Genomic DNA, 55694 nt, shown 5'->3' on the forward strand with positions numbered 1-55694 from the left:
ATGGACGGCTTCGAGGTCTGCCGCCGACTCAAGGCGGAGGAGCGGACCCGCGACGTCCCGGTCATCTTCCTGACGGCCAAGGACGGCGAGCACGATGAAGCCTTCGGGCTGAGCCTGGGCGCGGTGGATTACATCACCAAGCCCTTTCCGATGGCCATCGTCAAGGCGCGGCTGCGCAATCATATCAAGCTGGTTTTGCAGGAACGGCGTCTGCAACGGGAGATCGCCGAACACAAGGCGGCCCGGGAGCAGCTGCAGGTGGCGGGAATGGTGTTCAACGCCTCCAGCGAAGGCATGCTGCTGGTGAACGCCGCTAACCGGATCGTGGCGGTCAATCCCGCTTTCGTCGCTCTCACGGGGTACGGCCCTGAGGACGTGGTCGGCAAGGATCCGAAACTGCTGCACTCGGGCCGGCACGATGCCGCCTTTTACCGGGCCATGTGGGAGGCTCTGCATACGACGGGGACCTGGCAGGGGGAGATCTGGAACAAGCGCAAGAGCGGCGAAGAATACGCTGAGCAGTTGACGATCAACACGATTTACGACGATTCCGGCGAAGTCTATCTGCGGGTCGCCCTGTTCGCGGACATCACCGAGAAGAAAGAATCGGAAGCCCTGATCGAGTTCCAGGCGCGCTACGACGCCTTGACTCAGCTGCCCAACCGGCAGCTGTTCGCCGAGCGACTGGCCCAGGCCGGCGAGCGGGCGCACCGCGACAACAGTCGCGTGGCGTTGCTCTACATCGATCTCGATCACTTCAAGGAGGTCAACGATACCTTGGGGCACCACCAGGGCGATGCCCTGCTGGTCCAGGTGGCGCACCGCATCCGGCGCTGTGTCAGCGAGTCGGAGACCGTGACCGTGGCCAGGCTTGGCGGCGACGAGTTCACCGTGATCGTACCGGACTTCGAGGACATGGGCGAGGTCGAGTGGCTGGCACGTGCCATCATCGACAGCCTGAGCAAGCCATACCAACTGGGGGATCATCTCGCCCATGTTTCCGCGAGCGTCGGCATCACGGTCTTTCCGGACGATGCCCCCGGCACCGACGGCCTGTTGCGGAATGCAGACCAGGCGATGTATGCGGCAAAGCGGGCGGGGCGCAACGGCTATCAGGCGTTCAATCCCGAGATGCAGCGCGCCATGTCGATGCGGGTGCGCCTGAGCCAGGCGCTGCGGGACGCGGCGCAGGCGGGCCAGTTGCGATTGCACTATCAGCCCATCGTCGAACTGGCCTCCGGCCGGATACGCAAGGCCGAGGCCTTGCTCCGCTGGACTCATCCCGAGTTCGGAGAGGTGGACCCCGCAATTTTCATACCGATCGCCGAAGACTGTGGCAGCATACACGGGATCGGCGATTGGGTGTTCGAGCAGGCGGCGCGCCAGGCGGCACGCTGGCGCCGCAGGTTCGGGGCCGATTTCCAAGTCAGCATCAACGTCTCGCCTCTGCAGTTTCATGCCGGCGGCAGGGATTTCGGCGGATGGCTGGAGCGGCTGCGGGAACTCGGGCTGGACGGCGGCGTGCTGGCGATCGAAATTACCGAGACGCTGCTGATGGATACGGACCAGGCGATCGCCGAAAAGCTCGCTCAGTTTCGGGCCGCGGGTATCCAAATAGCGCTCGACGACTTCGGGACGGGGTATTCTTCTCTGGCGTATCTCAAGGAGTTCAGGATCGATTACCTCAAGATCGACCGGGCATTCGTCCAGGACATGACGCCGCATTCCAAGAGCTTCCTGTTGTCGGAAGCCATCGTGACGATGGCGCACAGGCTGGGTTTGAAGGTCATCGCCGAAGGGGTGGAAACTCCGGAACAGCACAAGCTGCTCGCCCGCATCGGCTGCGACTACTTCCAGGGGTATCTGTTTTCCAAGCCGCTGCCGGAGGACGCGTTCGAGAGATTGCTCCGACCGGCCTCATGCGGGGCCGCATTTTCATGAACGGCTTAACCTGACGGAGGCGGCCATGATCGCATTTCTGGTGCATCTTTTTCTCACAGCGGCTCTGCTGCTGCTGGTGGCCCACTGGGTGCGGGGCATCGAGGTGGAGGGCTGGGGTTCGGCGATTCTCGGCGCGATCATGCTGGGCTTGGTGAACGCCTTCGTGCGGCCGGTCATGGTGCTGCTCACCCTGCCGTTCACGATCCTCAGCTTCGGGCTCTTCCTCCTGGTGGTCAACGCTTTCATGCTATGGATGGTGTCCGTCCTGGTTCCCGGCATCCGCATCCGTGGTTTCGCTTCGGCCTTGCTGGGGAGCCTCCTGCTCACGTTGCTTAACATGGGCGTCGCCTCCCTGATGGGACCGGTGTGAATCTGGCTCAGGCAGGCGGAAGGAAGCGCTGCAATACGTCGTCCAGAAAATTCCAGCCGGTGTCGGTACAGCGGATAAGGCTGCCCGTGCGCTCCAGCAGCCTTTCGCTCAGGCATTCCGACAGAGCGGGTTCCAGGGCGCAAGCCTCGAGTCCTGTGCCTTCGGTGAAGCTGCCAAGCTCGAAACCGTCCCGCAGCCGCAAGCGGTTCATCAGGAATTCGAAGGGCAGGTTGTCCGGATCGACGAGGTGCTCGCCGCCGAGCCCTAGGGTTTCCAAGTATTGCGCGGGGTGGCGGGTTTTCCATAGCCGCGTGACCCGTCCGGAGGCCGGGTCGGTGAGCTTGCCGTGAGCACCGGCGCCGATGCCTAAATAGTCGCCGAAGCGCCAATAGTTCAGGTTATGGCGGCAGCGGAAGCCGTCGCGGGCATAGGCCGAGACCTCGTATTGGCAGTAGCCGTGTTCGGCGAGCAGGGCTTGGCCGGCGCGCTGGATGTCCCAAATGTCGTCGTCCTCCGGGAGGGAGGGCGGAAAACGGTGGAACAGGGTGTTGGGTTCGAGGGTGAGCTGGTAGAAGGAGACATGGGTTGGCCCCAGCGCGATGGCGGTTTCCACATCCCGTTCCACCTCGGCGACGGTCTGGCCCGGCAGGCCGAACATCAGGTCCAGGTTGAAGTTGCCGAATCCGGCCTCGCGCGCCATGGAGGCCGCTTCGACGGCAGTGCGGCCGTCGTGGATGCGGCCCAGCGCGGTCAGTTTCGCGTCGTCGAAGCTCTGCACGCCGATCGACAGGCGGTTGACGCCGGCTTCGCGGAAACCCTTGAATTTGGCGCTTTCCGCCGTGCCGGGATTGGCTTCGAGAGTGATCTCGGCTTCGCTGGAGAGGGTGATGCGCGACCTGACGCCATCCAGTAATAGGCCGATGGCTTCGGGGCTCAGCAGGCTGGGGGTGCCGCCGCCGATGAACACAGATTCCACCGTGCGGCCCGGAACCCTTCTCGCGTCTCGCGACAAATCCTGCAGCAGGGTCGCGATATAATCGTGCTCCGGCAGGCTTCCCTCGAAGCGGTGGGAGTTGAAATCGCAGTACGGACACTTGCGCACGCACCAGGGCACGTGGATGTAAAGTCCCAATGGCGGCGGTTTCAGCATGGACGGGGCCGTGCGTCCCGGCAGACTTGCATTTTGTACAAACTTTCGTATCTTACGCGCAACATGACGAGCCTGATTCAAGTTCAAGAACTCTATAGGTATTACGGCGATCATTGCGCCGTAAACAACGTGAGCTTTACGCTGGAAAAAGGCGAGATTCTCGGATTTCTCGGCCCCAACGGCGCCGGCAAGTCCTCGACCATGCAGATGATCTGCGGGAATCTCGCTCCGACCTCCGGCCAGATCCTGATCAACGGGATCGACATCCTCGACCAGCCGCGCGAGGCCAAGCGGGAACTCGGTTATCTTCCGGAGATTCCGCCGGTCTACCGCGATTTGACCGTGGACGAATACCTCGAGTTCTGCGCCCGGCTCCACGGCATCAGCCGGGAGCGTCTACGGCGGGCGGTCGACACCGCCAAGGAGCGTTGCGGCCTCACCGAGGTGGGACCGCGCCTGATCAACAACCTGTCGAAGGGTTACCAGCAGCGCGTCGGCATCGCCCAGGCCATCGTGCACATGCCGGCGGTGATCGTGCTGGACGAGCCCACGGTGGGGCTGGACCCGATCCAGATCCGCGAAATCCGCGAGCTGATCCGGGAACTTGGCCGCGAACACGGGGTGATCCTGTCGACCCACATTCTGCCGGAAGTACAGGAGTCCTGCACCCACGTCCAGATCATCCACAAGGGTAAGCTGGTGCTCAATGGCACGATCGCGAGCCTGGAGCAGCGGATGCGCGCCTCCAGCCTGTTGGTGGCCACCCGCGACCCGCTCGATCAGCGCCAGCTCTACGGCCTGGAAGGCGTGCAATCCATCGAGGATATGGGGCACAACCGCTACCGCATCTTCCACGACAAGGACAAGGACCCGGCGGTCCAGGTCGCCGAAGTCGTGGTCGGCGCCGGCTGGGGACTGGCCGAACTGGTGCCGGAGCGGCGCAGCATGGAGCAGATCTTCATCGACATCACCCAAACCGATCCGCAGGGCGAGGAGCAGGCGGCATGATGGCGTTCACAATCGCAGCGCGCGAATTGCGCACCCTCTTCCTGTCGCCGCTGGCCTGGTCGGTGCTCGGCGTGATCCAGATCATCCTGGGCTACATGTTCCTGGCTCAGCTCGATTACTTCATGATGATGCAGCCGCGCATGGCCGGCATGGAGGAAATGCCGGGCGTGACCGATCTGATCGTGGCGCCGCTGTTCGGCAATGCCGGCGTCATTCTGCTGCTGGTGACCCCGCTGCTCACCATGCGCCTGATCAGCGAGGAGCGCCGCAACCGGACCCTGAGCCTGTTGTTCACCGCCCCGGTGTCGATGGCCGACATCATCCTGGGCAAATACCTGGGCGTGTTCTTCTTCCTGCTGATCATGGTCGGCATGCTGGCGCTCATGCCGCTGTCCCTGCTGATGGGCGGCGGGCTCGACCTCGGCAAGCTGGCTTCCTGCATCCTGGCCTTGACGCTGCTGCTGGCCGGTTTCGCCGCGGTAGGCCTGTACATTTCGGCCTCGTCCAATCAGCCCACGGTGGCGGCGGTCGCGACCTTCGGCGCCTTGCTATTGCTGTGGATCATCGACTGGACCGGCGGCGCGGAGGGCGATGCCAACGGCGTGCTGCAGTATCTGTCTCTGCTGCGGCATTACGAAGCACTGCTGAAAGGCTTGGTTTCGACCACCGACCTGATCTATTTCCTCCTGTTCATCCTGACGTTTCTGGTTCTGAGCGTCCACCGTCTGGATAACGACCGGCTGCAAAAATGAAGATCAACCGTAAGACTCACATGGAGCTGCGGCTCCAGAATCTGTTATTCACCCTGTTGTTCCTCGGCGTGGTGGCTCTGGCCGCCTGGCTGAGCACCCGTTATTCCGCCCAGTTCGACTGGACCGCTGCGCACCGCCATACGCTGTCGGAAGCCAGCGTCAAGGTGCTGGACATGCTGAAGGAGCCGGTCCGGGTGACGGCCTATGCCCGCGAGACCAAGAACCTGCGGGACCAGATCAGTGACCAGGTCGGCCGCTACAGCCGCCGCAAGAAGGACCTGAGCCTGAGTTTCGTCAATCCCGACACCCAGCCGGACAAGGTCCGCGAACTGGGAATTTCTGTCGACGGTGAGCTGGTCATCGAATACCAGGGCCGCAGCGAAAACGTGCAGGAGGCGAACGAGACCACTCTCACCAACGCCTTGCAGCGTCTGGCGCGCGCCAAGGACCAGCGCATCGTCTTCCTGGAAGGCCACGGCGAGCGCTCGCCCAGCGAACGTGCCAACCACGACCTGGGCCAGTTCGGCGACGAGCTGGGGCGCAAGGGCCTCACCGTGTCCACGGTGAACCTGGGCGTCACGCCGAAGATTCCCGACAACACCGACGTGCTGGTCATCGCCAGCCCGAACGCCAATCTGCTGCCGGGCGAGGTGGGCCTGATCGGCGACTGGGTGAAGCAGGGCGGCAATCTCCTGTGGATGATCGATTCCGACAACCTCAAGGGTCTCGGGCCGCTCGCGCAGCAGCTCGGGGTGCAGGTGCTGCCGGGTTCGGTAGTGGACGCGTCCACCCAGTTGTTCGGCATCGACGATCCCACCTTTGCCCTGGTCGCGGAATATCCGCCGCATGCGATCACCTATGGCTTCCAGACCATGACCCTGTTCCCGTCCGCGCTGGCGCTGGATGCGGTGCAGGACAATCATGACTTCGAGCGCGAGGCGCTGCTGAACACCCTCGCGCGCTCCTGGACCGAGACCGGCCCCATCGAGGGCAAGATCAGCTTCGATGCCGACAAGGGCGAACGCCAGGGTCCGCTGCACATCGCCTACACCCTGACTCGTGAACTCAAGGCCGAGCCGAAGGAAGGGGAAAAGAAGGAAGGCGCCGAGGCGGCCAAGCCGAGAGAGCAGCGCATCCTGGTAGTCGGCGACGGCGATTTCCTGTCCAACGCGTTCCTCGGCAACGGCGGCAATCTCAATCTCGGCCTCAACGTGATCAACTGGCTGAGCCAGAACGACCAGTTCATCAACATTCCTGCCAAGACTTCGCCGGACCGCGACCTGCAGCTCACGCCGCTGGCTTCGGGCATCATCGGCTTCGGGTTTTTGATCGTGCTCCCGGTGGCGCTGATCGGCAGCGGCGTGCTGATCTGGTGGCGGCGGCGCCAGCGTTGAGACCTGAGGTTGGGACGGCTCTGATTCGGACGATCCGAGGCGCACCGCCCGCCTCGGCTTCCGGTTATTTGGTGGAGGGACTATGAAATCTCGGATGCTGCTCAATCTTTTTCTGTTGGCCGCCCTGGCGGTGCTCGGCGCCATCGCCTATTTCGAGCCCGGCAAGAAGGAGCCCGCCGAGACGCCTCTGACGCGCGTGGACATCGACAAGGTCGATACTTTGACCCTGCAGCAGGGCGACAAGACCATCGTCCTGGCGAAGAAGGATGGGCATTGGTGGGTGTCGGCGCCGTTTTCCGCGCCGGCCAACGACTTCCGGGTTCGCCAGCTGCTGGAGATCGCGAAGGCCGCCAGCGACGCCAGCTATCCGCTCAAGCCGGAGGAGCTGGCCAAGTTCGAACTGGACAAGCCCATCGCCAGCCTGACCGTGGGCGACGCGGTGCTGGTCTTCGGCGGAGCCGATCCCATCAACATGCGGCGCTACGTTCGCATCGGGGACGCCCTGCACCTGGTGCGCGACGATTTCTCGCGCCACCTGACGGCCCAGGCGACGGATTACGTCGACAAGAAGCTGCTGCCCGAGGACGCTCGCATTCAGGAGATCGTCTTGCCGGAGTGGAAAGCGCGGTTGGGGCAGGATGGCAAATGGGTTTTCGAGCCGCCGCAGGAAGGCGGGGAGGCCCATATCGGCGATCTGCTGACGAACTGGCAGTCGGCGCGTGCGATCGACGTAAAGTACTTGGACAAGGCGGCCGAGGGGCAAAAGCTTCACATCGGGTTGGCGAACGGGGAATCGGTGGACTTCGTCATCGTCCAGCGCGAGCCCGAGTTGCTGCTCGCCCGCCAGGATTACGGGCTCCAGTATGAAGTCGTGGGCGAGCCGGCCAGGCGTCTGCTCAGCCTGAATCCCAAGCCTGCGGAAAACAAGGCCGAGGAAGCGCCTCCGCAAGCCTCGCCGGCCCCCGAATCTCCGATGGAAGACGGCGGAGCCGAGGAAATAGAAGCAGACTGAAGGCGAGGCGGCCCCGCTTCCGGTCCGGCCCCGGTCGCCCACCGCTCGAGCCGGTCCGATGCTGTTCAATTCCTACGAATTCCTGTTTCTCTACCTGCCGGCCGTACTCGCCGGGTTCTACGGCCTGGTACGCTATCGCCGGGATTTCGCGATCGCTTGGCTGGGGCTGGCTTCGCTGTTCTTTTACGGCTGGTGGAATCCAGCTTACGTCCTGTTGCTGCTGGCCTCGATCGGCTTCAATTTCCGCGCCGGGCGTGGTATCAGCCTGATGCCGGAAGGGTCGACGGCGCGAAAGTGGCTGCTGGCCGGCGCCATCGCCGCCGATCTTGCCCTGCTGGGCTACTACAAATACGCCAACTTCTTCGTCCGAGCTGTGAACGATCTGGCCGGCACGCACTGGGGTCTCGAGGAGATCGTACTGCCGCTGGGCATCTCCTTCTTCACCTTCACCCAGATCGCCTTCCTGGTCGATGCCTACCGCGGCCGGGCGCGGGAATACCGCTTCGCTCCCTACCTCCTGTTCGTTACCTATTTTCCCCATCTGATCGCCGGTCCCATCCTGCATCACGGCGAGATGATGCCGCAATTTTCCAGGGATCAGAGGGGGCGACGGATCGCCGACGATTTCGCCGCGGGGTTCACGCTGTTCCTGTTCGGCCTGTTCAAGAAGACCGTGCTGGCCGACGGCATCGCGCCCCATGCCCAGCAATTGTTCACGGCGGCGCAGAGCCAGCCGCCGATGTTCCTGGAAAGCTGGATCGGCGCCCTCGCCTATACCTTCCAGCTCTATTTCGACTTTTCCGGCTATTCCGACATGGCGATCGGCCTGTCGCTGCTGTTCGGCATCCGTTTACCCGTCAACTTCGATTCGCCCTACAAGGCGGCGGACATCGCCGAATTCTGGCGGCGCTGGCACATGACGCTGTCCCGCTTCCTGCGCGACTACCTCTACATTCCCCTGGGCGGCAACCGTTGTGCGCCCTGGCGGCATAGCCTGAATCTGTTTCTCACCATGCTGCTGGGCGGGTTCTGGCATGGCGCCAACTGGACCTATCTGGCCTGGGGCGCGCTCCACGGCACCTACCTCGTCATTCATCACGGCTGGGGTAAGTTGCGGCAGCGCGTGGGATGGGGCGCCAACCCCGTTTCCCGCCTGGCGCAGTGGGTGGGGAGACTCCTCACCTTCCTCGCCGTGGTGTTCGGCTGGGTGCTGTTCCGTGCCGACAGCCTGGCGACCGCCGGGAACATCCTGCGCGGCATGCTGGGGCTGAACGGACTGGCGCTGCCGGCCGGGCTGAAAGACTGCGCGCTGGGCGGGCGCTTGGCGGCGGAAGGCTGGAAGTTCAGTGAGTCCCCATTGCTGCACGGCGCCGGGCCCTTCCTGTGGATCGCGGCCTTGTTGCTGGTCTCCATGTGCATGCCCAACACCAACGAAATCTTCGCCCGTTTCAGTCCCAGCCTGAACATGGCGAGGGGCGTGCCGCGCGAAGCGCGGTTCTGGCAGTGGCGGCCGGATCGGGCCTGGGCGCTCCTGTGCATCGTCGTCGGCGTGGCCGCGGTGTGTTCGATTTCCGAGCTCAGCGAATTCATCTACTTCCAGTTCTGACGATGAATGGCGGCGCCTACCTCAAGACCGTATTGATCGGTATCTTCGCCCTGCTGGCGGCGCTGGCGGCGTTCTGTTACCTGGTTGATCCGTTCTGGTACAACCGTAAGGTGAGCATTCCCGGCTTCAATGCGGTCAAGCCGGAGTTCAAGCGCTACGAGCGCCACGTCAAGCCGCAGATCGTCCGGCGCGAACGCTCCGCTGCGCTGGTGTTCGGCAATTCCTACGCGGAAATCGGCTTCGACCCGCTGCATCCGGCGCTGACCCGGCCGGACCGGCACGAGCGGGGTTACAACTTCGGCCTGGCCGGCGCGGAATGGGAGCGGGTTTACTGTTCCGTGCTGTTCGCCCTCGAGCACGCTGCGCCCAAGCGGGTGGTCATCGGTTTCCAGCCGGGGCATCCGCTCCGGGCGGTCGATTGTGGGACGCTTTTTGCGGAGATGGAACATCTGCCGGCCGGTGCGCTGCTGCTGTCCGGCAAGGCCATCAAGGCCTCGATCCGCACGGTGAAAGGCCAGCGCAAGAAACCGACCCATACCGCCGAGGGCATGTTCTACTATGCCCGCTTCGAGATCGACGAAGTGGAGCGCCGGTTCCGGGCGGATTTTGCCCGCTACCTGGGCAACCTGAAGCCGGACGCGCCGTGCTTGCAAGAGCCTTCTGCGGTGGCGTCACCGCCCGGTTTCTCCCCCCCCAAGGCGAAGGGCATTCCTGCCGATCTCGCCGGGCTCCACGACCTCGTGAGCCGTCTCGTCCGCGCCGGCGTCGAAACCCGGCTGGTCGCCTATCCGGTGCATGCCTTGCGCGCCGAAGCAGACATCGCCTGCGGCTTCGCCAATCTGCGCTGGGACGCGCTGCTGTCGGTGGCGCGCACCGTCCGCGCGGCGGATCCGGAGGGGCGCTGGGTGGAGGTGTGGGATTTCCAGGGCTACGACCCGGATTTGGTCGAACCCATCCGCGATAATCAAACGCGATTGTGGCAGGATGTCGGCCATTTCAACCACGAGTTCGGCGACCGGCTGCTGGACCGGATGTTCGGCCGCGGCGAGGAAGGTTTCGGGAGCCGGGTCGAACCGGCGGCGGTTCCGGCGCTGCGCGATGCGTTTTTCCGCGACCGCACCGCTTTCCTGGAGAGCCATCCCGGTTTCGTGAGTGAGTTCGCCGGGCTGATCGATTCCTTCCGTAACATGCGCTGAAGCCGCCATGCCCGAACTTCCCGAAGTCGAAACCACCCGCCGCGGCATCGCCCCGCATATCACCGGGCGGCGAATCGTCGATGTGGGGGTGAGGGAGCCGCGGCTACGCTGGCCGATCCCCCCGGATCTGTCGGCGACGCTGGCTGGTCGCGCGGTGCTCGGCGTCCGCCGCCGCGGCAAATACCTGTTGCTCGATTTCGAGGGGGGCAGCCTGGTCGCCCATCTCGGCATGTCGGGGAGCTTGCGTATCTGCGAACCCGGCCTTCCGCCGCGCAAGCACGATCATGTCGATCTGGTGTTCGAAGGCGGAGTCTGTCTGCGCTACCACGATCCGCGGCGCTTCGGCTGTTTGCTGTGGACCGCGGAGCCGCCGGAGCAGCACCCGCTATTGGCCGAACTCGGTCCGGAACCGTTGGAGGGCGAATTCGACGGCGCGCACCTGCACCGCCTCGCCGCGGGACGGACCACGGCGGTCAAATCCTTCATCATGGACAGCCATGTCGTGGTCGGCGTTGGCAATATTTACGCCAATGAAGCCTTATTTCTGGCCGGCATCCACCCCGGGCGCCCCGCCGGAAAGATCGGCCTCGCCCGCTACCGGAACCTGGCTGGCCGCATTTCCGAGGTGCTTGCCGCGTCCATCGAGCAGGGCGGTACGACCTTGCGGGATTTCGTCAACGAATCCGGTGCGCCGGGCTATTTCAAGCAGGTCCTGCGGGTGTATGACCGGGGCGGCGAGCCTTGCCGGGTGTGCGGCGCGCCGATCCGCTGCGTTCGGTTGGGGCAGCGCGCGACCTATTTCTGTCCGCGCTGCCAGCGTTGAATAGCGCTGGTCGGGCTACGCCTGGCGCACCCGCTCGACGATGGCTTCGGCCATTTGCGCGGTGCCGCAGGGTGAGGTCTTGGCCAGGTCCGGCGTGACCGAGCGGCCGTCCTTGATGACCTCGCGCACGGCACATTCGATGCGGCGCGCGGCGTCCAGTTCGCCGATGTGTTCCAGCATCATGGCGCCGGCCATGATCATGGCGGTGGGATTGGCGATGCCCTTGTCGGCGATGTCCGGCGCGCTGCCGTGCACGGCTTCGAACAGTGCCGCGTCGGTGCCGATGTTGGCGCCCGCCGTGAGCCCCAGGCCGCCGATCAGGCCGGCCGCCAGGTCCGACAGGATGTCGCCGAACAAATTGGTGGTGACCAGCACGTCGAAGCGTTGGGGCTGCATGACCATCTGCATCGAGCAGGCGTCGACGATGCGGTCGTCGAACTCGATGTCCGGGTAGTCCTTGGCGATCTCGCGGCCGATTTCCAGGAACAGGCCGGAGGTGCATTTGAGGATGTTGGCCTTGTGCACCAGGGTGACCTTCTTGCGCTGGGCGCGGCGGGCGTAGTCGAAGGCGTAACGGATGATGCGCTCGGAGCCCTTGCGGGTGACGACGGCGATGCTTTCCGCCGCGATCTTTTCCTCGTCGACCTTGATGAAATGCTCGATGCCGGCGTATAGCCCCTCGGTGTTCTCGCGGACGGTGACCAGGTTGACGTCACTGAAGGCGGTGTCGGTGCCTTCGAAGGAGATGGCAGGACGCACGTTGGCGTAGAGGTTGAAGGCTTGGCGCAGGGTGACGTTGACGCTGCGGTAGCCGCCGCCGACGGGGGTGGTGAGCGGTCCCTTGAAGCAGATGCGGTTGGCGCGGATGGAATCCAGCGTGGCGTCCGGCAGCGGGTTGCCGAATTTCTCGACCGCCGCCATGCCGGCGGATTGGACGTCCCATTGGACCCGGACGCCGGTGGCCTCGATGACCTCGACGGCGGCATCGACGATGGAGGGGCCGATACCGTCGCCGGGGATGAGGGTGATCTTATGCATGGAGACTTTCCTTGGAGTTTGAGGTAATCGACCGATTATCCGACAGACACCGGCAAAAATTAAGCCGCGGCTGATCGAGGTTTCAGAAGCCGTCCAATTCGGCGACGACCGGTGCGTGGTCCGAGGGACGCTCGAGCTTGCGCGGCGCCTTGTCGATGGTGCAGGCGGTGCAGCGTTCGGCGAGCTGCGGGGAGGCGAGGATGTGGTCGATCCGAAGCCCCAGGTTGCGGCGGAAGCCGGCGGCGCGGTAGTCCCACCAGGAGAAGCTGGCCTCCGGCTGCTCGAAGCGGCGGAACAGATCGGAAAGCCCCAGGCCTGCCAAGGCGCGGAAGGCGTCTCGTTCGGGCGTGCTGCACAGGATCTTTTCGCGCCAGGCTTCGGGATCGTGCACGTCGCGGTCGTCCGGCGCGATGTTGAAGTCGCCCAGCACCACGGTGTGAGGATGCGTCTTCAGTTCGCTTTCGATGAAGTCGCGGATCTTCGCCAGCCAGTCGAGCTTGTAGGCGTATTTGTCCGAACCGACTTCGCTGCCGTTGGGCACGTACAGGTTGATGACGCGCAAGGGCCCCGCGGTCACCGCCAGAATGCGGCGCTGCGGATCGTCCAGGTTGGGCGGATCGGTCAGCACGCCCTCGACCGGCGCCTTGCTGAGTACAGCCACGCCGTTGTAGGTCTTCTGGCCGCTGTAGACGGCGTGGTAACCCGCTGTGCGCAGTTCGTCGACCGGAAACGCGTCATCCGTCAGCTTGGTTTCCTGGACGGCCAGGACGTCCGGCTGCGCCGATTCGAGCCATTCGAGCACCTGCGGCAGTCGGACCCGCAGGGAGTTTACATTCCAGGTCACTATTTTCATGGCGGGGCGGGATGACTTCGCCGGTGCCTCAGGCGGTCGGATGGCGTCGCCAAAGGAGCCTTGCCGGCGTCAAAGGGAAGCCCCCGTCCACGCGGGGCGGGGGCTCTTTCGGTTCTAGGCGGCGTTCAGCCGGAAAAACTCGTAGCGGCCGCGTTTTTCGGCGACGAGCTTGCCTTCGCGCGCCAGCCAGCCGATGGCGCGCTGCACCTCGTTTTTGTCCAGGCCGGTTTCGTCGGCGAGGCGGGTGGCGCTGGCTTCGCCGTTCTGGTCGAGGAAAAGCCATATCTTGCCGGCGGCGTTCCCAACGGTGGTATCGAGGTCGTCGTGCATGTCGGATCTCCTGTAGGTTCGGCAGGTCGGAAATGGAATGGCTTAGCTGCGCTTACGCTTCGGCCGGGGTTCGATGGTGTCCGGAAGGACGACGTTGAGTTCCAGCACTTCCCGGTTGTCGTCCTTTTCCATGGTGACCGTGATGGCGTCCTGGCCGACGTTGACGTACTTGCGTATGACTTCGAGCAGTTCCTTCTGCAGCATCGGCAGATAATCCGGCTTGCTCCGCTCGGCCCGTTCGTGGGCGACGAGAATCTGCAGCCGCTCTTTGGCGACCGCCGCGCTGTCGGTTCTAGAACCGCGAAAATAGTCCAGAAGTCCCATGGTCTTAACCTCTGAAAAGCCGGCTCATGAAGCCTTTCTTTTCCGCCGCGACGAATCGGTGCGGTACGTCCTCGCCCAGATAGCGGCGTACGGCGTCATCATACGCCTGTCCCGCATCGCTTTTTTCGTCCAGGATCACCGGCGAACCCGCGTTGGAGGCGTTGAGCACGGCGCGGGAGTCCGGGATCACACCCAGAAGGTGCAGGGACAGGATCTCCTGAACGTCGTCCACGCTGAGCATTTCGCCGATCTTGGCGCGCTGCGGCGAATAGCGGGTGAGCAGCAAATACTCCTTGATCGGCTCCTCGCCGGCTTCGGCCCGCCTCGATTTGGAGGCGAGGATGCCCAGCATGCGGTCCGAGTCGCGCACCGAGGAAACCTCGGGGTTGGTGACGACGATGGCGTCATCCGCGAAGTACATGGCCAGGGTGGCGCCGCGCTCGATGCCGGCGGGGGAGTCGCACACGACGTAGTCGAAGGTTTCGCCGAGCTCGTTGAGCACCCGTTCGACGCCTTCTTTCGTCAGGCTTTCCTTGTCCCGGGTTTGGGAGGCGGGAAGGATGAACAGGTTGTCGCAGCGCTTGTCCCGGATGAGGGCCTGGTTGAGGGTCGCTTCCTGGTTGATGACGTTGACGAAATCGTAAACCACCCGGCGTTCGCAGCCCATGATGAGGTCCAGATTGCGCAAGCCGACGTCGAAATCGATCACTGCGGTACGAAAACCCTTGAGCGCAAGCCCCGTCGCGAAGGCTGCGCTGGTCGTGGTTTTTCCGACCCCGCCCTTTCCCGAGGTGACAACGATGATTCTGGCCAAATTTCGATCCTCCCAATATTCGTCTAAACGTCATAAATCCTGGATGATCAGCGCATTGTCCCGCAGCATGATCTGTACCGGCCTGCCGCGCACGGCGCCGTCGAGGTTCTCGCTGATCTTGTAGTGGCCGCCGATGGCGATCAGCTCGGCCTGAAGATCCATGCAGAAGATGCGGGCGTCGAGGTCGCCCTTGACGCCGGCCATGGCGCGGCCGCGGAGGGAGCCGTAGACATGGATGTTGCCGTCGGCCATCAGCTCCGCACCCGGGCTTACCGTGGCGATCACCACCAGATCGCCGTCGTTCGCATAGACCCGCTGGCCCGACCGGATCGGCTGGTCGATGATTTTTGTGCCTGGACGGGCGGGGCGAACCGCCTCATGGACAGGCTGAGAGTGTTCGACCGCCGGCGCGGCGGGCGCAGCCGGGTGCGATTCGTGATGCTTGCCTTCGGACAGCAGCGCCAGGCCCGCCGCGTCGGCCGCCGCGTTCTGCTCCGTATCGCCGCCGCGGACGCCCACCGGCGTCAGCCCGCTCTGGCGAAGGACTTCCAGCAGGGCGCCGAAGTCGGGGACATGATCGCGTCCGGCCAATTCGTGCAGATCGAGAATGACCGGTGCATGCCGGAAGAAGTCCGGGGCCTGCTGGACGCGGGCCGCAAGCAGGTCGGCGATGGCATCCGCGTCGTCGCTGATCAGCTTGAGCACGGGCAGATTGAACGAGCCCGCGCGGATTTCGAAAGGAGTGTCGTGGGCTTGCGATGAGTCGAGCATGTTGTGCCGCGGTAGGGGGAGGGGTGCTTGATCAGGTAGATTCTTGAAATTCTAACATTGCGCTCATCGACCGCCCACGCTTGAGTTACGGCGTCGCCGGAGCGGCCGGCTCCGGGGGGTCTTTTCTAAGGTGAAGGAGCGTGAACAGCCCCATCGGCGGCAGTGTCTGCCGGCGGACTTCATGCAGCGAAGTGTGGGCGAGAATCTCGTCCATCGCCATGTCGGGACGCCAGCCGAGTTTGTGGGACAGCGGCGACAGCAGGGCTTCGAAATGCCGGCGGGCGCCCCCCTTATCCGCCGCGAAATGGTTGACGATGATGACGTCCCCGCCGGGTTTGCAGACACGCTCGATTTCGCGCAGCACCCGTTGCGGTTCGGGCACCACCGACATCACGTAAGCGGCGACGACGGCGTCGAAATAGTCGTCGGGGAATGCCATCTCGCGCGCGTCCATGATTTCGAGCCGAGCCACATGATTCAGGCTCTTGCGGTGCACCCGCTTGCGGGCACGCTCCAGCATGTGGGGCGAGATGTCGATGCCGTGTACCTGGTGTTCCTTTCGGTAGAACGGCAGGCTGATGCCGGTGCCTACGCCCACTTCCAGGATGCGGCCGGGACGGCGGTTGGTGAGGTGCGCGGCGAGCGAGCGTCCGCGAAAGTTCAAAAGCCAGCCGAAAGTATGATCGTAGACCGGCGCGTAGCGCGCATAGGACCTCAAGATGTGTTCCAGTTGCACGAGTTTCCTCTTAATTGGGCTGAACCGAAGCGTGGGAAATGCCGCCCTCGTCCCAGGCGGTTCTTATGGGATACGGGCGGGAATTATACCTGTGCGACGCGATCGTTGCCGGTTTGCCGTCATCGCCACGCCCAACCAATTCCGATACCATACCGGCCGATATCCATCAGCTCCTCACAGGAATATGAGTAAAGTCATCGAGATCAAGATCGGTTCGGAACCCCAGTCCCTCGTCGCGAAGGCGGAGAAAGCGGCGCGCGAGAAAGGCATGGAGTTCTCCGGCGACGAGACCACCGGCTGTTTCAGCGGCAATGGCGTGGATGGTGTTTACGAATTCAGGGGGGACCTCCTGGCCATCACGATCACGAAGAAGCCATTCGTATTGCCTTGGGCAGTGATCGAAGCGAGCGTGAAGAGTTTTTTCGCCTGACCGTGCGCCCTTGTCGATAAACGGGCCATGACGCGGAGCGGCGCAAAATACCGGGATCTGAGGGATTTCATCGGCCGGCTCGAGGCGGACGGAGAACTCAGGCGCATCGGTGCGGCGGTGGACCCGAATCTAGAGATCACCGAAATCTGCGACCGCACGCTGAAGGCGGAAGGTCCAGCCCTGCTGTTCGAACATCCCAAAGGTTCTTCGATCCCCTTGTTGGGCAATCTGTTCGGCACCCCGCGCCGGGTGGCGTTGGGGATGGGGGAGACCTCGGTCGGGGCACTGCGGGATGTGGGCAGGCTGCTCGCATCGCTGAAGGAGCCCGAGCCGCCCAAAGGCATGCGGGATGCTTTCGAGAAGATGCCGCTGTACCGCCAGGTGCTCCACATGGCGCCGAAAGCGGTCCGCAATGCGCCCTGCCAGCAGGAGGTGGCGCGCGGCAGCGAAATCGACCTCGGCCGCTATCCGATCCAGACCTGCTGGCCGGGCGACGCCGGGCCGCTGATCACCTGGCCGCTGGTCATCACCCGCGGGCCACACAAGGCGCGGCAGAACCTCGGCATTTACCGCCAGCAGGTCATCGACCGCAACAAGACCATCATGCGCTGGCTGGCCCACCGCGGGGGAGCCTTGGACTTCCGCGATTGGCAGGAAGCCCGGCCCGGCGAGCCTTTCCCGGTGGCCGTGGCCCTGGGGGCCGATCCCGCCACGGTGCTGGGGGCGGTCACGCCGGTGCCGGATGCGCTGTCCGAATACGGCTTCGCCGGACTCTTGCGGGGTGCCAGGACGGAAGTCGCACCCTGCCTCCTGAGCGATCTGCAGGTGCCCGCCAGTGCCGAAATCGTGCTGGAGGGGTTCCTGTATCCCGGCGAGACGGCGCCGGAAGGCCCGTTCGGCGATCACACCGGGTATTACAACGAGGTTGAATCGTTCCCGGTCTTCACCATCGAATGCATTACCCAGAGGCATTCGCCGATCTACCACAGTACCTATACCGGAAGGCCCCCCGACGAACCCGCAGTGCTGGGCGTGGCGCTCAACGAAGTGTTCGTGCCCATCCTGCAGAAGCAGTTTCCCGAGATCGTGGACTTTTACCTGCCGCCGGAAGGCTGTTCCTATCGCCTGGCCGTGGTGAGCATGAGAAAGCAATATCCCGGCCACGCCAAGCGGGTAATGTTCGGCGTGTGGTCGTTTCTGCGCCAGTTCATGTACACCAAGTTCGTGATCGTGGTCGACGACGATGTCGATGCCAGGGACTGGAAGGACGTGGTCTGGGCGATGACGACGCGGATGGACCCGGCCCGGGATCTCGCGCTGATCGAAAACACCCCAATCGACTACCTGGATTTCGCCTCCCCGGTCTCGGGCCTGGGCTCGAAGGTCGGGTTCGACGCCACCAACAAGTGGCCGGGCGAAACCAGCCGGGAATGGGGACGGCCTATCGTCATGGAGGCGGCGGTACGGCGCCGGGTGGACGAAATCTGGGATTCGCTGGGGATTTTCGCCGGCAGCCGGGGCTGAGACGGTCCCGGCGGGCAGGGCGCTGTCAGTCCAGCGTTTCGGTTTCCAGGCCGGCGGGTTCGGATTCGCCGCTGGGATTCTGTTCGATCTGGGCGACGACTTCGTTCGACGCCAGCAGCAGCCCGCGGCGGAAACAGGTGCAGGCCGCCGCGGTGTCGTTTTGCCGCAGAAGCAGGTCGCCCATGAGCTGGCAGGCTTCGACGCTCGGTTCGATGCTCAGACTCTGTTCCAGATAGCGCAGGGCGGGTTCGATCTGTCCGGCGCGCACGGCAAGTTTGCCGAGCACCCGCAGCAGCACGGTGTCGTTCCCATGCCGGATTAGCCATTTCTCGGCCTGGGCAAGTTGCTGTCCGGCATCGGAAGCCGAGATGCAGCCGTAGAGCACCAGCAGGGTTTCATTCCAGTCGCGGTCCAGGCTGGCGCGCACGGCAGGTTCGATCTCCCATCCGGCGCCGGCGTCGATCATGGCCGCGAAATACAGCGATTCGATACCGGTTGCCCTCCGGATGTGGCCGGGGATGTTTTCCCAAAGCTTCTGCAGGCGGGAGGTATCGCCCGATGCCGCGTGCTGTTTCAGCAGGGCGCTGTAGGTCTCGGTCTCCAGCAGCTTGATCTCCGCCTCCATCATTACCTTGTTGGTGTGGAGGCTGGGAATGAGATTGCGCAAGCCTTCCCAGTCTTCCACCTGGGCATAGGCCTGGTGGAGCAGCCTCAGCACGGACGCGTGAGTAGGGGCGATCCGGTTGAGCTGCGAGAGCGATTCCAGGGCTTGGTCGAACTGTTTGTCCGAGAGTTGCAGTTCCGCGCGGGTGAGGCCGATGGCGATTTCCGCTTCGGGCATGGTTTCATGGGCCAGTTTGAGATATTCATCGCGCTGCTCGGGCGCGCCGCGCGAGTGCGCCGCCCGGGCCGCGGTCAGGTAATTGATCAGGGGAACGCCGCTGTCGGCCGCGTGGCGGATGAGCGTCTTCTCGGCCTTTTCCCAGTTGCCTTCGGCGGATTCGATCAGGCCCGTGATGAGCGCTTCCTGGGATTGCCGGCTGCGCTTCATGCCGCCGCGTTTCCTGAGTATCCGCGGCAGCCGCAAGGCATGGATGACCAGGCGGATGATGGCATAGAACAGGATGAAGGCCAGCGTGAGAGCGCCGGCGAGTATCACCAGCGAAGATTCCAGTGTCCAGGGGCCGTAGCCGATGATGACGTAGCCGGGATCGCCCTGGGCCAGGAAATGGTCATAGACGTAATACGCCGCCCCGGCGACGAGGGCCAGGATCGCGGCCGCGATGGCGAGCCTCCTCACGGTTTGCCCCCCGGCGCTTCGCTTCCGGGAGAGGCGGCAGGCGCGGTCGTACTTGCCGGCGTGACGGCATCGGTTTCGAGCCGCAGTTTTTCAATGTTGCGGAGCAAAGCGAGCGATCTGCTGATATCGGGGAAGGAAGCCTTGAGCTGGACGCCGGCCATGGCCCGGAGGTCGCCCGAAATGTCCTTGAAGGCGGGGGAGTCGCGGTCGAAGTTTTCGGTCAGCCAGGCGTTTGCGGATTCCAGGTTGCTGTGGAACAGCGCATCGTCGCCGCGCAAAAGGGAGGTGCGGGTCATCTCCAGTTTGAGCAGCAGGATTTCCCGGAGGCCGGCGGCTTCCTGCGGAGTCAGGACGGCATGCATGGGGCGGTCGCTGCGGCGTACGGTGACCAGTCCCTTGAGCTGCTCGAGGGTGGAGTCGACGGCATCGCCGGTTTCGGCCTCCGGCGATTTTGCCTTTGGCGTCTCCCGCGGTTCCTTCGACATGTCGGGATGCGGCAGGAACAACGGCAGCTCCCGCGTCTTGGCTTCAATCGCCAGCAGCTTGGCCGACAGCCCAACCACATCGGGCGCCTGGAAGGCTTCGATCCGATTGATTTCTTCCGCCAGCGCTTCCCGCACCTTGAACACGCTCGGGTCGCCACTGTCGTGCAGGCGCTGGTCCGCGGCCTGCATGGCTTCGAGCACGGATTTGACGTCTCCGCTCAGGTGCAGCTTTTGGTTGGCGATGCCTAAAAGATATTCGGCGTCGGCGATCAGAACGTCGCTGTGGGTCCGGCTCAGCTGGCGCTGGATGGTCTGGATGGATTGCGCCAGTTCTTTGCGCGCATCTTCGAGTTTCTGGCCGAAGTCGGCGGATTGCTCGCCGAGCAGGCGCTCCAGCTTGCTGTCTTCGGTACCGAGCTGGGACTGCAGCGTGGCGAACTGGGAATGCAGGGTGGCGAGCTGGGTCTGCAGGCTGCTGACCTGGCGGCTGAGCTCCAGCACGTGCAGGTCGCCCTTGTTCAGTTCGCCGCCCAGGCCTTCCTGCTTGGAGCGCAGTTCCTGGATCAGGAAATAGCCTGCGGTGGCCAGCAGCAGTATGACGACCAGCATCGAGTAGCCCAGCCAGGCGGCAACCCGCGATCTGCGCGGCGGATGCGCCGGAGCCGGGGCGACGGCGCTTTCGTTCGGACGTTGTGGGTCTTCCCCGGCTGCCGGTCGTTGCACCGCGTCGGTCATTTGTTTTGCTTCCTCGGCCAATGGCTTATCCCCGTCGTTTGGCGCGGCGCGCGAGGATGCCAGATGGGCGGCGACATCCTTCAGGGCTTTCAGCACGGCCGCGTCCGACGCTGTGTCGGCTACGCTCACGTGCCGGAAACCCAGCGATCCGGCTTGATTTTTCAATCGTTCGCTGATGACGACCAGCGGCGTCTCGATCAGGCACGGCCGGTCCTCCGATGGAACCAGGCTGTACAGGTGCTCGATGGCTTCGCCGCTGGTGGCGGTCAGAATGTCGAACCCGGCCGTCCGCAAGCCGTCGATCAGGGTTTCGGCGCCCGTGTGCACCGGCACCCGCCGATACAGCTCGGCATACTGGACCAGTGCGCCGCGTTCGACAAGCCGCTCTTTGAGCGTTTCCCGCCCGCCCTCGCCCCGCACGATCAATATCCGCCGGCCCACGACGTCCTGCATCGCCGGCATATCCAGCAGTCCTTCCGAATTCGATTGCGACTCCGGAATGAGGTCCGCGGTGATCCCGGTTTCGAGCAAAGCATCGGCCGTGGCTTGGCCGATGCCGGCGATGCGCGGCCTGGCGTCGTCCGGTTGAAGTGCGCCGAGTGCTCTGGCCTGGTTCACCGCATTGGCGCTGACGAAGATCCACCAGTCCCAATCCGCCACCTGCTGAAGGAGAGCCGCTCCTTCCGCCGCCCGCGTGCTCGGCTCGATGTCGAGCAGGGGGAAACGAACGGCGTTGCCGCCAGCCGCGTCGATCAGCCGGCACAACGGTTCGGCCTGATCCTTCGGTCGCGTGACAAGGATGCGCATACCCGACAAGGAGGGAGGCGTGCTCATCGTCGTCAGGGAGTGGCGTAAATGCGGCGGAGTATTTCATCCGCGCCCTGTCCGAGCAGATCCTCGGCGACCCGTTCTCCCAGCCCCTCGGCAGCGGACAGGTGACCGGTGGCTTCGGCGCGGATGATGCCCGAGCCGTCCGGATTGCCGACCAGCCCCCGCAAGCGCAGGGTGTCGCCTTCGAGCTGGGCGAAGCCGGCGATCGGTACCTGGCAGCCGCCATTGAGGCGCCGGTTCATGGCCCGCTCGGCCAGGACGCACCATGCGGTGGGCGGATGATGCAGCGGTTCCAGCAGGGCGTTGGTATGGGCATCGCCGCTCCTGCACTCCACCCCGATCGCGCCTTGGCCGATGGCAGGGAGGCTGTGTTCCGGCGCCAGCGTCTGGGCGATACGTTCCTGGAAGCCGAGCCGCTTCAGGCCGGCGGCGGCGAGCACGATCGCGTCGAATTCGCCCGCGTCCAGCTTGGCGAGGCGGGTGTTGACGTTGCCCCGCAGATCGTACAGCGTGCAGGCGGGAAGGCGGGATTTGATCTGGCACTGGCGCCGCAGGCTGGAGGTGCCGATGCGGGCGTCGGCCGGGAGTTCCTCGAAGTTCCGGTAGCGGTTGGAGACCAGGGCATCGCGCGGGTCTTCGCGCTCCAGTATCGCGGCGAGATGGAGCCCTTCGGGAAATTCGACCGGCACGTCCTTCATGGAGTGGACCGCAATGTCGGCTCTGTCCTCGAGCATGCCCTGTTCCAGTTCCTTCACGAACAGCCCCTTGCCGCCCACTTTTGCGAGGGGGGCGTCGAGCAGCTTGTCGCCCCGGGTGGTCATCCCGACCAGTTCGACCCGGAGGCCGGGGTGGGCTGCCTGAAGGCGGGAGGCGACGTATTCCGCCTGCCACAAAGCCAGCGGGCTCTTGCGGGTCGCTATGCGTAGGAGGTGACTGGCCACGGTTGAAGGAAAACCCGGAAAGATGATCCGCGCATTTTAACAGATCGCAATTTGCAGGGCCGAAATCATGGTGCCAATCTTCCCCGCGGGTGGCGTCTCGGTCAGCGTTCGGTGTTCCACCATTGCAGCAGACTGAAGGCGCCCAGGCCCAGGAAGCAGATCAGTACCCAGGCGGGCATGCTCATACCGAGGAAAGTCCAGTCCACCTTGGCGCAATCGCCGGTGCCGCTCAGCATCGCCTTGAGGGTGTCGCCGAGCGGGAAATTCCGGAACATGTAGCTCAGGCCGGGGCCGCATTCGGGGACCTCCTCCGGCGGCAGGTGCATCAGCCAGACGTGGCGCCCGGAAATCGAGGCGCCGCCTAAAGCCGCGGCCGTACCCAGCACCGCGTATGCGCGGATTCCGGCGGAGCCCGGGCCGTGGAGCGCTGCGGCCAGAAAAACCAGCGCGACGGCCAGCACCATGATGCGCTGCGAGATGCACAACGGGCAGGGCTCGAGCCCGCCGGAGAACTGGAAGTAAAGCGCAGCCGCCAACAGGGCGGCGCAGAACAGGAAGCCGAGGAAGAAACAGGTGCGGGCGCTGGGTATGGTCATGAGCTTTGAAGCAACAGAGAAAAGGAGTCTTCAATCTTCGATTCGAAAGCCCACTTTCAGCATGACCTGGAAATGGGCGACCTCGCCGTCGACGATATGGCCGCGGGTTTGGACGACTTCGAACCAGTTCATGTGGCGCAGGGTCTTCCCGGCTTTGGCTATGGCCGTGCGGATCGCATCGTCGGTGCTGACTGTGGACGAGCCGACGATTTCGATGACCTTGTAGACGTGATCGGGCATGGCTGTTCTCCAACGGAAGGTGGCTGAAAGGGCAGCTAGGCGGCCGGACCCCCGGTTTTCGCCGGTATTCTTATATCACACATCGGTGCGTTGGGCGTTGATCGAACGGTCAGCGTCGGGGTTCGTCCTGAATCAGGAGTTCATGCACCCGTAGGCGGATGTTCGCTGCGATCTCGTCGGTGGGAAGATCGTTCGCGTCGTCGCCGAACGGATTCTCGATTTCCTCGGCGATCAGTTCGAGGCTGGCCAGGACATAAAAAACCAGGGTCGTGATCAGAGCCGTCCAATAATGGAAGTCCGGTACGAAGCAGAACGGCATCGAAACGATGTAGAGGAAGATGAATTTCTTCAGGAACAGGCTGTAGGAATACGGAATGGGCGTCTTCTGGATCCGCTCGCAGCCGCCGCAGATTTCGGCCAATGCGCTCAAGTCGGGATTGAGGCAGAGCAGCATGTCACCGGAGAGTTCGCCTTTGCCGTTGAGCCGGGCCGTTTCCGCGAACAGTCGGGCCGCGATGCGGTTGGGCCGGTGTTCCGTCGTGGCGGCAATCCGGAGGTGCCGCGTCAGGCTGTCCGCATACGCGCCGATGAGTTCGGCGAGCAGCGGCCGGGAGGGGTGGCTGTCGGGCAGATAGGCGTCCAGCTTGAGCGCCAGATTGCGTGAAGCATTGGTCAGGTTGCCCCAAAGCCGCCGGCCTTCCCACCAGCGCTCGTAGGCGGTGTTGGTGCGGAACACCAGCAGCATCGAAATGACGAACCCCAGCAGGGCATGCAGCGCGGTAGTGCTCTTGAGCTGATTCGGCAGGAGGTGCCGGTCCGCGTAGGCGATGCCGACGGAGAACAGCGCCAGGGAGAGCATCGCCGGCAGCAGGCGCCGGAACGTGTCGCTTTTGTGGAACTTGAAAATCAGTCCCCACCAGGACTTGGGGTTATAGCTGATCATCGTAGCGGCGAAGCCTTTGCGGGGCGACTCATTCCGTGCGTGAGGGAATTTCCTGCACCAGGACCCAAGGGGCGACGACTATGGCCCAGAACAGCGGGCTGCGCGCATTCCAGTCACGGGCTTCCGTCTCGGTCGCCCGCCCTACCCGCCCGTCCCGAATCCAACGGGACAAGGTTTCCGCCTCGTCGGCGGCCATGGCTGCGCCGACCTCGATGAGGTCCAGTTCGGGAGCGACCCGGACGACAGCTCCCCGTGCGAAGTGCGGCTGCATTTCCTGCCAGGTGAGCTTGCCGGAGTCCAGGTTCAGTTTTGTATAAATCGAGGTTTCGTGTTCTGTCATCGGGGAAAGAGGATCACGGGCTTGGTGGGAGGGCCGGAGCGTACCCGTCGGTATTCGTTTCGACCCAGCGCTCGCCTTGCTCCAGGACCTCCTTTTTCCAAAAAGGGGCGCGGTGCTTGAGCGCTTCCAGGATATGGCGGCAGGCGTCGAAGGCGGTCCCGCGGTGGGAAGACCAGACGGCGACCAGAACTATCGGATCGGCGGGAAACAGCTCGCCGACACGGTGAATCACGAGGGCGTCGTCGAACGGCCAGCGGCTCCGGGCTTCGTCGACGATGTTTCGCAACTGACGTTCGGTCATGCCGGGATAGTGCTCGAGCATCATCTTTTGAACCGACGAGCCCTCGTTGTAGTCGCGCATGGTACCGACGAAGACCGCGAGCGCGCCGACGTTTGTTACGGGGACGGACGTATCCTGGTAGCGGGAAAGTTCGGCGAGGGGATCGAAAGCGTCACTGCGGACTTCGATCAGCACGTCAACCTCCGGTGACCGGCGGGAAAAAGGCCACTTCGTCGCCGTCGCTCACCGGCGTGTCGGCACCGGCATATTCCATGTTCACCGCGCATAGGACATTTCCGGGCAAGGGCTTGCCCTGGCAGACGGCTTTCCATACGTCGGCGACGCAGCTCAGGTTCTCGAAGGCGAGCCGTTCTTCGGCACGACCGATCTGTTCCCTCAGGCCGGCGAAATATCGGACGCGTATTGTCATGGTACTGAATCGAAGCTGGTTATGCGGAGCATCAGGAGGTTCCTGGCGTGTCGGCGTGGTCCTGCACTGCTGGGCGTCCGAGGGTGTCGACGACCGCGTCGAGTGCGCGATCAAGCAACGGCTCGTTCGCTCCCGCTATCAGCCGGATAGTGTTGGAGGCGAGCCCGGCAGCCAGTTCATGCAGACCGATCTCGCGAAGCTTCATGCCGCGCCGGTTGACGAAAACATAACGGGAAGTGAACTGGCTCTTCAGGAGAAGCTTAGCGCGGAAGGGCAATGCCGGGCTATCGCAAAATTCGACCCAATCCCCCGCACGGAGATTCCTGGCCTGTTCGATGAAACTTTCATCCACGGTTTGGGGGGGCGAAGGGTCGAGTTGCGAGCCTTCCAGGCTGTGGATGAGAATTTCTTCGATGTCGCCCAGTTCCAGCGTTGCAGTCTCGGCGCCCGCGCCGGTTAGGCCGCGGTGGCCACCGGGCTGGTTTGTCAAATTCGCGCCCGGAAGAGCGCCGAGTTTCTGGCGGGTGATGCGCCAGAGTTCGATGTCCTTAAGGAATGCGTGCATTTGCACTGGATCGAACGCGATGTTGTCCAACTGATCGCGTATCGACCGTATGACCTCCGGTTCGTCCTCCCCGGCGTCCGCTTGCGGGAGCGTGGCGTCATGGGAGTCTGCCCAAGCGATGAGGCGATCCATGATGGCTATGGCCTCGGCCCAGTCCCCGGGTTCTTTTTCGCGGCGCAGATAGGCGATCACCAGCACATCCTTCCAGGCGTTGAGCAGCAGCGAAACCAGGGCCGGCGGAAGCGGTTGCCTCTCGACGCGGGCCGTGATTTCGACTGCGGCGGCACGCTTGGCCAGGGCCAGACGCTCCTGGCTGACCGCGGCCTGCCGCGTGCGTTCCTCCATGGTAGTGACGCCCTTGCACTCGTGTTCGACAAAAGCGGAAAAATCCTCGAGCAGTACAGCGAACAGGCGGGTATCTTCGTCGAACTCGGTCAGTATGCGGTAGACGACCTCCTCGATCTTCTTCAGCACGACCAAGTCCTTCTTGTCGCCCGAGTCCAGGCCCACGCCGGCCTGGGCCAGAGCATTCAAGAGCAGCCGCAGGGGATGTGTTTTCTTGGCCAGGAACGAGCGCTCGATGATCGCGACTTTGACGACGGGAATCTGCAAACGGGCGATGAGCGCCTTGACCGGATCGGGAAGGTTGCGGTCTTCCAGGATGAAATCGAAGATCATCGATACCATATCGATGACGTCTTCCTCGAACTGGCCCAGGCGTCGTCGCTCGCCATCGGGAAGCAATTTGGCCAGTTGGTCAACCAGGGACTGCTTCGGCAGCGGAATCCGGGCGCCGGTATCGCATTCGTCGGATGCCAGCGCACGGGTGTTTTGCTGCAGCAGACTCAATGCGTTGACGATCTCGCCGGCATCGAAGTGTTTTCCGTCGGCTTGGGCATTGGACAGGCTCGGCGAGGTCCCTATCCGGCGTTTCCAAAGGCTGAGCAGTTGCAGCAGGTCGTTTAGCTGGTCTTCGTCGTCCTGTTCCGTTGAGCAGGGCCCGGACGGCGTCGAGTCCTGATTCGGCATTGCAGAAATCTTGGTCTTCGGCGCGAGGGAGGCATCCGGCAGCACGCCGTGTTCGGCGAGGAGATCGTTCATGCGCCGATAGGTCGGCCCCATCTTGCACAGGACGTGGCGGTCGAATAGTTTCAATATCAGCAGGGTCACCCGGATGTCGACCGGCAGCCCGGACAGCGATGCGGTGAAGGCGTGGCACAGCGCCTCGGGTGCGAAGGGATGAGTCGGAAGGGAGCCGGCCGGGTGAGCCCTGAGCGCGGCGAGACGGAGTTCGAGCTGCCCCAAAGCGTCGTGGAACAGGAAGGCTGTCTTCTGCGCGGCATTGGTGACGGCCAGCTCGATTTCCAGGGCATCGTTTTCCAGGAGTACCAGACCGCGAGCGGCGGGGTCTCCTGGCGTCATGGCCGGCGGCGGAGCGGACGGATCTTCGGCCGGGTTCCAGAAGCGCTCATCGCCGTCGAGCACCTCGCGCAGGCAGCATGCCAGCATGGTGGTTTTGTCCCGGCGGACCTGGCGCATGGCATCGAAGTACAGCGCCTGCAATGCGCTGCTGTCGGCCTTATCGGAGAGCTTGAACAATTCGTCGTCTATCTGGGCGTACAAGTCTTGCAGCAGTTGCCCGAATCCAGCCTCGAAAATGGTGCGAAGCTGCGCTGCCAGGGGAGGAATATCCGTTAGGTCGGCGGCCGGGTGTTCGTGATCGGGGTCTGGATGAAGTCCTGATCGCATAGGCTGGACTCGGTAGGGGAGGGAAATCGGTTGCGATAGTTTAGCTTACCGGCTGGCGGCTTGTTCGCTGCGGTCGGGACTGCTGGGGAACACCGTAAAAAATGATATTTTATCTGCGGCTGACCGCGGCTATGGCAACGCGAGGAACGGGAAGTATGAGGGGCAATGGCACGGGGTGCAGGAGCGAACAAAAGATATCGTCGCCCAATCAGGATGAGAGGCCTGAGGGCGAGACGATTTCCGTCGTCGTGGTTCACGGGATAACTCTCCCACCGGGCCAGTTCGGCGGTCCCTGGATCCGACAGTTGTTCACCAACACACTCGACTGCGCTGCCCATCCGTTCTTCGAATCCATTCGACACCTGCGGGTGTCGGCACATGCGCTGATCCGGCGCGGCGGTGAAGTCGAACACTACGTTCCGCCCCATCGCCGCGCGTGGCATGCCGGAATATCCGAGTTCCGGGGGCGGAGCGCCTGCAATGACTTTTCCGTCGGGATCGAACTCGAGGGAACCGACGATCTTCCTTATACGCCGGAACAATATAGGAGTCTTGCCGGCCTTGTGATGGAGCTGATGGTCCGTTATCCGGCGATTACGGAGGACCGCGTCGTTGGGCACAGCGCGGTTGCCCCGCAACGAAAAACGGACCCCGGACCCGCCTTCGACTGGGGGCGCTTCTATCGTGAACTGGCGAAGCTGCGGGGGGACGCCCCCTGACCGGTTGCTGAAGCGAACAAGCCGCTCGACGTGGCGGTCACCCTTTCTGGCGATCTGCCATCATGCGTTCAAGGATCGGCCGGAAAATGATCTCCATTGCAAGTCCCATCTTTCCTCCCGGAATCACGATAGAGTTGTGTCGTGACATAAAGGAGTTATGCAACATGGATAGGAGATAAGGGAAATCCACGCTGAATTTGCCCGGTTCCTTGAAGCGGATGATGACGAAACTTTCATCCGGTGTGGGAATGTCCCGAGCAATGAAGGGATTTGAAGTATCGACCGTCGGAACGCGCTGAAAATTGATATCGGTCTGTGAAAACTGAGGCGTGATGACTTTAACGTAGTCATCCATTCGGCGCAGTATCGTTTCGGTGACGTCCTCGGGTTTATAGCCGCGTTCGGCGGTATCCCGATGGATTTTTTGAATCCATTCCAGATTCACGATGGGAACCACGCCGACAAGAAGATCCACATATCGTCTTACATCGATGCTTTCGGTAACTACGCCTCCGTGCAATCCTTCGTAAAACAGTAGGTCCGTTCCTGTAGGCACTTCTTCCCATGGGGTGAATGTCCCCGGCTTGTAACCTCCCAACCGCTGGCTTTCCGCCTCGTTATGGACATAAAAACGGCGGTGAGCCGTTCCCGTTTCGCCGTAATGTCGAAAGACGTTTTCCTGCTCGTCCAGGATATTGGCTTCGATCGAAAAGTGGCTGAAATGCCGGCCTTCGCGTCTGGCCTTGTCGATCTGCGCGCGCATCTCCACCCGGTCATAACGATGGAAGCTGTCGCCCTCGACGACGAGCGGCTGGAGTCCGAGCCTGAAGAAAATATGCTCGAACGCGCATTTTACGGTGGTCGTGCCCGCACCGGAGGAACCAGTGATGGCGATGATGGGGTGTTTCTTGGACATTCTAGCCTCCCGTGCTTTTCAATTATACGCGAGATCGTCTCTCGAACATTGGCCGGGGGCCTGTGATGGTACTGCGTCCAAGAAAGGGCATTGGTGTGAAGACGGTTCGGAGCTTGAGCGAAAACCGGCTCCTCGGCAGCTTCTGTGAAAGCCGCCGAGGTGTCGGAAAACCTGCCAAGCGAGCCGAGGGGAGCGGCCCAAAAGGAATCCGCTCGCTCCGGGCCCCGGTTATTCCAGGTTAGCGTGCCGAGTTCTCATTTCTTCTTCGGGGATGCCTTTCTCATGGATGATGTGAGAGATGGTGGCCTCGAGGAAGAGGAGGGTAGAGAGCTCGAAGACGGTGCCCATGGGCATGCCGACGACTTTTCCGAAGAGCTCGGGAGAGCCGATGCGGAAGAGGTTGTCGGCGAGGTCGCCGAGGGAGGAGCTGTCGCGGGTGGAGACGAGGGCGATGGATGCGCCCTGCTCCTTGGCTTTCTTGGTGAAGGCGAGCATGGTTTCGGTTTCACCGGAGCCGGAGATCACGATCAGCAAGTCGCCCTTGCGGATGCTGGGGGTGACGATTTCGCCGACGACGAAGACCTCATAGCCGCCGTGCATGAGGCGCATGGCGAAGAACCTGGCGACCAGTCCCGACCGGCCGGCCCCCGCGACGAAGACGCGGGAGGCCTGGTCGAGCATGGCGGTCAGTTTTGCATCATAGCCGGCATCGGTGGCAGCGAGGATGCCGGAGATTTTGTCTATGATCAGTTTCTGATGCATGCAAATTCCCGTCAGGCGGAAGCGGCGACGACCTGTTCGTAGATTTCGCGCGCGGCATCGGCGGGGGAAGCGGCGCCGTAGATGGCGGCGCCGACGACGATGATGTTGGCGCCGGTCTTGACGACCTGCTGGGCGGTGGAGGCCTTGATGCCGCCGGCGACGGAGATGCGCACGGGCAGGCCCAGCTTGGCGATGGCCTGGAGGTCGGCGAAGGGGGTCTGGCCGGCGGCCTGGGCGTCGAGGCCGGTGTGGATGCCGACGATCTGGGCGCCGGCCTTGGCGGACTCACGGGCGCAGGTGGCCTTGTCGGGGACGTTGATCAGGTCGACCTGGACTTCGGCGTTGTGCTTGTTGGCGGCATTGATGACGCCCTTGATGGTGGCCAGTCCGGCGACGCCGAGGACGGTGGTGATGTCGGCGCCGGCGGCGAAGAACGGCGCGGCTTCGTATTCACCGGCGTCCATGGTTTTGAGGTCGACCAGGAGCAGCTTGTTGGGGAAGCGCTTCTTGAACTCCTTCACCAGGGCGACGCCGTTGTGCTTGATGCTCGGCGTGCCGATCTCGAAGATGTCGACATAAGGCGCGGCGAGGCTTGCGAGCTTCAGGGTCTGCGGGATGTCCAGCGTGTCCAGTGCGAGCTGAATCAATGGTCTTGCCATGAGATCTCCTCCGATCAAAAAAGTAGAGAAAAAAGTCGAGTGAAGCCTTAAGTTTTATGAGGTATTGCTAAACGCACAATTTCCCAACTGTAAAGAGTGAGGGGCCGCTGTCAATGCGACCGGCCCCTTCGCTGGGTCAGCCGTTGAGGCTTTTCAGGTACTTGGTGACGCCAGTTTCGCCCGTTGCCACGATGGCGGGTTTGGGCAGGTTCTTGATGTACTTGGCGACACCGGTTTCGACCGCGGCGGCCACTTCGGGCAGCGGCAGGCTCTTGAGGTACTTGGCCACACCGGTTTCAGGCCCCGGACGGGCTCCGGCAGTGCCTTGAGGTATTTGGCGACACCGGTTTCGGCGCCCGCGTCCCCGGCCGAGAGGCCCTGGGCCTGCAGGTACTTGGCGACGCCGGTGGCGCCGGTGGCAGCCGGTGCCGGAGCGGCGGCCGGCGCTGCAGCCGCGGCCGGGCGGGCAGCCGCCGGCCGGCGGCTGCTCCAGACCACGAAGCCGATCAGGGCCACGACCACGCCGCCGAACAGGTAATAATCCGAGCCGGCATCCTGGGCGGCGGGTTTCGCGGTGCTGGGGGCGGTTTCGGCGGGGGCCGTCACGGCGGGCTGGGCGGCCGGCGCCTTGCTGGCAGGGGCGGCCGGTGCCGCCTGGGGCTTGGCCGCCGGCGCGGCGGCGGCGGGAGCCGCGCCGGCTTTGCCGACCAGGCTGGGATCCTGATAGATCACCGACGGCTCGAAGTCGGGCGGATATTCAGCGGCGCCCGCGAGCGGGGCGGCCAGCAGCAGGGCTGCGAACACGGTGTAGGTCGAGAACGTTTTCTTCACGTGGTTGTCCCCCATAAGTCTTGTCAGTGGGTATAAAAGCTCGGCCGGGCTGGTTTCAAGTTCAGCCCTGTTTCAAATTGCATCGCTCGCGTTCCGTTGCCTGCGCTTTCGCGCCCGCATTCCCAGCGCCCGTTCGGCCCGCCGCGCTAGCGGACGATCGGATCGAGCTCGCCCTGGGCATAACGCCGGCTCATCTCCTCCAGGCGCAGGGGCTTGAGCTTGGCGGCCTGGCCGGCGGCGCCGAAGGCTTCGTAGCGGGCCCGGCAGATCGCGGTCATGGCGGTTTGCGCGGCCTTGTAGAGCTTGCGCGGGTCGAAGTTCTTCCTGTCTTCGGCCATGAACTTGCGCATGGCGCCATAGGAGGCGATGCGCAGATCGGTATCGATGTTGACCTTGCGGACGCCATGGCGGATGCCCTCGGCGATCTCCTCGACCGGCACGCCGTAGGTCTGGCCGATGTCGCCGCCGTAGTCGTTGATCATCTGCGCCCAGTCCTCGGGGACCGAGGACGAGCCGTGCATCACCAGATGGATATTGGGAATCCGCTGGTGGATGTCCTTGACCCGATCGATCCGCAGCACCTGCCCGGTGGGTTTCCGGGTGAACTTGTAGGCGCCGTGGCTGGTGCCGATGGCGATCGCCAGGGCATCGACCTGGGTCTGGCGGACGAAATCCGCCGCCTCGTCCGGATCGGTCAGCAGCATCGAGTGGTCCAACTCGCCTTCCGCGCCGTGGCCGTCCTCCTCCCCGCCCGGCCGGTCTCGAGCGACCCCAGGCAGCCGAGTTCGCCTTCCACCGAGACGCCGCAGGCATGCGCCATGTCGACCACTTTGCGGGTAGTCTCGACATTGTACGCATAGCTGGCCGGCGTTTTCATGTCCTCCTCGAGCGATCCGTCCATCATCACCGAGCTGAAGCCGGACTGGATGGCACGGACGCAGACCGCCGGGGAGGCGCCGTGATCCTGGTGCATGCACACCGGGATGTGCGGATACATGTCGATGGCGGCCAGCACCAGGTGGCGCAGGAACGGCTCGCCGGCATACGTCCTCGCGCCGGCCGAGCCCTGCAGGATCACCGGGGCGTCCACGGCCGAGGCCGCCTCCATGATGGCCTTGATCTGCTCCATGTTGTTGACGTTGAACGCCGGCAGGCCGTAGCCGTGCTCGGCGGCGTGGTCCAACAACTGGCGCAGGCTGATCAATGCCATGGGATGCCCTCTCGAGATGGCGTTTAGAACAAGGCCTCGACCTGACCGACCACGTTGTCGACGGTGAAGCCGAACAGCTTGAACAGCTGGCCGGCCGGCGCGGATTCGCCGAAGCGGTCCAGGCCGATAACTTTGCCATGGCTGCCGACGTATTTCCACCAGCCGTCGCTGACACCGGCCTCGATGGCGATGCGGCGGGTCACGGCGGGCGGCAGCACGCTGTCGCGGTAGGCCTGATCCTGGGCGTCGAACACATTGGTGGAGGCCATGGACACCACGCGGACCTGCTTGCCCTTGGCGGCCAGGGCTTCGGCCGCCTTCACCGCCAGCTCGACTTCCGAGCCGGTGGCCAGGAGGATGGCGTCGGGCGTACCGGCGCAGTCGACCAGGACGTAGCCGCCTTGCATGATGGCGGCGATCTGTTCCGGCGTCCGGGGCATGTGCGGCAGGTTCTGGCGCGAGAAGATCAGGGTGGACGGGCCGTCCTGGCGCTCGATGGCGCACTTCCAGGCCACCGCCGACTCCACTGCGTCGCACGGGCGCCAGACCTGCATGTTGGGAATCAGGCGCAGGGTCGCGGTCTGCTCGACCGGCTGGTGGGTGGGGCCGTCCTCGCCCAGGCCGATGGAGTCGTGGGTGTAGACATAGATCACCGGGATCTTCATCAGGGCCGACATGCGCAGCGCATTGCGAGCATATTCGGAGAACATCAGGAAGGTGGCGCCGTAGGGCTTGAAGCCGCCGTGCAGGGCCAGGCCGTTCATGATGGCGGACATGCCGAACTCGCGCACGCCGTAGTTGATGTAGTTGCCGTCGTGGCCGGGGGCGTTGACGTTCTTGCAGCCGGCCCACAGGGTCAGGTTGGAGCCGGCGAGGTCCGCCGAGCCGCCCAAGAGTTCCGGCAGCAGCGGACCGAAGCCGTTGAGCGCGTTCTGGGAGGCCTTGCGGCTGGCGATGGTCTCGGCCTTGGCGTTCACCTTGGCCACGAAGGCGGCGGATTGCTCCGCCCAGTCCTTGGGCAGTTCGCCCGCCATGCGGCGTTCGAACTCGGCGGCCAGCTCGGGGAATGCGCGGCGGTAGTGCTCGAAGCGGTCGTTCCACTCGCTTTCGGCCTTGGCGCCGGTCTCGCGCGCGCTCCAGGCCTCGTAGATGTCGGCCGGGACTTCGAAGGCCGGGTGCGACCAGCCGAGGTTCTCGCGGGTGAGGGCGACTTCGTCGGTGCCGAGGGCGGCGCCGTGACAGTCTTCCTTGCCCTGCTTGTTGGGCGAGCCCCAGCCGATGATGGTCTGGCAGCAGATCAAAGACGGCTTGTCGGTGACCGCGCGGGCGGCCTCGATGGCGGCCTTCACGGCGTCCGGATCGTGGCCGTCGACGACCGGGATCACATGCCAGCCGTAGGCCTCGAAGCGCTTCGGGGTATCGTCCAGGAACCAGCCCGGCGTGTCGCCGTGACCGCGGACTTCGCCGTCGATGGAAATGTTGTTGTCGTCGTAAAAGGCGATCAGCTTGCCCAGCTTGAAGGAGCCGGCCAGCGAGCAGGCCTCGTGAGAGATACCTTCCATCAGGCAGCCGTCACCCAGGAAGGTATAGGTGTAATGGTCGACGACATTGTGGCCGGGGCGGTTGAACTGCGCCGCCAGGGTGCGTTCGGCCAGGGCCAGGCCCACGGCGTTGGTGATGCCCTGTCCGAGGGGGCCGGTGGTGGTCTCGACACCGGGGGTGTAGCCGTACTCGGGATGGCCGGGGGTCTTGGAGTGGAGCTGGCGGAAGTTCTGCAGTTCCTCGATGGGCAGCGCGTAGCCGGTCAGGTGCAGCAGGGAATAGATCAGCATCGAGCCATGGCCGTTGGACAGCACGAAGCGGTCGCGGTTGGGCCACTGCGGATTGGCCGGGTTGTGGCACAGGTAATCGTTCCACACCACCTCGGCAATGTCCGCCATCCCCATCGGCGCGCCCGGATGGCCCGAGTTCGCCTTCTGCACGGCATCCATGCTCAAGGCTCGTATGGCGTTGGCTAGTTCTCGACGCGAAGGCATGATAGATCTCCTTTTTATTGGGTGAAAAACGGAATCAGCGGGCTGATGCCGAATGCGGACGCTCTGGCGGCGACTCGAGGGTCGGCGTAGCGCGATTCGGGAGGGAACAAGACCGTCGCAGAGGATGTTCCCGCGCGACGGCCCCTTAACCTTATGCCGCTTCGAGATGGACCAAGCGATCGGCCAGCAATTTTTCCAACTGCTCGAGTGCCTTGGTGAAGCCTTGGATGCCTTCTTCGAGCTTTTCGTTGGCCATGCGGTTTTCCGCATGCATCTTGTCGAAGGTGTATTTGTTTACGTGTATTTTCTCGATCGGGTAGTCCTTCGCCGCGGAGGGATCCAGCTTGCGCGGTAGTTCGCCTTCCGTAGCCTGCAGTTCGGCCAACAGCGTAGGCGCGATGGTCAGCAGGTCGCTTCCGGCTAGTTCGGTGATTTCGCCGATGTTGCGGAAGCTGGCGCCCATGACTTCAGTCTTGTAACCGAACTTCTTATAGTAGTTATAGATCTGGGTCACGGACAGGACACCCGGATCTTCATGCGGGGCGTAGGATTCCCGACCGGTGTCCTTCTTATACCAGTCGAGAATACGGCCGACGAAGGGGGAGATCAGGGTGATGCCGTTTTCGGCGCAGGCGATGGCCTGGTGCAGGCCGAACAACAGAGTCAGGTTGCAATGGATGCCTTCCTTTTCCAGCACGGCGGCGGCCTCGATACCTTCCCAGGTCGCGGCGATCTTGATCAAAACGCGTTCTTTGGAAACGCCGGCTGCTTCGTATTGCTTGATGACTTCGCGGGCCTTCTCGATGGTGCTCTCGGTGTCGTAGGAGAGACGGGCGTCCACTTCGGTGGACACGCGGCCCTCGATGATCTGCAGGATCTTCAACCCGAAAGAGACGGCCAGACGGTCGAAAGCGAGGTTCGCCACTTGGGCGGCGGAAGCGCCGGCGCCCAGGGTTTGCCGTGCGCCCTTCAGGGTGTCATCGACGATACCTTGGTATTGTGGCATCTGGGCGGCAGCGGTAATAAGCGAAGGATTGGTGGTCGCGTCACGTGGCTTGAATTTCTCGATCGCTTCGATGTCTCCCGTGTCCGCCACGACGACGGTGACTTCGCGGAGTTGGTCAAGCAGGTTTTTCGACATGGTGGACTCCTAAAGATTTCTTAAAGTATCGGGTGCTGCCAGCAATCACAAGAATGTTTCCCGGTCGGGATTTTATCTTCCCGCACAGGCTTCGAGCGGCGACATTTTATCGGCGCTACGCTCTCAGAGCGCTCTTTGGCCTTCCTACTGGCGTACTGGCCCGTCTTTGGCCGCATGGACTCAGCTTGAGCCCGGAGCGCCAAACGTTGGGCGTATACGAAGGACAAGAGCCTGGGCAGAAGCGAAGACTGCCACAGGCTTTGCCTCGGTTATTCCAGGTTAGCGTGTCGAGTTCTCATTTCTTCTTCGGGGATGCCTTTCTCATGGATGATGTGAGAGATGGTGGCCTCGAGGAAGAGGAGGGTAGAGAGCTCGAAGACGGTGCCCATGGGCATGCCGACGACTTTTCCGAAGAGCTCGGGAGAGCCGATGCGGAAGAGGTTGTCGGCGAGGTCGCCGAGGGAGGAGCTGTCGCGGGTGGAGACGAGGGCGATGGATGCGCCCTGCTCCTTGGCTTTCTTGGTGAAGGCGAGCATGGTTTCGGTTTCACCGGAGCCGGAGATCACGATCAGCAAGTCGCCCTTGCGGATGCTGGGGGTGACGATTTCGCCGACGACGAAGACCTCATAGCCGCCGTGCATGAGGCGCATGGCGAAGAACCTGGCGACCAGTCCCGACCGGCCGGCCCCCGCGACGAAGACGCGGGAGGCCTGGTCGAGCATGGCGGTCAGTTTTGCATCATAGCCGGCATCGGTGGCAGCGAGGATGCCGGAGATTTTGTCTATGATCAGTTTCTGATGCATGCAAATTCCCGTCAGGCGGAAGCGGCGACGACCTGTTCGTAGATTTCGCGCGCGGCATCGGCGGGGAAGCGGCGCCGTAGATGGCGGCGCCGACGACGATGATGTTGGCGCCGGTCTTGACGACCTGCTGGGCGGTGGAGGCCTTGATGCCGCCGGCGACGGAGATGCGCACGGGCAGGCCCAGCTTGGCGATGGCCTGGAGGTCGGCGAAGGGGGTCTGGCCGGCGGCCTGGGCGTCGAGGCCGGTGTGGATGCCGACGATCTGGGCGCCGGCCTTGGCGGACTCACGGGCGCAGGTGGCCTTGTCGGGGACGTTGATCAGGTCGACCTGGACTTCGGCGTTGTGCTTGTTGGCGGCATTGATGACGCCCTTGATGGTGGCCAGTCCGGCGACGCCGAGGACGGTGGTGATGTCGGCGCCGGCGGCGAAGAACGGCGCGGCTTCGTATTCACCGGCGTCCATGGTTTTGAGGTCGACCAGGAGCAGCTTGTTGGGGAAGCGCTTCTTGAACTCCTTCACCAGGGCGACGCCGTTGTGCTTGATGCTCGGCGTGCCGATCTCGAAGATGTCGACATAAGGCGCGGCGAGGCTTGCGAGCTTCAGGGTCTGCGGGATGTCCAGCGTGTCCAGTGCGAGCTGAATCAATGGTCTTGCCATGAGATCTCCTCCGATCAAAAAAGTAGAGAAAAAAGTCGAGTGAAGCCTTAAGTTTTATGAGGTATTGCTAAACGCACAATTTCCCAACTGTAAAGAGTGAGGGGGCCGCTGTCAATGCGACCGGCCCCCTTCGCTGGGTCAGCCGTTGAGGCTTTTCAGGTACTTGGTGACGCCAGTTTCGCCCGTTGCCACGATGGCGGGTTTGGGCAGGTTCTTGATGTACTTGGCGACACCGGTTTCGACCGCGGCGGCCACTTCGGGCAGCGGCAGGCTCTTGAGGTACTTGGCCACACCGGTTTCAGGCCCCCGGACGGGCTCCGGCAGTGCCTTGAGGTATTTGGCGACACCGGTTTCGGCGCCCGCGTCCCCGGCCGAGAGGCCCTGGGCCTGCAGGTACTTGGCGACGCCGGTGGCGCCGGTGGCAGCCGGTGCCGGAGCGGCGGCCGGCGCTGCAGCCGCGGCCGGGCGGGCAGCCGCCGGCCGGCGGCTGCTCCAGACCACGAAGCCGATCAGGGCCACGACCACGCCGCCGAACAGGTAATAATCCGAGCCGGCATCCTGGGCGGCGGGTTTCGCGGTGCTGGGGGCGGTTTCGGCGGGGGCCGTCACGGCGGGCTGGGCGGCCGGCGCCTTGCTGGCAGGGGCGGCCGGTGCCGCCTGGGGCTTGGCCGCCGGCGCGGCGGCGGCGGGAGCCGCGCCGGCTTTGCCGACCAGGCTGGGATCCTGATAGATCACCGACGGCTCGAAGTCGGGCGGATATTCAGCGGCGCCCGCGAGCGGGGCGGCCAGCAGCAGGGCTGCGAACACGGTGTAGGTCGAGAACGTTTTCTTCACGTGGTTGTCCCCCATAAGTCTTGTCAGTGGGTATAAAAGCTCGGCCGGGCTGGTTTCAAGTTCAGCCCTGTTTCAAATTGCATCGCTCGCGTTCCGTTGCCTGCGCTTTCGCGCCCGCATTCCCAGCGCCCGTTCGGCCCGCCGCGCTAGCGGACGATCGGATCGAGCTCGCCCTGGGCATAACGCCGGCTCATCTCCTCCAGGCGCAGGGGCTTGAGCTTGGCGGCCTGGCCGGCGGCGCCGAAGGCTTCGTAGCGGGCCCGGCAGATCGCGGTCATGGCGGTTTGCGCGGCCTTGTAGAGCTTGCGCGGGTCGAAGTTCTTCCTGTCTTCGGCCATGAACTTGCGCATGGCGCCATAGGAGGCGATGCGCAGATCGGTATCGATGTTGACCTTGCGGACGCCATGGCGGATGCCCTCGGCGATCTCCTCGACCGGCACGCCGTAGGTCTGGCCGATGTCGCCGCCGTAGTCGTTGATCATCTGCGCCCAGTCCTCGGGGACCGAGGACGAGCCGTGCATCACCAGATGGATATTGGGAATCCGCTGGTGGATGTCCTTGACCCGATCGATCCGCAGCACCTGCCCGGTGGGTTTCCGGGTGAACTTGTAGGCGCCGTGGCTGGTGCCGATGGCGATCGCCAGGGCATCGACCTGGGTCTGGCGGACGAAATCCGCCGCCTCGTCCGGATCGGTCAGCAGCATCGAGTGGTCCAACTCGCCTTCCGCGCCGTGGCCGTCCTCCTCCCCCGCCCGGCCGGTCTCGAGCGACCCCAGGCAGCCGAGTTCGCCTTCCACCGAGACGCCGCAGGCATGCGCCATGTCGACCACTTTGCGGGTAGTCTCGACATTGTACGCATAGCTGGCCGGCGTTTTCATGTCCTCCTCGAGCGATCCGTCCATCATCACCGAGCTGAAGCCGGACTGGATGGCACGGACGCAGACCGCCGGGGAGGCGCCGTGATCCTGGTGCATGCACACCGGGATGTGCGGATACATGTCGATGGCGGCCAGCACCAGGTGGCGCAGGAACGGCTCGCCGGCATACGTCCTCGCGCCGGCCGAGCCCTGCAGGATCACCGGGGCGTCCACGGCCGAGGCCGCCTCCATGATGGCCTTGATCTGCTCCATGTTGTTGACGTTGAACGCCGGCAGGCCGTAGCCGTGCTCGGCGGCGTGGTCCAACAACTGGCGCAGGCTGATCAATGCCATGGGATGCCCTCTCGAGATGGCGTTTAGAACAAGGCCTCGACCTGACCGACCACGTTGTCGACGGTGAAGCCGAACAGCTTGAACAGCTGGCCGGCCGGCGCGGATTCGCCGAAGCGGTCCAGGCCGATAACTTTGCCATGGCTGCCGACGTATTTCCACCAGCCGTCGCTGACACCGGCCTCGATGGCGATGCGGCGGGTCACGGCGGGCGGCAGCACGCTGTCGCGGTAGGCCTGATCCTGGGCGTCGAACACATTGGTGGAGGCCATGGACACCACGCGGACCTGCTTGCCCTTGGCGGCCAGGGCTTCGGCCGCCTTCACCGCCAGCTCGACTTCCGAGCCGGTGGCCAGGAGGATGGCGTCGGGCGTACCGGCGCAGTCGACCAGGACGTAGCCGCCTTGCATGATGGCGGCGATCTGTTCCGGCGTCCGGGGCATGTGCGGCAGGTTCTGGCGCGAGAAGATCAGGGTGGACGGGCCGTCCTGGCGCTCGATGGCGCACTTCCAGGCCACCGCCGACTCCACTGCGTCGCACGGGCGCCAGACCTGCATGTTGGGAATCAGGCGCAGGGTCGCGGTCTGCTCGACCGGCTGGTGGGTGGGGCCGTCCTCGCCCAGGCCGATGGAGTCGTGGGTGTAGACATAGATCACCGGGATCTTCATCAGGGCCGACATGCGCAGCGCATTGCGAGCATATTCGGAGAACATCAGGAAGGTGGCGCCGTAGGGCTTGAAGCCGCCGTGCAGGGCCAGGCCGTTCATGATGGCGGACATGCCGAACTCGCGCACGCCGTAGTTGATGTAGTTGCCGTCGTGGCCGGGGGCGTTGACGTTCTTGCAGCCGGCCCACAGGGTCAGGTTGGAGCCGGCGAGGTCCGCCGAGCCGCCCAAGAGTTCCGGCAGCAGCGGACCGAAGCCGTTGAGCGCGTTCTGGGAGGCCTTGCGGCTGGCGATGGTCTCGGCCTTGGCGTTCACCTTGGCCACGAAGGCGGCGGATTGCTCCGCCCAGTCCTTGGGCAGTTCGCCCGCCATGCGGCGTTCGAACTCGGCGGCCAGCTCGGGGAATGCGCGGCGGTAGTGCTCGAAGCGGTCGTTCCACTCGCTTTCGGCCTTGGCGCCGGTCTCGCGCGCGCTCCAGGCCTCGTAGATGTCGGCCGGGACTTCGAAGGCCGGGTGCGACCAGCCGAGGTTCTCGCGGGTGAGGGCGACTTCGTCGGTGCCGAGGGCGGCGCCGTGACAGTCTTCCTTGCCCTGCTTGTTGGGCGAGCCCCAGCCGATGATGGTCTGGCAGCAGATCAAAGACGGCTTGTCGGTGACCGCGCGGGCGGCCTCGATGGCGGCCTTCACGGCGTCCGGATCGTGGCCGTCGACGACCGGGATCACATGCCAGCCGTAGGCCTCGAAGCGCTTCGGGGTATCGTCCAGGAACCAGCCCGGCGTGTCGCCGTGACCGCGGACTTCGCCGTCGATGGAAATGTTGTTGTCGTCGTAAAAGGCGATCAGCTTGCCCAGCTTGAAGGAGCCGGCCAGCGAGCAGGCCTCGTGAGAGATACCTTCCATCAGGCAGCCGTCACCCAGGAAGGTATAGGTGTAATGGTCGACGACATTGTGGCCGGGGCGGTTGAACTGCGCCGCCAGGGTGCGTTCGGCCAGGGCCAGGCCCACGGCGTTGGTGATGCCCTGTCCGAGGGGGCCGGTGGTGGTCTCGACACCGGGGGTGTAGCCGTACTCGGGATGGCCGGGGGTCTTGGAGTGGAGCTGGCGGAAGTTCTGCAGTTCCTCGATGGGCAGCGCGTAGCCGGTCAGGTGCAGCAGGGAATAGATCAGCATCGAGCCATGGCCGTTGGACAGCACGAAGCGGTCGCGGTTGGGCCACTGCGGATTGGCCGGGTTGTGGCACAGGTAATCGTTCCACACCACCTCGGCAATGTCCGCCATCCCCATCGGCGCGCCCGGATGGCCCGAGTTCGCCTTCTGCACGGCATCCATGCTCAAGGCTCGTATGGCGTTGGCTAACTCTCGTCGCGTCCTCATATCGGTCTCCTTCAATGTTGTCTGCTCGCTGGGATGCGTAGAAAATTCTGAAACAATGTATTATCCCTCAGTAAATTCCATCTTGTCACGCATTGGGAACCGGCGCAGCCTCCAATTGCGTACCAGGATGAAACGACCGATGCTGTGCGGGGTCGCCTAATTTATTGGCAATCTACGATAAGGGAAAATCAGTCTATTTTAGTAAGATAATAAATAAAAATTATTCATGAACATTACTCTCCGGCAGTTGAAGGTCTTCGAGCGGGTCGCGCGGCGGCTGAGTTTCACTCGGGCGGCGGAGGAGCTCTATCTGACTCAGCCCGCCGTATCGATGCAGATCAAACAGTTCGAGGAGAGCGTAGGGCTGCCGTTGTTCGAGCGCTTGGGGAAGAAGATCTTCCTCACCCGCGCAGGCGAGGAGTTGTATCGCTTGAGCCGGCAGATTTCGCTGCAGCTCGACGAAGCGGAGCAACTGATCGACGAGTTGAAGGGAATGGAAGGCGGGCGGCTGGTCGTCGCGGTGGCGAGCACGGTGCATTATTTCGCCATCCGGCTGCTGGCGGACTTCTGCAAGCGCTATCCGAAGGTGCGGGTGAATTTCAAGGTGACCAACCGCAAGGGATTGCTGCAGATGCTCGAGGATAACGAAGCGGATACGGTGCTGATGGGGCGTCCGCCGGAAGAACTGGACTTGGTGGCCGAAGCGTTCATGGACAATCCGTTGGTGATCATTGCGCCCGCGGATCATCCGCGCGTCGGAGAAAAGGGCATACGCCTGGAGGACTTGCGCAATGAGACGTTTCTCATGCGCGAGCAGGGGTCCGGTACCCGAAACTCGGTCGAGCGATTTTTCGCCGAACGGGGCGTGCGGATCGTTGCGAGCATGGAAATGAACACCAATGGCGCAATCAAGCAAGGGGTCGAGGTCGGGCTGGGGCTGGGGCTGGTTTCGATACACACGGTCGAGCGCGAGCTTGCCGACCGCCGAGTGGTGGTGCTGGACGTGGAAGCGTTTCCAATCATGCGGCAGTGGTACATCGTGCATCGGGCGGGCAAACGCTTGACGGCGACCGCAACCGCTTTCGAGGAGTTCGTGCGGAGCGAGGCCCAGCGGTTCGTCGCGCCGTTCAATGCGATTCTCGGCGCCGGCAAGGAGACGGCTATCGGGGTGGTGGAATGTTGAGCGTGTGGCAGCCGAGGCCGGGAGTTTCAACAAAGTCCGGCCTCCCTTGGTCGTGTCTCCACCGGACGCCAATCGAATCCAGCCCGATACGCGCCGCTCACCTTCGAAGCGGAGTCCTTTTCGCGTTGCGAGGCTTGGTCAGACGGAGCGGGTGATCGGGCGCTCGGGACTACGAGTCGTTGAATTCGTACTGCGGCGTCGAGGCCCGTATCCCTCGCACTTTCCATGACGGGCGGCGTCGCACCGCACGGCCCTTCACCCATGGCGACGGATGCCGGATATCAGGCAGCCTTGGCGGTCCGTTCCAGGAGAAGCGGTTTGATCTGTTCCAACCAGGCCTCAATGCGCTGATCCGTGAGCATGCCCTGGGTGCGCTGGTCGATCACCAAGCCGACAAAGCGGCCGCCGACGACCGACGGGGAATGCTCGAAGACATACCCATCCGTACTCCAACTTCCAACGATTTCCGCCCCCCGCTCCGCTAAGGCCTGATACAAACGGATGAGGGAGCCGGCGAAACGGTCGGCGTAGCGTTCCTGCGCGCCCAGGCCAAACAACGCGATGCGTTTGCCGGACAGGTCCGCGTTTCCCATTTGAGCCAGAAACTCCTCCCAGTTGGGTTCCAGGCAGCCGGCGCTGCGTCCGGGAATTTCGGCGACGCCGTAGCTGGGAGTGCCCAGAATGAGTGAGTCGTAGCGCAACATCTCATCAGGGCTGATTCGGTTGACGTTCACCGGCTTATCGGCCAATTCGTCTCCAAGGAGCTTGTGGATCTTCTTGGCCACGAGCCGTGTGGTGCCGGTTTCCGTGCCGAAAAACAAGCCAATTTTGTTCATGACAGGTCATTAAGTTCGCATTAGAGAATTTGGGATCATACCGCACGCACACCCTACATCGGTGGGCAACGGTGTTTTCACCCATATGCATGGCGGCTGTGCTTTCCGGGATGGTCTGGAGCAGCCGGTCTGCTTGCGGCAACGGCACTGCCGATGACGCAATCTCCGCTTTCGAAGAGAGACGGTATGCCGGCGGTCGGACGCTGATTGACACCGATGGAAATTTGGCGCTTGAACACCCTGAAAAATAGCGAAGGGAACACATTTATGCGGATTTGGGCAGAACTGAGCAGACAACAGAGGAAAAAAAGAATCCGGCAAAGTGCCGGGCTGGTTCGGGTTTGGCGGAATTGTGCGGAACGTCTCGGAACCGATGTTATTTTCCCAGACAGAAACTCGCGAATATCCGGCTCAGCAAGTCCTCGTTGGTGAACTCCCCTGTGATTTCGCCCAGCGCCTTTTGGGCCGAATGGAGCTCTTCGGCCATGAGTTCGACGGTCTTTGAACCCAAGTAAAGGCGGGCATTGACTAACGCAGTGCGGGCTCTTTGAATGGCGTCCAGGTGTCGGCGGCGGGCACTGAACACGCCTTCAGTTCCTCGTTCATAGCCCGCGCGGCGGGCGAGTTCTTGTCTCAGCAGATCAATGCCCTCCCCTGTGCGGGCCGAAAGGTGGACGACAGTGGTTTCCCGATCGATAGTCATCGATGCCGGCGTGCCGGTCAGGTCTATCTTGTTGAGGACGCGGATGAGCGGGATGGCTTCCGGCAGGCCCGCCAGCAGTTCGCCGACGGCCTCGGGGTCGCGGGCGTCTATGACCAGCAGGATGCAGTCGGCGTTTGTGAGCGCTTCCCTGGCGCGCCGGATGCCTTCCCGTTCGATCGGCTCCTCGCTGTCGCGAAGTCCTGCCGTGTCGACGACGTGCAGGGGAAGACCACCGACCTGCAGCGATTCGCGGAGGATGTCTCGGGTGGTGCCCGGAATTTCGGTCACGATCGCCAGGTCGCGGCCGGATAGCGCATTGAGTAGGCTGGACTTGCCGGCGTTGGGGCGTCCTGCGATCACCGCCGTGAGACCCTCGCGCAGCAGCGCGCCTTGGTGCGCCTTGGTGTCGATGGTGTCGAGTTCGTCCAGCAGTCCGGCGAGGCCCTCGCCGAGCGCGGCGTCATCCAGCAGGTCGATGTCTTCGCCGCTGAAGTCGATGGCGGCTTCGACGTGGGTGCGGAGGCGGACGAGGCGTTCCTGCAGACGGTGGATGTGAGCTGAAAATTCGCCCTGAAGCGAGCGCTGCGCGGAGCGGGCGGCTTCCTCCGTGCCGCTGTCGATCAGGTCGGCGATGGCCTCGGCCTGGGCGAGGTCCAGCTTTCCGTTCAGGTAGGCGCGTTCGGAAAACTCCCCCGGGCGGGCGAGCCGGCATCCCAGCTGCAGCGTACGCCGCAGCAGGAGATCCAGGACTACGGGGCCGCCGTGGCCGTGCAGCTCGAGGATGTGTTCCCCGGTGAACGAGCGGGGCGCGGGAAAATACAATGCGATGCCGCTGTCGATGGCGCGGCCGTCGGCGTCCAGGAAGCGGCGGAATTCGGCGTAACGGGGGCGCGGCGGGCGGCTGAGTATGGCGCCGAGGATCGGGCTGAGATCGCTGCCGGAAATGCGGACGATGCCCACGCCGCCCTTTCCGGGCGGCGTGGCGATCGCGGCGATGGTGTCGCGCTCGGGAGCAGCCATCGCCGGTCGGGGATCAGGCTCTGGCAGCAGCCGTTTTCTCGATCTGGCGGGTGATGTACCACTGCTGGACGATCGACAGAATGTTGTTGACCACCCAGTACAGCACCAGTCCCGACGGGAAGAACAGGAAGAACACCGTGAAGATCAGCGGGAAGAACTGCATCACGCGGGCCTGGATCGGGTCGGTCGGCGGAGGGTTCAGGCGCTGCTGGATGAACATGGAGACACCCATGATCAGTGGCAGGACGAAGTACGGGTCTTTGGAGGAAAGATCGTCCAGCCAGAGCAGGAACGGAGCCTGGCGCAGGTCCACGCTTTCGACCAGCACCCAGTACAGCGAAATGAATACCGGGATCTGAACCAGGATCGGGAGGCAGCCGCCGAGCGGGTTGACCTTCTCCTTGCGGTAGAGTTCCATCATCGCCTGGTTGTAGCGCTGGCGGTCTTCGCCGTAGCGTTCCTTCAACTCCACCAGCTTGGGCTGCAGCTTACGCATGTTGGCCATGGAGCGGTAGCTGGTTTCGGAGAGCTTGAAGAACAGCGCCTTGATGACCAGTGTCACGAAAATGATGGCCCAGCCCCAGTTGTTGAAATAGCCGTGGAAGGTTTCCAGCAGCCAATAGATGGGTTTGGCGATGACGGTGAGAATGCCGAAGTCCGCGGTCAGCTCCAGGCCGGGCGCGATGCCTTCCAGCACGTGCTGCAGCTTGGGGCCGGCGAATAGTCGGGCTTTGAGGCTCCGGCTGCCCCCGGCCGGAACGTCTGCCTGGGGCGAGTAGGCGCCGATCACGAAAACCCGGTCGGTCAGGGCCTTGGTATAGAAGGTCGACTCGTCTTCGCCGGGCGGAACCCAGGCGGCGAGGAAATAATGCTGGATCATCGCGATCCAACCCTGGCGGGACTTCACGTCCAGGTTGCCGTCCGCCATGTCCTTGAAGGCGATCTTCTCGTAGCTCTTGTCCGCCGTGTGCAGGACGCCGCCGGTGTAGGTGCGGATGAATTGCGAGTCCTCCTGTGCGCTGGTCGGTTCCTTGCGCTGCAGCTGCATGTACTGGCGGCCCGTCCAGTTCGAGCCCGAGCGGTTGTCGATCGTCTGCTCCATGTCGATCAGATAACTGCCGCGGTGGAGGATGTAGGTCTTGGTCACCGTGACGCCCTGGCCGTCGGTCCAGGTGAGGGGGATGCGCAGGACGTCCTGGCCATCCTGCAGGCGGTATTCGCCGGCGTCGGCGTTCCAGATGCTGTGATGGGTGGGCACCTGCTGGGCGGAGCCGATGAAGCCGCTCTGGGCGATGAAGGTGTCGCCCTGATCGGTGAGCAGCCGGACGGGCCGATCCGGCTGGTCCTTGCTGACAGGGTAGTTCAGCAGGTCGAGCTGGCGCAGGTCACCGCCGAGGGTGTCGATTTCCAGGTTGAGGACGTCGGTGCGGACCTGAATGCGGCGGCTGCCCTCCTGGGTCGGCGATTCGGTGTGCGCGGCCGTCCCGGTCACGTCCTCGTTCGGCCGTAGCGGCAGATCGCCCGCCGATGCACCGGGGGTGGCGTTTTCGGTCTGGGCCACGGCTTGGGGCTTCGGGCCATAGTCGATCTGCCATTGCTGCCACAGCAGGAAGCTCAGGAATATGAAAAAGACAAAGAGCACAAACCGTAGGTTATCCATTATTGTTTTCCAAATTTTTCCGGGACCGGATCGATGCCGCCGTGATGCCAGGGGTGGCATTTCAGGAGCCGCCGTATTGTAAGGTATGCCCCGCGCATCGCGCCAAAGCGCTCGATGGCGTCTATGGCATAATTCGAGCAGGTGGGGAAGAACCGGCAGTGGTGGCCGATCCAGGGGCTCAGCAGGTATTGGTAGAGCCGGATCAAGGCGATGAGGAGCCGCTGCATCGTCGGGTCAGTCTGAGCCAATGTTTTTCCAGGGCGCGCAGCAGAACGGCGGAATTCACGGCGGTTGCCGGTGTGCGGGCCATGACGACATAATCAAGGGCGCCGAGCTCCGCTTGGCGAAGACGGAATGATTCGCGAACCAGCCGCTTGATCCGGTTGCGATCGACGGCCTTCCGAATCTGTTTCCGGGAGAGCGCCAAGCCTAAGCGCGCATGGGCTCGGCTGTTGGGGCGAGCCAGCACCGTGAGCCATGAATCCGAGGAGCGGCAGGCGTCTTCGAAAACGAAACGGAAGTCTACGGGGCTGGCCAATCGGTGGGATCTGGGAAACCCGTACCCTTGGCTGGGAACGGGCCGTTCCATCAGACCGAAAGCTTTTTGCGCCCTTTCGCGCGCCGGGCGCTGAGGACGGCGCGGCCGCCGCGGGTCTTCATGCGGGCGCGGAAGCCGTGGGTGCGCACGCGCTTGATCTTGCTCGGTTGATAAGTTCTTTTCATGATCTGTCCTGCTCGATGCCGGGGCGGCAAAAAGAAAAAGAGCGCAACTATAAGATGTGGCGCGCTCGCAGTCAAGAATCTGGGCGCGGGTTCATTTTCCGGTAGAATGGGCTCCCCCCTTCCGGGTCAGCCCGGCCCACCAGTTTTCCGAGGACATCCCCCGATGAGCATGCTCTGGAGTCACTGCATCAGCAAGCTTGAAGGCGAACTTCCTCCCCAGCAGTTCAACACCTGGATCAGGCCGTTGCAAGCCGTGGAGGACGGGGCCGAGCTGCGTCTCCTGGCGCCGAACCGGTTCGTTCTCGACTGGGTGAAGCAGCACTTCATCGGAAAGATCGAGGAAGTTGTGTCCGAGCAAAACCTCGACGCCGTCCATAGCGTGGTGCTGGAGATCGGTTCGCGCGCCGCAGAGGCGGCCCAGGTCCGGCCCGCGAGCCCGCTCAAGAAAGTGGGCCCGGCGCGCAAGCAGGTACCGAACAACCTCAACAGCGCCTTTACGTTCGGCAATTTCGTCGAAGGCAAGTCCAACCAGTTGGCCAAGGCGGCATCGCTGCAGGTGGCTCAGAACGTCGGACGCGCCTACAATCCGCTGTTCATTTATGGCGGCGTCGGCCTCGGCAAGACCCATCTGATGCACGCTATCGGCAATGAAATTCTCCGCGGCAATCCGGCCGCCAACATCGTTTATCTGCATTCCGAGCGCTTCGTCTCGGATATGGTCAAGGCGTTGCAGCATAACGCGATCAATGCATTCAAGGAGTTTTACCGCACCGTCGATGCCCTCCTGATCGACGATATCCAGTTTTTTGCCGGCAAGGAGCGCTCGCAGGAGGAGTTCTTCCACACCTTCAATACGCTGCTGGAAAACAAGCACCAGGTGGTGCTGACCTGCGACCGTTATCCGAAAGAGATCAAGGGGCTGGAAGAACGACTCAAGTCCCGGTTCGGATGGGGGCTGCCGGTGGCTATCGAGCCGCCCGATCTGGAAACCCGCGTTGCCATTCTCATGAGCAAGGCGCAGCAGTCCGGGATCGACTTGTCGCCGGAGGTCGCTTTTTTCATCGGTAAGCGCATCCGTTCCAACATCCGCGAATTGGAAGGGGCGCTCCGCCGCGTCCTCGCCAACGCGCAATTCACCGGTCGTCCGATTACGCTGGAGTTCGCCAAGGAGGCTTTGCGCGATCTGATTGCGCTGCAGGACAGGATGATCAACGTGGAAAATATCCAGAAGACCGTGGCGGAGTATTTCAAGATCCGCCAAGCCGATCTGCTGTCGAACAAGCGTACGCGCTCGCTGACCCGGCCGCGCCAGATCGCCATGGCCTTGTCCAAGGAGTTGACCAGCCATAGCCTGCCGGAGATCGGCCAGATGTTCGGCGGGCGGGACCACACCACGGTGCTGCATGCCTGCCGGAAAGTGCAGGAGCTCAAGGAGAGCGATGCCAGATTCATGGAGGACTTTTCCAATCTTCTGCGCATCCTGTCCAACTGAACGCGCCGTTTCTTTCGATAAGGGCCTGAGCCATGAAATTCCGTATCTTGCGGGAAGATTTGTTATTGCCTTTGCAACAGGTCATTGGCGTCATCGAGCGGCGACAGACTTTGCCGATTCTTGCGAACGTGCTGATCGAGGTGGATGCCGGACGCGTGGAGTTCACCGGGACCGATCTGGAGGTTCAGCTCGTTGCTCGCACGGAGATCGACGGGCCGGAGTCGGGGCGTTTCACCGTGCCCGCGCGCAAGTTGATGGACATCTGCAGGCTCCTGCCGGAAGGGAGCGGGCTGGCCTTCGAGGTGAAGCCGGAGCGGGTATCACTGCAATGTGGCAAGAGTCGGTTCGTTTTGGGCGCGTTGCCGGCGGAGAACTATCCCAACTTCGAGCATGGTGATCCGGAGGCGGCGTTCAGTTGTGAAGCGCAGTTGCTGCGGCGGGCCATCGAGAAGACCGCTTTCGCCATGGCGCAGCAGGACGTGCGCTACTATCTCAATGGCCTGCTCCTGGAAATCCGGCAGGGTCAGATCCGTACCGTCGCGTCAGACGGCCATCGGCTGGCGTTGTTCGAGGAATCTGTCGAGGGGATGCCGGATGTCGCCCGGCAGATCATCATGCCCCGAAAGGGCGTTCTCGAGCTGGGGCGTCTATTGGCTCACGTCGAGGAGTCGGCCAGCGTGCAGATATCGGCGAACAACGTAAGGGTCGTCCTCGGCGCGTTCAGTTTCGCGGCGAAGCTGGTCGAAGGACGTTATCCCGATTATGAACGCGTGATCCCGAAGGTGGCGTCGCGTGTTGTCGTGGCCGACCGTTCCGATCTGCGCAGCGCGCTGACCCGGGTGGCCGTGCTATCCAATGAGAAGTTCAAGGGTGTCAGCCTTGAGGTCGGGGAAGGAGTCGTCAGGCTCAGGGCGCAGAATCCGGAGCACGAGGAGGCGGAGGATGAGGTGCCGGCGGAGGTCGCGGGTGAGATGTTCTCGGTGGGTTTCAATGCGACCTATCTGCTCGACGCGATCAACGCGGTGGCTTCGGATTCGGTGCGCATGTCATTTACTGACGCCAATGGCAGCTGCTTGATCGAGGATATGTCGGATTCCAGGCATCGCTTCGTCGTGATGCCGATGCGCCTTTGATGCTGGAATGTCCGGACTCGAAGAGCAGCGGAGTTGATGCCGCTGGGACAGCATGGCACTGTTGAAAATTGACATTGCCGATGTCCGCAATATTGAATCCGCAAGCCTGAGTCCCGGCGAGGGGCTCAATCTGCTGTTCGGAGCTAACGGCAGCGGCAAGACCTCGGTGCTCGAGGCGATTTATCTTCTCAGCAGGGGCAAGTCGTTTCGCTCTCCCCAGCCTCATCGCGTCATCCGGTTCGATCAGGCGTTTCTTACCGTTTCCGGCCGAGTCGGACGACCCGGTGCGGGCACCAGCGTGGGCGTTCGCCTCGGGCGTAGCGAAAGGGAAGTCCGGGTGGATGGGCGGGGCTGTGACTCCAGCGCGCAGTTGATCCGGCTTTTCCCCGTGGTCTTGGTCCAGCCCTCCAGCGTCGCGCTGCTCGACGGCCAGCCTCGATTGAGGAGGCAGATGCTCGATTGGGGGGTGTTCCACGTGGAACACGACTATCTCGATCTGCTGCGGCGCTTTTCCAGGGCTCTCGATCAGCGCAACGCGGTGCTCAGGGGGGATGCCTCGGCCTCGAATCTTGAGACATGGTCGGGAGAGGTCGCGCGATGGGGTACAATGATTGCTGAATTGCGGTCGGCCTACGTCGACAGGATTCGGGCACACGTCGCGGAGATGGTGTCTGCTCTGCTCGGCCCGATAGGTGCCGAACTGGTCTTTCGGCCGGGGTGGAGGGCTGGGTGGTCGTATGCCGATGCTCTTGCGGCATCCGTCGCGACGGATCGGCGCCAGGGTTACACGGAACCGGGTCCGCACAAGGCGGATTTGACGGTACTGGTCGGAGGGCGCCCCGCCAAGGACTATTTGTCGCGGGGGCAGTTGAAGCTCCTGACTTACGCGCTTTTGCTGGCGCAGGCAGGTTGGCTGGAAGAAGATCGGCCGGGCCGGGTCTGTCTGTTGGTCGATGACATAGCTTCCGAGCTGGACCCCCGCAACCAGGAGCGGCTGCTGTGCTTGTTGAAATCGACCGGCGTCCAGTCCTTTGTCACTTATTCCGGTGCCGGCCAGGAGGCAGTGGCGTTTGGCCAGGCCGCCAGAATGTTCCACGTGGAACAAGGCCGCGTCCTGGCCGACGAATAAGAAACTAAGTGACCATGGCGATCAGCTTCCCTCGCTGAAGAAAGCAATTGCTCGCCATGATCGTTTCCCTCATCCCGCCGTCTCCCAAAGGGAGAGAGCGAACAAGGTTGAGCGACTTTCACGCTAAATGACTCGATCGAATGACTACCAAGCCTAACCAATACGACAGTTCCCACATTAAGATTCTCAAAGGGCTCGATGCGGTACGCAAGCGTCCGGGCATGTACATCGGCGATACCGACGATGGCACGGGGCTGCATCATATGGTGTTCGAGGTCGTGGACAACTCGATCGACGAAGCCATGGCAGGCTACTGCAAGCGCATCTGCGTGGCGGTGCATGAGGACGAGTCGGTTACGGTTTCCGACGATGGCCGCGGCATTCCTGTCGATATCCATCCCGAAGAGGGGCGCTCGGCGGCCGAAGTGATCATGACGGTGCTCCACGCAGGGGGCAAGTTCGACGACAACGCCTACAAGGTCTCGGGTGGTTTGCATGGGGTGGGCGTATCGGTGGTCAACGCCCTGTCCGAGCGGCTTTGGTTGGACATCTGCCGGGGCGGTAAGCGCTACAGGCAGGAGTACCGGGACGGGGAGCCCCAGGCGCCCCTGGCCGAAGTGGGCCAGGCCGACACGACGGGCACGACCGTGCGGTTCAAGCCTAGCCCCCGGATCTTTTCCAACATCGAATTCCACTATGAGATTCTCGCCAAGCGTCTGAGGGAGCTCTCCTTTCTCAACTCCGGCGTGCGAATCGAGCTGGAGGACAAGCGCAACGGGAAGAGCGAGGTGTTCGAGTTCGAGGGCGGGATCAGGGCTTTCGTGGAACACTTGAACAAGAACAAGACGCCGCTCTTTGACCGGGTATTTCACCTTGAGGCCGACCGGGACGGCGTCGGCGTCGAGATCGCTATGCAATGGAACGATTCCTACCAGGAAAACGTCTTCTGCTATACCAACAACATCCCCCAGCGCGACGGCGGAACTCACCTGGCCGGTTTCCGGGCGGCCCTCACCCGCACCGTGAACCAGTACATCGAAGAGCAGGGGCTGCTGAAGAAGCAGAAAGTCGCCACGGTGGGCGACGATGCGCGCGAAGGATTGACCGCCGTCCTGTCGGTGAAGGTGCCCGACCCCAAGTTTTCCTCCCAGACCAAGGAAAAGCTGGTTTCATCCGAAGTGAAGTCCGTGGTCGAGTCGGTCATGGCGGAGAAGCTTAACGACTTCCTGCTGGAGAACCCGTCGATTGCCCGAACCATCGCCAACAAGGTTGTCGACGCAGCCCGCGCCCGGGAGGCGGCCCGGAAGGCCAGAGAAATGACGCGCCGCAAGTCGGCGCTGGATATCGCCGGCCTGCCCGGCAAGCTGGCGGACTGCCAAGAGAAGGATCCTGCGCTTTCCGAGCTGTTCATCGTCGAGGGCGATTCCGCCGGCGGTTCCGCCAAGCAGGGACGGGACCGGCGCAGCCAGGCCATACTCCCGCTCAAGGGCAAGATCCTGAACGTCGAGCGGGCGCGGTTCGACAAAATGCTCTCCTCGGAAGAGGTTGGGACCCTCATTACCGCATTGGGCTGCGGGATCGGCCGGGAGGAATACAACCCGGACAAGTTGCGCTATCACCGCATCATCATCATGACGGATGCCGACGTCGACGGTTCGCACATCCGTACCCTCCTCCTGACTTTTTTCTACCGCCAGATGCCGGAACTGGTCGACCGCGGCCACGTGTACATTGCGCAGCCGCCGCTATACAAGGTCAAGAAGGGGCGCCAGGAGCACTATGTCAAGGACGACGCCGAACTCAACGAATATCTGCTGCAACTCGCCATAGATAAGGCGCGGCTCGTCGTCAACGAGGAAGCTCCACCCATCCAGGGACAAGGCCTGGAGAAGCTTGCGCATGAATATTTGCATGCCAGAAAGCTGATCGACCGGCTTGCCCACCGTTACGACGAGGCGTTCCTCGAGGCCCTGACGGTGCATCCTCCCCTCTCCGCCGCAGAGTTCGGCGACTCCGACCGCTGCCGCGACTGGTTCGCGGAGATCGAGCGAACCCTGAATGCGGAAGGACCTGCGCGCTATATCGTCTCGGTGCAGCCCGCGGCTGCTCTGGGAGACTTTACCGTGCAGGTGACCCGCCGTCTGCACGGGGTTGAGCGGACCATTGAGGTCGGGGCGGGGTTCTTCGGTGGCAACGACTTTGCGTTGCTGAGCGCTTTCGGCAGGAGCGTGGCCGGCTTGTTCGGCGATGCCAGTGCGATTTGCTTCGACAACGAACGCCGGCCGGTGCGTTCGTTCAAGGAATCATTCGACTGGATGCTGACCGAAGCCAAGAGGGGACAGCACATCCAACGCTACAAGGGATTGGGGGAGATGAACCCGGAGCAGCTTTGGGAAACGACGCTGGATGCCAACACCCGTCGCCTTTTGCAGGTCCGTATAGAGGACGTCATCGCGGCCGACGAGGTGTTCACCACCTTGATGGGAGACCAGGTGGAGCCGCGGCGCGATTTCATCGAGCGGAACGCGCTGCAAGTGGCAAACCTGGACGTGTAATGCAGGAAGCCGGGGCGGCTCTGCTCAAGGCTTGTGCTTGGGGGAAGCCGGGCCGACGTACGCGCTGAACTTGATGCCATAATCCAGCGTAGCGAGAGAATTCAGCAGAACCTCCGGATGGGTCGCCCACAAAGGCTTTCTTGTCGTGCCGGGGCTCTTCCGTTCCATGTGTCCGAGCAAGGCATTGATATGAAGTTCCGGCACACCTGCCAATCTCAAGTAGTGTTGAAAGGTCGAGCGGAAAGCTTCGGTCCGCCGGCCGCTCCGTTTCAGGCCGTGTCTTTCCAGGTGTCTGCTCAGCCACATTCCCACATTTTGTCCTTTGCTGCCCAGTCGCGGAATGATCAAGCCGGGCCACAAAGTGTCCAGGCCGGAGACGCCTTCGACGTATGCCAGCAAGCCCAGGTCGATCAGTTTGGGATGCACAGGCACCATGCGTTCGGACTTCCCGCGAGCGGTCGACGCCACGAACCGAAAGGCCGGGATCCGGTTTTCGAGCAGAGCAATGTCCCTGGGTTCAAGCTGGCAGATTTCGCCGATCCGCGCCCCCGTGTGCAGTTGAATCAAGGGAACCCAGTACTTATAGGGTGTATCGAAATCGGCGACAGTTTCTTCACCTTCGAAAAACGCCCGCAACTGTTCCTGGGTGAACGGCTTATCCGCCGGCTGTTGGCGTTGCTCCGCAACCACGGTGCCAGTCGGTAACTTGCAACCGCTGCAAGGATTCTCCGCGAGTGCATAACGCTCCTGGCCAAGCGCCCAGTTGAACAGGGCGGACAGGGAGCTCAGGTGGCCGTTTACCGTGGAAGCGGAGAGACGGCGCCTCTCTGAAAGTTCTTTTGAGAATGCGGCGACGTCGGAACTGCGGTATTCCGCGAGCGGCCTGTCGCCAAGGATTTCGATGAATCGTAGCAGATGGTTTTCCGCCTGCCGCAGCCGTTCGAACCGGACCTTGCCGTGCTGGTCCCGAATGTACTCCCTGATGATCGGGAACATCGTAGGGGCGCCGCGTTGCCGACGCCGATGGCCGTACCGCTCGACGGCTCTGCCTTCTGCTTTCTTAACCGGTGGCTGGCTCTGCTGTTCGGTGTCCATTGTCGCAAGCGCTCTTTTTCTGGGCATGAGTTAGGTGTGTTGATGATGCATTTCGCATGTGGCGGGGAGGCGCGGCGATGTAGAGCGTAAAACCTGCCTCTAGCATCCATTTTTAACAACACTACCAAATCATTCGCTTTAGTTCTTGGACAATAACGTATTCGAATAGGACTATTCTTTACTTCACAGCTAGGACGTACTTGAGAATCCGGTGTCCTTCCTCAAAGTTGGCATCTTCCAGCTAATGTCCGCGGTCAATTCAGACCGTTCGAGGCGCGGAGCTTCGGACCGCCTGAGAGTTCTGTTCGCTTTTGGAGGCTTCACCCGTGAAGACCGAACTGTCGTTTGACTCCGCCGCATTCGCCGAACGCGATCGTTTCGAGATGTGGCGGGAAGTGTTCTGCTCAAAGATGTGGGGTCTCGATATCGTGCATACCGACCCCGGTCCATTTTTTGCCCGCTGCCGCTTTGTGCGTCTCGGTGCGGTGGGTGTCGGGCGAAATGAGTTGAGCGCAGCGGATTACATCCGCACGCCCGAATTGATCCGGGCACATGACTCTGACGATTTCGGGTTCCACCTTAGTCTCCGCGGCGGTTCACGTATCCTTCAGGCAGGACGCCAGGCGGATATGGGCGGACTGAGCGGCGCCCTGTTGGCCAGTGATCAGCCCGGCATCGTTTCCACCTTGTCGAAATCGGGGACCGACCGCTATCAAGGCTACTGTCTGCACTTGCCCAGGAAGGGATTGTTGCAGCGTGTCCCACGCGCTGAGCGCCATCTGGCCGAAGTCTGTTCCGGCCGTGAGCCGTTGAAACTTCTGGTGCAGTATCTGGACCTCATA

The 55694-nt window shown here is 63.0% G+C and carries 56 protein-coding genes (2 of these 56 cut by a window edge); 18 read left to right on the top strand and 38 right to left on the bottom strand.

The features are described 5' to 3' along the window. Together OOT43_RS12915 and OOT43_RS12920 are read left to right on the top strand one after the other, a co-directional pair. Positions 1-1941, top strand: the 3' portion of a protein-coding gene (locus OOT43_RS12915) for an EAL domain-containing response regulator (protein WP_266020992.1). It extends 192 nt beyond the left edge of the window; the window shows 1941 of its 2133 coding nt (coding positions 193-2133); the start codon falls outside the window, past its left edge; its stop codon occupies positions 1939-1941. 25 nt (positions 1942-1966) lie between these two features. Further along, on the top strand, positions 1967-2311 hold the full coding sequence (locus tag OOT43_RS12920; RefSeq protein WP_266020993.1) for a phage holin family protein: 345 nt from the start codon (positions 1967-1969) through the stop codon (positions 2309-2311). Between the two features lie 7 nt (positions 2312-2318). Here the strand turns inward: OOT43_RS12920 and hemW are convergent, their stop codons facing one another. Next, entirely contained in the window at positions 2319-3461 is a 1143-nt protein-coding gene (gene hemW / locus OOT43_RS12925; protein ID WP_266020994.1) for a radical SAM family heme chaperone HemW, read from the bottom strand. Positions 3462-3524: 63 nt separating this feature from the next. Between hemW and OOT43_RS12930 the strand changes: the two genes are divergently transcribed. From OOT43_RS12930 to mutM, 7 genes are all read left to right on the top strand, one after another. Next, the gene (locus tag OOT43_RS12930) at positions 3525-4469 is read left to right on the top strand and encodes an ABC transporter ATP-binding protein (protein WP_266020995.1); all 945 of its coding nucleotides are present in this window, start codon (positions 3525-3527) and stop codon (positions 4467-4469) included. After that, on the top strand, positions 4466-5221 hold the full coding sequence (locus OOT43_RS12935) for an ABC transporter permease subunit (protein WP_266020996.1): 756 nt from the start codon (positions 4466-4468) through the stop codon (positions 5219-5221). The genes OOT43_RS12930 and OOT43_RS12935 overlap by 4 nt, the downstream gene beginning before the upstream one ends. Next, on the top strand, positions 5218-6615 hold the full coding sequence (locus OOT43_RS12940) for a GldG family protein (protein WP_266020997.1): 1398 nt from the start codon (positions 5218-5220) through the stop codon (positions 6613-6615). Before OOT43_RS12935 ends, OOT43_RS12940 begins: the two co-directional genes overlap by 4 nt. Before the next feature lie 94 nt (positions 6616-6709). Continuing rightward, a complete protein-coding gene (locus OOT43_RS12945; protein ID WP_266020998.1) occupies positions 6710-7627 on the top strand; it encodes a DUF4340 domain-containing protein in 918 nt (305 codons plus the stop codon). 58 nt (positions 7628-7685) lie between these two features. Next, a complete protein-coding gene (locus tag OOT43_RS12950) occupies positions 7686-9233 on the top strand; it encodes an MBOAT family O-acyltransferase (RefSeq protein WP_266020999.1) in 1548 nt (515 codons plus the stop codon). A gap of 2 nt (positions 9234-9235) precedes the next feature. Beyond that, positions 9236-10429 (top strand): hypothetical protein, encoded by a 1194-nt coding sequence (locus OOT43_RS12955; protein WP_266021000.1) that lies wholly within the window; start codon positions 9236-9238, stop codon positions 10427-10429. A 7-nt stretch (positions 10430-10436) separates the two neighbouring features. After that, on the top strand, positions 10437-11252 hold the full coding sequence (mutM, locus tag OOT43_RS12960; RefSeq protein ID WP_266021001.1) for a bifunctional DNA-formamidopyrimidine glycosylase/DNA-(apurinic or apyrimidinic site) lyase: 816 nt from the start codon (positions 10437-10439) through the stop codon (positions 11250-11252). 15 nt (positions 11253-11267) lie between these two features. Here mutM and OOT43_RS12965 read toward each other — a convergent pair whose 3' ends face one another. The 7 genes from OOT43_RS12965 to OOT43_RS12995 all read right to left on the bottom strand — a co-directional run bounded on the left by OOT43_RS12965 (position 11268) and on the right by OOT43_RS12995 (position 16118). Beyond that, complete coding sequence (locus OOT43_RS12965; protein WP_266021002.1) at positions 11268-12290, bottom strand: isocitrate/isopropylmalate dehydrogenase family protein; 1023 nt, start codon at positions 12288-12290, stop codon at positions 11268-11270. Positions 12291-12372: 82 nt separating this feature from the next. Then, the gene (gene xth, locus OOT43_RS12970; RefSeq protein WP_266021003.1) at positions 12373-13143 is read right to left on the bottom strand and encodes an exodeoxyribonuclease III; all 771 of its coding nucleotides are present in this window, start codon (positions 13141-13143) and stop codon (positions 12373-12375) included. 114 nt (positions 13144-13257) lie between these two features. Beyond that, a complete protein-coding gene (locus tag OOT43_RS12975; protein WP_266021004.1) occupies positions 13258-13473 on the bottom strand; it encodes a winged helix-turn-helix domain-containing protein in 216 nt (71 codons plus the stop codon). 42 nt (positions 13474-13515) lie between these two features. Beyond that, positions 13516-13797 (bottom strand): cell division topological specificity factor MinE, encoded by a 282-nt coding sequence (gene minE, locus OOT43_RS12980; RefSeq protein WP_266021005.1) that lies wholly within the window; start codon positions 13795-13797, stop codon positions 13516-13518. 4 nt (positions 13798-13801) lie between these two features. Further along, positions 13802-14611, bottom strand: a complete 810-nt coding sequence (gene minD, locus OOT43_RS12985) for a septum site-determining protein MinD (protein WP_266021006.1) — start codon at positions 14609-14611, stop codon at positions 13802-13804. Positions 14612-14641: 30 nt separating this feature from the next. Then, positions 14642-15382 (bottom strand): septum site-determining protein MinC, encoded by a 741-nt coding sequence (gene minC / locus OOT43_RS12990; protein WP_266021007.1) that lies wholly within the window; start codon positions 15380-15382, stop codon positions 14642-14644. Positions 15383-15467: 85 nt separating this feature from the next. Next, positions 15468-16118, bottom strand: a complete 651-nt coding sequence (locus tag OOT43_RS12995; protein ID WP_266021008.1) for a class I SAM-dependent methyltransferase — start codon at positions 16116-16118, stop codon at positions 15468-15470. Positions 16119-16302: 184 nt separating this feature from the next. Between OOT43_RS12995 and OOT43_RS13000 the strand changes: the two genes are divergently transcribed. Further along, the gene (locus OOT43_RS13000) at positions 16303-16548 is read left to right on the top strand and encodes a hypothetical protein (protein WP_266021009.1); all 246 of its coding nucleotides are present in this window, start codon (positions 16303-16305) and stop codon (positions 16546-16548) included. 27 nt (positions 16549-16575) lie between these two features. Then, positions 16576-18072, top strand: coding sequence for a 4-hydroxy-3-polyprenylbenzoate decarboxylase (gene ubiD, locus OOT43_RS13005; protein ID WP_266021010.1), 1497 nt, complete (start codon positions 16576-16578; stop codon positions 18070-18072). Positions 18073-18097: 25 nt separating this feature from the next. Here ubiD and OOT43_RS13010 read toward each other — a convergent pair whose 3' ends face one another. The 10 genes from OOT43_RS13010 to OOT43_RS13055 form a co-directional block, all read right to left on the bottom strand. Continuing rightward, the gene (locus tag OOT43_RS13010) at positions 18098-19372 is read right to left on the bottom strand and encodes a heme biosynthesis HemY N-terminal domain-containing protein (RefSeq protein ID WP_266021011.1); all 1275 of its coding nucleotides are present in this window, start codon (positions 19370-19372) and stop codon (positions 18098-18100) included. Further along, on the bottom strand, positions 19369-21426 hold the full coding sequence (hemDX, locus tag OOT43_RS13015) for a fused uroporphyrinogen-III synthase HemD/membrane protein HemX (RefSeq protein ID WP_266021012.1): 2058 nt from the start codon (positions 21424-21426) through the stop codon (positions 19369-19371). The genes OOT43_RS13010 and hemDX overlap by 4 nt, the downstream gene beginning before the upstream one ends. A gap of 5 nt (positions 21427-21431) precedes the next feature. Continuing rightward, positions 21432-22364, bottom strand: coding sequence for a hydroxymethylbilane synthase (gene hemC, locus OOT43_RS13020; RefSeq protein ID WP_266021013.1), 933 nt, complete (start codon positions 22362-22364; stop codon positions 21432-21434). 101 nt (positions 22365-22465) lie between these two features. Further along, positions 22466-22960: a disulfide bond formation protein B gene (locus OOT43_RS13025; protein ID WP_266021014.1), complete on the bottom strand. Its 495-nt coding sequence runs from the start codon at positions 22958-22960 to the stop codon at positions 22466-22468. 30 nt (positions 22961-22990) lie between these two features. Beyond that, a complete protein-coding gene (locus OOT43_RS13030) occupies positions 22991-23200 on the bottom strand; it encodes a dodecin (RefSeq protein ID WP_266021015.1) in 210 nt (69 codons plus the stop codon). Positions 23201-23309: 109 nt separating this feature from the next. Further along, positions 23310-24143, bottom strand: a complete 834-nt coding sequence (locus OOT43_RS13035; RefSeq protein WP_266021016.1) for a bestrophin family protein — start codon at positions 24141-24143, stop codon at positions 23310-23312. Positions 24144-24171: 28 nt separating this feature from the next. Beyond that, a complete protein-coding gene (locus tag OOT43_RS13040) occupies positions 24172-24483 on the bottom strand; it encodes a DUF2288 domain-containing protein (RefSeq protein WP_266021017.1) in 312 nt (103 codons plus the stop codon). A 13-nt stretch (positions 24484-24496) separates the two neighbouring features. Continuing rightward, positions 24497-24958: a molybdenum cofactor biosynthesis protein MoaE gene (locus OOT43_RS13045; RefSeq protein ID WP_266021018.1), complete on the bottom strand. Its 462-nt coding sequence runs from the start codon at positions 24956-24958 to the stop codon at positions 24497-24499. A 1-nt stretch (position 24959) separates the two neighbouring features. Continuing rightward, a complete protein-coding gene (moaD, locus tag OOT43_RS13050) occupies positions 24960-25193 on the bottom strand; it encodes a molybdopterin converting factor subunit 1 (RefSeq protein ID WP_266021019.1) in 234 nt (77 codons plus the stop codon). 31 nt (positions 25194-25224) lie between these two features. Beyond that, complete coding sequence (locus OOT43_RS13055; protein WP_266021020.1) at positions 25225-27507, bottom strand: DUF1631 domain-containing protein; 2283 nt, start codon at positions 27505-27507, stop codon at positions 25225-25227. A gap of 155 nt (positions 27508-27662) precedes the next feature. Between OOT43_RS13055 and ampD the strand changes: the two genes are divergently transcribed. Then, positions 27663-28226: a 1,6-anhydro-N-acetylmuramyl-L-alanine amidase AmpD gene (gene ampD, locus OOT43_RS13060; RefSeq protein ID WP_266024913.1), complete on the top strand. Its 564-nt coding sequence runs from the start codon at positions 27663-27665 to the stop codon at positions 28224-28226. A gap of 37 nt (positions 28227-28263) precedes the next feature. Here the strand turns inward: ampD and OOT43_RS13065 are convergent, their stop codons facing one another. From OOT43_RS13065 to tkt (OOT43_RS13120), 13 genes are all read right to left on the bottom strand, one after another. After that, positions 28264-29142, bottom strand: a complete 879-nt coding sequence (locus OOT43_RS13065) for a phosphoribulokinase (RefSeq protein ID WP_266021021.1) — start codon at positions 29140-29142, stop codon at positions 28264-28266. Between the two features lie 228 nt (positions 29143-29370). Continuing rightward, positions 29371-29904 carry a 6-phospho-3-hexuloisomerase gene (gene hxlB, locus OOT43_RS13070; RefSeq protein WP_266021022.1) on the bottom strand — a complete coding sequence of 178 codons (534 nt, stop codon included), beginning with the start codon at positions 29902-29904 and terminating at the stop codon, positions 29371-29373. An 11-nt stretch (positions 29905-29915) separates the two neighbouring features. After that, a complete protein-coding gene (gene hxlA / locus OOT43_RS13075) occupies positions 29916-30563 on the bottom strand; it encodes a 3-hexulose-6-phosphate synthase (RefSeq protein WP_266021023.1) in 648 nt (215 codons plus the stop codon). 153 nt (positions 30564-30716) lie between these two features. Next, a complete protein-coding gene (locus OOT43_RS13080) occupies positions 30717-31394 on the bottom strand; it encodes a hypothetical protein (protein ID WP_266021024.1) in 678 nt (225 codons plus the stop codon). 146 nt (positions 31395-31540) lie between these two features. Then, complete coding sequence (locus OOT43_RS20690; RefSeq protein WP_449406821.1) at positions 31541-32098, bottom strand: class II fructose-bisphosphate aldolase; 558 nt, start codon at positions 32096-32098, stop codon at positions 31541-31543. Continuing rightward, on the bottom strand, positions 32089-32604 hold the full coding sequence (locus OOT43_RS20695; RefSeq protein WP_449406822.1) for a class II fructose-bisphosphate aldolase: 516 nt from the start codon (positions 32602-32604) through the stop codon (positions 32089-32091). Before OOT43_RS20695 ends, OOT43_RS20690 begins: the two co-directional genes overlap by 10 nt. A 23-nt stretch (positions 32605-32627) precedes the next feature. Beyond that, positions 32628-34640, bottom strand: coding sequence for a transketolase (tkt, locus tag OOT43_RS13090; protein ID WP_266021025.1), 2013 nt, complete (start codon positions 34638-34640; stop codon positions 32628-32630). 151 nt (positions 34641-34791) lie between these two features. Continuing rightward, positions 34792-35781 (bottom strand): transaldolase, encoded by a 990-nt coding sequence (locus OOT43_RS13095; RefSeq protein ID WP_266021026.1) that lies wholly within the window; start codon positions 35779-35781, stop codon positions 34792-34794. A 269-nt stretch (positions 35782-36050) separates the two neighbouring features. Further along, positions 36051-36584, bottom strand: coding sequence for a 6-phospho-3-hexuloisomerase (gene hxlB / locus OOT43_RS13100; RefSeq protein ID WP_266021022.1), 534 nt, complete (start codon positions 36582-36584; stop codon positions 36051-36053). Further along, a complete protein-coding gene (hxlA, locus tag OOT43_RS13105; RefSeq protein WP_317133992.1) occupies positions 36520-37242 on the bottom strand; it encodes a 3-hexulose-6-phosphate synthase in 723 nt (240 codons plus the stop codon). The genes hxlB (OOT43_RS13100) and hxlA (OOT43_RS13105) overlap by 65 nt, the downstream gene beginning before the upstream one ends. A 138-nt stretch (positions 37243-37380) precedes the next feature. Next, on the bottom strand, positions 37381-38076 hold the full coding sequence (locus OOT43_RS13110) for a hypothetical protein (RefSeq protein WP_266021027.1): 696 nt from the start codon (positions 38074-38076) through the stop codon (positions 37381-37383). Positions 38077-38222: 146 nt separating this feature from the next. Then, a complete protein-coding gene (gene fba, locus OOT43_RS13115; protein WP_266021028.1) occupies positions 38223-39287 on the bottom strand; it encodes a class II fructose-bisphosphate aldolase in 1065 nt (354 codons plus the stop codon). A gap of 23 nt (positions 39288-39310) precedes the next feature. Continuing rightward, positions 39311-41323 (bottom strand): transketolase, encoded by a 2013-nt coding sequence (gene tkt, locus OOT43_RS13120; protein ID WP_266021029.1) that lies wholly within the window; start codon positions 41321-41323, stop codon positions 39311-39313. Positions 41324-41549: 226 nt separating this feature from the next. Between tkt (OOT43_RS13120) and OOT43_RS13125 the strand changes: the two genes are divergently transcribed. After that, a complete protein-coding gene (locus OOT43_RS13125) occupies positions 41550-42506 on the top strand; it encodes a LysR family transcriptional regulator (protein WP_266021030.1) in 957 nt (318 codons plus the stop codon). A gap of 281 nt (positions 42507-42787) precedes the next feature. Here OOT43_RS13125 and OOT43_RS13130 read toward each other — a convergent pair whose 3' ends face one another. The 6 genes from OOT43_RS13130 to rpmH form a co-directional block, all read right to left on the bottom strand. Further along, entirely contained in the window at positions 42788-43342 is a 555-nt protein-coding gene (locus OOT43_RS13130) for a flavodoxin (protein ID WP_266021031.1), read from the bottom strand. Between the two features lie 376 nt (positions 43343-43718). After that, the gene (gene mnmE / locus OOT43_RS13135) at positions 43719-45065 is read right to left on the bottom strand and encodes a tRNA uridine-5-carboxymethylaminomethyl(34) synthesis GTPase MnmE (RefSeq protein WP_266021032.1); all 1347 of its coding nucleotides are present in this window, start codon (positions 45063-45065) and stop codon (positions 43719-43721) included. 13 nt (positions 45066-45078) lie between these two features. After that, positions 45079-46725, bottom strand: coding sequence for a membrane protein insertase YidC (gene yidC, locus OOT43_RS13140; RefSeq protein ID WP_266021033.1), 1647 nt, complete (start codon positions 46723-46725; stop codon positions 45079-45081). Continuing rightward, positions 46725-46952 (bottom strand): membrane protein insertion efficiency factor YidD, encoded by a 228-nt coding sequence (yidD, locus tag OOT43_RS13145; RefSeq protein WP_266021034.1) that lies wholly within the window; start codon positions 46950-46952, stop codon positions 46725-46727. Before yidD ends, yidC begins: the two co-directional genes overlap by 1 nt. Further along, positions 46928-47314, bottom strand: coding sequence for a ribonuclease P protein component (rnpA, locus tag OOT43_RS13150; protein ID WP_266021035.1), 387 nt, complete (start codon positions 47312-47314; stop codon positions 46928-46930). The genes yidD and rnpA overlap by 25 nt, the downstream gene beginning before the upstream one ends. Further along, on the bottom strand, positions 47314-47448 hold the full coding sequence (gene rpmH / locus OOT43_RS13155; RefSeq protein WP_169601783.1) for a 50S ribosomal protein L34: 135 nt from the start codon (positions 47446-47448) through the stop codon (positions 47314-47316). The genes rnpA and rpmH overlap by 1 nt, the downstream gene beginning before the upstream one ends. 163 nt (positions 47449-47611) lie before the next feature. On the opposite strand from rpmH, the gene dnaA reads away from it, so the two are divergent. The 4 genes from dnaA (at position 47612) to gyrB (ending at position 53757) form a co-directional block, all read left to right on the top strand. Continuing rightward, positions 47612-48940, top strand: coding sequence for a chromosomal replication initiator protein DnaA (dnaA, locus tag OOT43_RS13160; RefSeq protein ID WP_266021036.1), 1329 nt, complete (start codon positions 47612-47614; stop codon positions 48938-48940). 32 nt (positions 48941-48972) lie between these two features. Then, positions 48973-50073, top strand: a complete 1101-nt coding sequence (gene dnaN / locus OOT43_RS13165; RefSeq protein ID WP_266021037.1) for a DNA polymerase III subunit beta — start codon at positions 48973-48975, stop codon at positions 50071-50073. A gap of 52 nt (positions 50074-50125) precedes the next feature. Beyond that, positions 50126-51202: a DNA replication/repair protein RecF gene (gene recF / locus OOT43_RS13170; RefSeq protein ID WP_266021038.1), complete on the top strand. Its 1077-nt coding sequence runs from the start codon at positions 50126-50128 to the stop codon at positions 51200-51202. Between the two features lie 140 nt (positions 51203-51342). Beyond that, positions 51343-53757 carry a DNA topoisomerase (ATP-hydrolyzing) subunit B gene (gene gyrB / locus OOT43_RS13175; protein ID WP_266021039.1) on the top strand — a complete coding sequence of 805 codons (2415 nt, stop codon included), beginning with the start codon at positions 51343-51345 and terminating at the stop codon, positions 53755-53757. 24 nt (positions 53758-53781) lie between these two features. Here the strand turns inward: gyrB and OOT43_RS13180 are convergent, their stop codons facing one another. Beyond that, positions 53782-54852: a site-specific integrase gene (locus OOT43_RS13180; protein ID WP_266021040.1), complete on the bottom strand. Its 1071-nt coding sequence runs from the start codon at positions 54850-54852 to the stop codon at positions 53782-53784. Between the two features lie 326 nt (positions 54853-55178). Between OOT43_RS13180 and OOT43_RS13185 the strand changes: the two genes are divergently transcribed. Then, on the top strand, positions 55179-55694 hold the 5' portion of the coding sequence (locus OOT43_RS13185) for an AraC family transcriptional regulator (RefSeq protein ID WP_266021041.1). The gene runs 480 nt beyond the window's last position; 516 of the gene's 996 nt are visible here — the first part of the coding sequence; it begins with the start codon at positions 55179-55181; its stop codon lies beyond the right edge, outside the window.

Source organism: Methylococcus mesophilus, from assembly GCF_026247885.1.
GTDB classification, from domain to species: Bacteria; Pseudomonadota; Gammaproteobacteria; order Methylococcales; family Methylococcaceae; genus Methylococcus; species Methylococcus mesophilus.

What these genes read in the sequence shown, in the direction of transcription:
- OOT43_RS12920 (WP_266020993.1), top strand. Translation starts at nt 1,967, where the DNA reads ATGATCGCATTTCTGGTGCATCTTTTTCTCACAGCGGCTCTGCTGCTG.
- hemW (WP_266020994.1), bottom strand. Translation starts at nt 3,461, where the DNA reads ATGCTGAAACCGCCGCCATTGGGACTTTACATCCACGTGCCCTGGTGC.
- OOT43_RS12930 (WP_266020995.1), top strand. Translation starts at nt 3,525, where the DNA reads ATGACGAGCCTGATTCAAGTTCAAGAACTCTATAGGTATTACGGCGAT.
- OOT43_RS12935 (WP_266020996.1), top strand. Translation starts at nt 4,466, where the DNA reads ATGATGGCGTTCACAATCGCAGCGCGCGAATTGCGCACCCTCTTCCTG.
- OOT43_RS12940 (WP_266020997.1), top strand. Translation starts at nt 5,218, where the DNA reads ATGAAGATCAACCGTAAGACTCACATGGAGCTGCGGCTCCAGAATCTG.
- OOT43_RS12945 (WP_266020998.1), top strand. Translation starts at nt 6,710, where the DNA reads ATGCTGCTCAATCTTTTTCTGTTGGCCGCCCTGGCGGTGCTCGGCGCC.
- OOT43_RS12950 (WP_266020999.1), top strand. Translation starts at nt 7,686, where the DNA reads ATGCTGTTCAATTCCTACGAATTCCTGTTTCTCTACCTGCCGGCCGTA.
- OOT43_RS12955 (WP_266021000.1), top strand. Translation starts at nt 9,236, where the DNA reads ATGAATGGCGGCGCCTACCTCAAGACCGTATTGATCGGTATCTTCGCC.
- mutM (WP_266021001.1), top strand. Translation starts at nt 10,437, where the DNA reads ATGCCCGAACTTCCCGAAGTCGAAACCACCCGCCGCGGCATCGCCCCG.
- OOT43_RS12965 (WP_266021002.1), bottom strand. Translation starts at nt 12,290, where the DNA reads ATGCATAAGATCACCCTCATCCCCGGCGACGGTATCGGCCCCTCCATC.
- xth (WP_266021003.1), bottom strand. Translation starts at nt 13,143, where the DNA reads ATGAAAATAGTGACCTGGAATGTAAACTCCCTGCGGGTCCGACTGCCG.
- OOT43_RS12975 (WP_266021004.1), bottom strand. Translation starts at nt 13,473, where the DNA reads ATGCACGACGACCTCGATACCACCGTTGGGAACGCCGCCGGCAAGATA.
- minE (WP_266021005.1), bottom strand. Translation starts at nt 13,797, where the DNA reads ATGGGACTTCTGGACTATTTTCGCGGTTCTAGAACCGACAGCGCGGCG.
- minC (WP_266021007.1), bottom strand. Translation starts at nt 15,382, where the DNA reads ATGCTCGACTCATCGCAAGCCCACGACACTCCTTTCGAAATCCGCGCG.
- OOT43_RS13000 (WP_266021009.1), top strand. Translation starts at nt 16,303, where the DNA reads ATGAGTAAAGTCATCGAGATCAAGATCGGTTCGGAACCCCAGTCCCTC.
- ubiD (WP_266021010.1), top strand. Translation starts at nt 16,576, where the DNA reads ATGACGCGGAGCGGCGCAAAATACCGGGATCTGAGGGATTTCATCGGC.
- hemDX (WP_266021012.1), bottom strand. Translation starts at nt 21,426, where the DNA reads ATGAGCACGCCTCCCTCCTTGTCGGGTATGCGCATCCTTGTCACGCGA.
- OOT43_RS13025 (WP_266021014.1), bottom strand. Translation starts at nt 22,960, where the DNA reads ATGACCATACCCAGCGCCCGCACCTGTTTCTTCCTCGGCTTCCTGTTC.
- OOT43_RS13030 (WP_266021015.1), bottom strand. Translation starts at nt 23,200, where the DNA reads ATGCCCGATCACGTCTACAAGGTCATCGAAATCGTCGGCTCGTCCACA.
- OOT43_RS13035 (WP_266021016.1), bottom strand. Translation starts at nt 24,143, where the DNA reads ATGATCAGCTATAACCCCAAGTCCTGGTGGGGACTGATTTTCAAGTTC.
- OOT43_RS13040 (WP_266021017.1), bottom strand. Translation starts at nt 24,483, where the DNA reads ATGACAGAACACGAAACCTCGATTTATACAAAACTGAACCTGGACTCC.
- moaD (WP_266021019.1), bottom strand. Translation starts at nt 25,193, where the DNA reads ATGACAATACGCGTCCGATATTTCGCCGGCCTGAGGGAACAGATCGGT.
- OOT43_RS13055 (WP_266021020.1), bottom strand. Translation starts at nt 27,507, where the DNA reads ATGCGATCAGGACTTCATCCAGACCCCGATCACGAACACCCGGCCGCC.
- ampD (WP_266024913.1), top strand. Translation starts at nt 27,663, where the DNA reads ATGAGGGGCAATGGCACGGGGTGCAGGAGCGAACAAAAGATATCGTCG.
- OOT43_RS13065 (WP_266021021.1), bottom strand. Translation starts at nt 29,142, where the DNA reads ATGTCCAAGAAACACCCCATCATCGCCATCACTGGTTCCTCCGGTGCG.
- hxlB (WP_266021022.1), bottom strand. Translation starts at nt 29,904, where the DNA reads ATGCATCAGAAACTGATCATAGACAAAATCTCCGGCATCCTCGCTGCC.
- hxlA (WP_266021023.1), bottom strand. Translation starts at nt 30,563, where the DNA reads ATGGCAAGACCATTGATTCAGCTCGCACTGGACACGCTGGACATCCCG.
- OOT43_RS20690 (WP_449406821.1), bottom strand. Translation starts at nt 32,098, where the DNA reads ATGCTGCTGACCGATCCGGACGAGGCGGCGGATTTCGTCCGCCAGACC.
- OOT43_RS20695 (WP_449406822.1), bottom strand. Translation starts at nt 32,604, where the DNA reads ATGGCATTGATCAGCCTGCGCCAGTTGTTGGACCACGCCGCCGAGCAC.
- tkt (WP_266021025.1), bottom strand. Translation starts at nt 34,640, where the DNA reads ATGCCTTCGCGTCGAGAACTAGCCAACGCCATACGAGCCTTGAGCATG.
- OOT43_RS13095 (WP_266021026.1), bottom strand. Translation starts at nt 35,781, where the DNA reads ATGTCGAAAAACCTGCTTGACCAACTCCGCGAAGTCACCGTCGTCGTG.
- hxlB (WP_266021022.1), bottom strand. Translation starts at nt 36,584, where the DNA reads ATGCATCAGAAACTGATCATAGACAAAATCTCCGGCATCCTCGCTGCC.
- hxlA (WP_317133992.1), bottom strand. Translation starts at nt 37,242, where the DNA reads ATGGCAAGACCATTGATTCAGCTCGCACTGGACACGCTGGACATCCCG.
- fba (WP_266021028.1), bottom strand. Translation starts at nt 39,287, where the DNA reads ATGGCATTGATCAGCCTGCGCCAGTTGTTGGACCACGCCGCCGAGCAC.
- tkt (WP_266021029.1), bottom strand. Translation starts at nt 41,323, where the DNA reads ATGAGGACGCGACGAGAGTTAGCCAACGCCATACGAGCCTTGAGCATG.
- OOT43_RS13125 (WP_266021030.1), top strand. Translation starts at nt 41,550, where the DNA reads ATGAACATTACTCTCCGGCAGTTGAAGGTCTTCGAGCGGGTCGCGCGG.
- OOT43_RS13130 (WP_266021031.1), bottom strand. Translation starts at nt 43,342, where the DNA reads ATGAACAAAATTGGCTTGTTTTTCGGCACGGAAACCGGCACCACACGG.
- mnmE (WP_266021032.1), bottom strand. Translation starts at nt 45,065, where the DNA reads ATGGCTGCTCCCGAGCGCGACACCATCGCCGCGATCGCCACGCCGCCC.
- yidC (WP_266021033.1), bottom strand. Translation starts at nt 46,725, where the DNA reads ATGGATAACCTACGGTTTGTGCTCTTTGTCTTTTTCATATTCCTGAGC.
- yidD (WP_266021034.1), bottom strand. Translation starts at nt 46,952, where the DNA reads ATGCAGCGGCTCCTCATCGCCTTGATCCGGCTCTACCAATACCTGCTG.
- rnpA (WP_266021035.1), bottom strand. Translation starts at nt 47,314, where the DNA reads ATGGAACGGCCCGTTCCCAGCCAAGGGTACGGGTTTCCCAGATCCCAC.
- rpmH (WP_169601783.1), bottom strand. Translation starts at nt 47,448, where the DNA reads ATGAAAAGAACTTATCAACCGAGCAAGATCAAGCGCGTGCGCACCCAC.
- dnaA (WP_266021036.1), top strand. Translation starts at nt 47,612, where the DNA reads ATGAGCATGCTCTGGAGTCACTGCATCAGCAAGCTTGAAGGCGAACTT.
- dnaN (WP_266021037.1), top strand. Translation starts at nt 48,973, where the DNA reads ATGAAATTCCGTATCTTGCGGGAAGATTTGTTATTGCCTTTGCAACAG.
- recF (WP_266021038.1), top strand. Translation starts at nt 50,126, where the DNA reads ATGGCACTGTTGAAAATTGACATTGCCGATGTCCGCAATATTGAATCC.
- gyrB (WP_266021039.1), top strand. Translation starts at nt 51,343, where the DNA reads ATGACTACCAAGCCTAACCAATACGACAGTTCCCACATTAAGATTCTC.
- OOT43_RS13180 (WP_266021040.1), bottom strand. Translation starts at nt 54,852, where the DNA reads ATGGACACCGAACAGCAGAGCCAGCCACCGGTTAAGAAAGCAGAAGGC.